General features: G+C 54.0%; 39 protein-coding genes. 14 read left to right on the top strand and 25 right to left on the bottom strand.

Annotated elements, in window-relative coordinates:
* Positions 1-105 precede the first annotated feature (105 nt).
* The 4 genes from hisC to LAT75_RS04465 form a co-directional block, all read right to left on the bottom strand.
* Positions 106-1,179 (bottom strand): histidinol-phosphate transaminase, encoded by a 1,074-nt coding sequence (gene hisC / locus LAT75_RS04480; protein ID WP_291481428.1) that lies wholly within the window; start codon positions 1,177-1,179, stop codon positions 106-108.
* A 16-nt stretch (positions 1,180-1,195) separates the two neighbouring features.
* Complete coding sequence (gene hisD / locus LAT75_RS04475) at positions 1,196-2,482, bottom strand: histidinol dehydrogenase (RefSeq protein WP_291481427.1); 1,287 nt, start codon at positions 2,480-2,482, stop codon at positions 1,196-1,198.
* Between the two features lie 41 nt (positions 2,483-2,523).
* Positions 2,524-3,393 carry an ATP phosphoribosyltransferase gene (hisG, locus tag LAT75_RS04470; protein ID WP_291481426.1) on the bottom strand — a complete coding sequence of 290 codons (870 nt, stop codon included), beginning with the start codon at positions 3,391-3,393 and terminating at the stop codon, positions 2,524-2,526.
* A gap of 116 nt (positions 3,394-3,509) precedes the next feature.
* Entirely contained in the window at positions 3,510-3,737 is a 228-nt protein-coding gene (locus LAT75_RS04465) for a hypothetical protein (RefSeq protein ID WP_291481425.1), read from the bottom strand.
* A gap of 233 nt (positions 3,738-3,970) precedes the next feature.
* On the opposite strand from LAT75_RS04465, the gene lepA reads away from it, so the two are divergent.
* The 6 genes from lepA to LAT75_RS04435 all read left to right on the top strand — a co-directional run bounded on the left by lepA (position 3,971) and on the right by LAT75_RS04435 (position 13,727).
* Positions 3,971-5,767, top strand: a complete 1,797-nt coding sequence (lepA, locus tag LAT75_RS04460) for a translation elongation factor 4 (protein WP_291481424.1) — start codon at positions 3,971-3,973, stop codon at positions 5,765-5,767.
* A gap of 30 nt (positions 5,768-5,797) precedes the next feature.
* Entirely contained in the window at positions 5,798-6,421 is a 624-nt protein-coding gene (locus LAT75_RS04455; protein WP_291481423.1) for a hypothetical protein, read from the top strand.
* Positions 6,422-6,537: 116 nt separating this feature from the next.
* On the top strand, positions 6,538-7,629 hold the full coding sequence (lepB, locus tag LAT75_RS04450; protein WP_291481422.1) for a signal peptidase I: 1,092 nt from the start codon (positions 6,538-6,540) through the stop codon (positions 7,627-7,629).
* Between the two features lie 218 nt (positions 7,630-7,847).
* Positions 7,848-10,313 (top strand): transglutaminase domain-containing protein, encoded by a 2,466-nt coding sequence (locus tag LAT75_RS04445; RefSeq protein ID WP_291481421.1) that lies wholly within the window; start codon positions 7,848-7,850, stop codon positions 10,311-10,313.
* Positions 10,314-10,449: 136 nt separating this feature from the next.
* Positions 10,450-12,060 (top strand): alpha-amylase family glycosyl hydrolase, encoded by a 1,611-nt coding sequence (locus LAT75_RS04440; protein WP_291481420.1) that lies wholly within the window; start codon positions 10,450-10,452, stop codon positions 12,058-12,060.
* A gap of 341 nt (positions 12,061-12,401) precedes the next feature.
* A complete protein-coding gene (locus tag LAT75_RS04435; protein ID WP_291481419.1) occupies positions 12,402-13,727 on the top strand; it encodes a pyridoxal phosphate-dependent aminotransferase in 1,326 nt (441 codons plus the stop codon).
* A gap of 163 nt (positions 13,728-13,890) precedes the next feature.
* Here LAT75_RS04435 and folD read toward each other — a convergent pair whose 3' ends face one another.
* From folD to LAT75_RS04415, 4 genes are read right to left on the bottom strand one after another with little or no spacing between them, the layout of a single operon-like run.
* Positions 13,891-14,781 (bottom strand): bifunctional methylenetetrahydrofolate dehydrogenase/methenyltetrahydrofolate cyclohydrolase FolD, encoded by an 891-nt coding sequence (gene folD / locus LAT75_RS04430; RefSeq protein WP_291481418.1) that lies wholly within the window; start codon positions 14,779-14,781, stop codon positions 13,891-13,893.
* Between the two features lie 15 nt (positions 14,782-14,796).
* A complete protein-coding gene (locus LAT75_RS04425; RefSeq protein ID WP_291481417.1) occupies positions 14,797-16,185 on the bottom strand; it encodes a sigma-54 dependent transcriptional regulator in 1,389 nt (462 codons plus the stop codon).
* 27 nt (positions 16,186-16,212) lie between these two features.
* Positions 16,213-17,760: a D-alanyl-D-alanine carboxypeptidase/D-alanyl-D-alanine-endopeptidase gene (dacB, locus tag LAT75_RS04420; protein WP_291481416.1), complete on the bottom strand. Its 1,548-nt coding sequence runs from the start codon at positions 17,758-17,760 to the stop codon at positions 16,213-16,215.
* A gap of 17 nt (positions 17,761-17,777) precedes the next feature.
* Positions 17,778-18,242 carry a PTS sugar transporter subunit IIA gene (locus LAT75_RS04415; protein WP_291481415.1) on the bottom strand — a complete coding sequence of 155 codons (465 nt, stop codon included), beginning with the start codon at positions 18,240-18,242 and terminating at the stop codon, positions 17,778-17,780.
* A gap of 245 nt (positions 18,243-18,487) precedes the next feature.
* Between LAT75_RS04415 and LAT75_RS04410 the strand changes: the two genes are divergently transcribed.
* The 4 genes from LAT75_RS04410 to LAT75_RS04395 all read left to right on the top strand — a co-directional run bounded on the left by LAT75_RS04410 (position 18,488) and on the right by LAT75_RS04395 (position 22,639).
* Positions 18,488-19,156, top strand: a complete 669-nt coding sequence (locus LAT75_RS04410; protein ID WP_291481414.1) for a heme exporter protein CcmB — start codon at positions 18,488-18,490, stop codon at positions 19,154-19,156.
* On the top strand, positions 19,140-20,369 hold the full coding sequence (locus tag LAT75_RS04405; RefSeq protein WP_291481413.1) for an AAA family ATPase: 1,230 nt from the start codon (positions 19,140-19,142) through the stop codon (positions 20,367-20,369). Before LAT75_RS04410 ends, LAT75_RS04405 begins: the two co-directional genes overlap by 17 nt.
* 90 nt (positions 20,370-20,459) lie before the next feature.
* Positions 20,460-21,296, top strand: a complete 837-nt coding sequence (gene dapF, locus LAT75_RS04400; RefSeq protein ID WP_291481412.1) for a diaminopimelate epimerase — start codon at positions 20,460-20,462, stop codon at positions 21,294-21,296.
* 71 nt (positions 21,297-21,367) lie between these two features.
* Entirely contained in the window at positions 21,368-22,639 is a 1,272-nt protein-coding gene (locus LAT75_RS04395; RefSeq protein ID WP_291481411.1) for a type IX secretion system plug protein domain-containing protein, read from the top strand.
* Between the two features lie 15 nt (positions 22,640-22,654).
* Here LAT75_RS04395 and LAT75_RS04390 read toward each other — a convergent pair whose 3' ends face one another.
* The 6 genes from LAT75_RS04390 to LAT75_RS04365 all read right to left on the bottom strand — a co-directional run bounded on the left by LAT75_RS04390 (position 22,655) and on the right by LAT75_RS04365 (position 30,243).
* Positions 22,655-22,792: a hypothetical protein gene (locus LAT75_RS04390; protein WP_291481410.1), complete on the bottom strand. Its 138-nt coding sequence runs from the start codon at positions 22,790-22,792 to the stop codon at positions 22,655-22,657.
* A 59-nt stretch (positions 22,793-22,851) separates the two neighbouring features.
* Positions 22,852-24,924, bottom strand: coding sequence for a dehydrogenase E1 component subunit alpha/beta (locus LAT75_RS04385; protein WP_291481409.1), 2,073 nt, complete (start codon positions 24,922-24,924; stop codon positions 22,852-22,854).
* A gap of 297 nt (positions 24,925-25,221) precedes the next feature.
* A complete protein-coding gene (locus LAT75_RS04380) occupies positions 25,222-26,394 on the bottom strand; it encodes a GNAT family N-acetyltransferase (RefSeq protein ID WP_291481408.1) in 1,173 nt (390 codons plus the stop codon).
* An 11-nt stretch (positions 26,395-26,405) separates the two neighbouring features.
* Complete coding sequence (locus LAT75_RS04375; RefSeq protein ID WP_291481407.1) at positions 26,406-27,647, bottom strand: aminotransferase class I/II-fold pyridoxal phosphate-dependent enzyme; 1,242 nt, start codon at positions 27,645-27,647, stop codon at positions 26,406-26,408.
* A 148-nt stretch (positions 27,648-27,795) separates the two neighbouring features.
* Complete coding sequence (locus LAT75_RS04370) at positions 27,796-28,878, bottom strand: glycosyltransferase family 4 protein (protein WP_291481406.1); 1,083 nt, start codon at positions 28,876-28,878, stop codon at positions 27,796-27,798.
* Positions 28,879-29,097: 219 nt separating this feature from the next.
* A complete protein-coding gene (locus LAT75_RS04365; RefSeq protein WP_291481405.1) occupies positions 29,098-30,243 on the bottom strand; it encodes a glycosyltransferase family 1 protein in 1,146 nt (381 codons plus the stop codon).
* Between the two features lie 204 nt (positions 30,244-30,447).
* Between LAT75_RS04365 and LAT75_RS04360 the strand changes: the two genes are divergently transcribed.
* The 3 genes from LAT75_RS04360 (at position 30,448) to mutY (ending at position 34,824) form a co-directional block, all read left to right on the top strand.
* On the top strand, positions 30,448-31,419 hold the full coding sequence (locus LAT75_RS04360) for an NAD-dependent epimerase/dehydratase family protein (protein WP_291481404.1): 972 nt from the start codon (positions 30,448-30,450) through the stop codon (positions 31,417-31,419).
* A 201-nt stretch (positions 31,420-31,620) separates the two neighbouring features.
* Positions 31,621-33,177 (top strand): Ig domain-containing protein, encoded by a 1,557-nt coding sequence (locus LAT75_RS04355; protein ID WP_291481403.1) that lies wholly within the window; start codon positions 31,621-31,623, stop codon positions 33,175-33,177.
* A 531-nt stretch (positions 33,178-33,708) separates the two neighbouring features.
* The gene (gene mutY, locus LAT75_RS04350) at positions 33,709-34,824 is read left to right on the top strand and encodes an A/G-specific adenine glycosylase (protein WP_291481402.1); all 1,116 of its coding nucleotides are present in this window, start codon (positions 33,709-33,711) and stop codon (positions 34,822-34,824) included.
* Positions 34,825-34,898: 74 nt separating this feature from the next.
* On the opposite strand, the gene LAT75_RS04345 is transcribed toward mutY, so the two are convergent.
* The 3 genes from LAT75_RS04345 to LAT75_RS04335 all read right to left on the bottom strand — a co-directional run bounded on the left by LAT75_RS04345 (position 34,899) and on the right by LAT75_RS04335 (position 38,176).
* Entirely contained in the window at positions 34,899-35,507 is a 609-nt protein-coding gene (locus tag LAT75_RS04345) for a TetR/AcrR family transcriptional regulator (protein ID WP_291481401.1), read from the bottom strand.
* 396 nt (positions 35,508-35,903) lie between these two features.
* The gene (locus tag LAT75_RS04340) at positions 35,904-37,103 is read right to left on the bottom strand and encodes a DegT/DnrJ/EryC1/StrS family aminotransferase (RefSeq protein ID WP_291481400.1); all 1,200 of its coding nucleotides are present in this window, start codon (positions 37,101-37,103) and stop codon (positions 35,904-35,906) included.
* 260 nt (positions 37,104-37,363) lie between these two features.
* Positions 37,364-38,176, bottom strand: coding sequence for a YdcF family protein (locus tag LAT75_RS04335; RefSeq protein WP_291481399.1), 813 nt, complete (start codon positions 38,174-38,176; stop codon positions 37,364-37,366).
* A gap of 393 nt (positions 38,177-38,569) precedes the next feature.
* Between LAT75_RS04335 and LAT75_RS04330 the strand changes: the two genes are divergently transcribed.
* Entirely contained in the window at positions 38,570-40,051 is a 1,482-nt protein-coding gene (locus LAT75_RS04330; protein WP_291481398.1) for a capsule assembly Wzi family protein, read from the top strand.
* A gap of 80 nt (positions 40,052-40,131) precedes the next feature.
* On the opposite strand, the gene LAT75_RS04325 is transcribed toward LAT75_RS04330, so the two are convergent.
* The 8 genes from LAT75_RS04325 to LAT75_RS04290 all read right to left on the bottom strand — a co-directional run bounded on the left by LAT75_RS04325 (position 40,132) and on the right by LAT75_RS04290 (position 52,586).
* Positions 40,132-41,061: a glycosyltransferase gene (locus LAT75_RS04325; RefSeq protein ID WP_291481397.1), complete on the bottom strand. Its 930-nt coding sequence runs from the start codon at positions 41,059-41,061 to the stop codon at positions 40,132-40,134.
* Positions 41,062-41,443: 382 nt separating this feature from the next.
* Positions 41,444-42,577 (bottom strand): GDP-L-fucose synthase, encoded by a 1,134-nt coding sequence (locus tag LAT75_RS04320; protein WP_291481429.1) that lies wholly within the window; start codon positions 42,575-42,577, stop codon positions 41,444-41,446.
* A gap of 211 nt (positions 42,578-42,788) precedes the next feature.
* On the bottom strand, positions 42,789-46,820 hold the full coding sequence (locus tag LAT75_RS04315; protein ID WP_291481396.1) for a glycosyltransferase: 4,032 nt from the start codon (positions 46,818-46,820) through the stop codon (positions 42,789-42,791).
* Positions 46,817-47,803, bottom strand: coding sequence for a glycosyltransferase (locus LAT75_RS04310; protein ID WP_291481395.1), 987 nt, complete (start codon positions 47,801-47,803; stop codon positions 46,817-46,819). The genes LAT75_RS04315 and LAT75_RS04310 overlap by 4 nt, the downstream gene beginning before the upstream one ends.
* A gap of 4 nt (positions 47,804-47,807) precedes the next feature.
* A complete protein-coding gene (locus LAT75_RS04305; RefSeq protein ID WP_291481394.1) occupies positions 47,808-48,815 on the bottom strand; it encodes a GNAT family N-acetyltransferase in 1,008 nt (335 codons plus the stop codon).
* Positions 48,794-49,855, bottom strand: a complete 1,062-nt coding sequence (locus LAT75_RS04300; RefSeq protein ID WP_291481393.1) for a glycosyltransferase family 2 protein — start codon at positions 49,853-49,855, stop codon at positions 48,794-48,796. The genes LAT75_RS04305 and LAT75_RS04300 overlap by 22 nt, the downstream gene beginning before the upstream one ends.
* Before the next feature lie 60 nt (positions 49,856-49,915).
* Positions 49,916-51,094, bottom strand: coding sequence for a class I SAM-dependent methyltransferase (locus LAT75_RS04295; RefSeq protein WP_291481392.1), 1,179 nt, complete (start codon positions 51,092-51,094; stop codon positions 49,916-49,918).
* A complete protein-coding gene (locus LAT75_RS04290) occupies positions 51,087-52,586 on the bottom strand; it encodes a TylF/MycF/NovP-related O-methyltransferase (RefSeq protein WP_291481391.1) in 1,500 nt (499 codons plus the stop codon). The genes LAT75_RS04295 and LAT75_RS04290 overlap by 8 nt, the downstream gene beginning before the upstream one ends.
* Positions 52,587-53,120 lie beyond the last annotated feature (534 nt).

Here is a 53,120-nt window from a genome sequence, read left to right as displayed (position 1 = left end):
CTGCACCGGCCTCCTGCAGCCGGATGAGGGCACGGAATGCGAACGGCCGCAGCTCCTCCCCTTCACACAAAGCCTCAGCGGCTATAAAAAAAAGGGACATATTTTTTAGGATGATGGATGTTGAATTTCAGCACTCAGTTTTTGGAAGGCCTTCAGCAGGGCTTCGTTTTCTTCGGGGCTGCCGACCGTGATGCGGAGCCCGTCCGCGCAGTGCAGCTGATCGCCGCGGTAGCGCACGATCACATTTTCAGCGGCGATGGCTTTATACCAGCTTAGGGCGTCCTTCACCCTTACCAGCAGAAAATTGGCGTCGCTGGGCTCCACTTTGTACACGGCGGGGAATTTAGCCAGGGCCACCGCAAGCCGGGCACGTTCCTGCAGCAGCTGCTTCACCAACGCGGATATTCGTTCCGGCTCGGCCAGGACCCGAAGCGCAGCCTGCTGCGTGAGCGTGTTCACGTTGTAGGGCGGCTTCACCCGCATCATGTAGCTGATGATGGTTTCGGAGGCAAAGGCCATCCCGAGGCGGATGCCGGCGAGCCCCCAGGCCTTCGAGAGAGTCTGCATCACCATCAGGTTCGGGAATTCCCCGAGCCAGCGCAGGGCGCTTTCACCGGCACTGAAATCGATGTAGGCTTCATCCACAACCACTACGCACTGTGCCGCGGACAGCACCTCGCGAAGCTGCCCGCTGTCGAGGCGGTTTGCGGTCGGGTTGTTGGGCGAGCACAGGAAAACGAGCTTGGCGCAGGCGGCCGCTTCAATTACGGATGCCGCATCAAGCGAGAAATCAGGATTGAGGGGCGCTTCCTTCACCCTAACATCCTGAATATCAGCGCTAACCCGGTACATGCCATAGGTGGGCGGGGTGATTACAATCGCATCCTTACCCGGCTCGCAAAACATGCGGATGAGAATATCGATGGCTTCATCGCTGCCGTTGCCGAGAAAAATCTGTGAGGGCTGCACGCCTTTGAGCGTGCTCAGCCGGTCACGGAGGGCATCATAATGCGGGTCGGGGTAGCGGTTGAGCTGCGCTTCAGGGTGAAGCTCCGGCGGAAAAGGATTTTCGTTGGCATCGAGCAGGATGCCGGTCTTGAAATCATCGCGGGCAGAGCGGTAGGGCTTCAGCGAGCGGATATTGGGGCGCAGCAGCGGCAGCGGATCAAATGCAGGCATGGATCGGGGTTGAAAGTCAGGGTAAATCGGTCTTGATTTGTGCGAGGCGGTTCAGGCGCCGGGTAACGGCCTGCTTGTGGGCTTCGAGGCCCTCGGCCTGTGCCATCACTTCAACAGTCGGGCCCAGATCGCGCAGCCCCGCGGGGGTGAGCTCCTGAAAGGTGATCATTTTGTAGAAAGAATCCAGCGATACGCCGCTATACATGGCCGCGTAGCCGCTTGTGGGCAAGGTGTGATTGGTGCCCGATGCGTAGTCGCCGGCACTTTCGGGAGTCCAGTTTCCGAGGAAAACCGAGCCCGCGCTTGTAATACCGGGGACGTACTCCGCTGCCATATCGGAAGCGATGATCAGATGCTCGGGCGCCCAAAGGTTGGAAAAGGCGAGTGCCTGCTCCCGGCTTTCGACCAGCACGGCGCTGCTGTTGGCCAGGGCCAGTCGGGCGGCCTCCATGCGGGGCAGGGTTTCGAGCTGACGCGCAACTTCGGCCAGCGTTTCCGCCAGCAGGGCTTCGCTTGTGGTAACCAGCACAACCTGCGAGTCGGCCCCGTGCTCGGCCTGTGAGAGCAGGTCAGCGGCCACGAACTCAGGGTCCGCGGTTTCGTCGGCAATCACCAACACTTCCGAAGGACCCGCCGGCATATCGATGCCCACAATGGCATCTGACTGCGAAACCAGCATTTTGGCGCAGGTAACGTACTGATTACCGGGACCAAAAATCTTGTTCACTTTGGGCACGGTTTCGGTGCCGTAGGCCATGGCCGCAACAGCCTGTGCCCCGCCGGCTTTCACAATATGTGTGATGCCCGTGAGCGCGGCACAGTACAGAATTTCAGGTGCAATACTGCCGTCTTTGCGCGGCGGCGTTGCCATCACACGCACCGGGCACTCCGCAATCATGGCCGGTACGCCGAGCATCAGCACGGTCGAAGGCAGCACCGCTGTGCCGCCGGGCACGTAGAGCCCAACGGCTTCAATCGGGCGGGCCTCACGCCGGCACACAACGCCGGTCATGGTTTCGACGGAAAGCAGCGAGGGGCGCTGTGCAAGGTGAAATGCGTGAATATTGGAAAAAGCGCGGTCGAAGGCCGCTTTCTTTTCCGCAGAAAGTTCGATATCACCCAAATCCGGTACCGAAATTACCAGCGGATCGGGCGAGAAGCCGTCAAATTTTTGAGTAAGGGCCTGCACGGCAACATCACCCTGCGTTTTCACCTGCTGCAGAATTTCACGCACAACCGGCTCAATCCGGTCGAAATTAACAGCGGTGCGCTTGCACAGGGCCGCGATTTCCGAAGCAGACAAAGATGAATAGTGGTAGGTTTTCATGCCGGAAATACGCGGGGTTAGTTAATCATATTCTGAATCGGCAGCATCACGATGCCGGTGGCGCCTGCGGCTTTGAGCTCTTCCATCACTTCCCAGAACTTGGTAATGGGAATCACTGTGTGGATGGCAATCATGCTCGGGTCGGCCAGCGGCAGCACCGTCGGGCTGTTCAGCGCCGGGATGATTTCCGTGATGCGCGCCAGCGATTCCTTCGGGGCGTTCATCATAATGTAGCGGCTGTTCTCTGCCAGCAACTGCCCCTCAATCCGGACCAAAAATTTATTAATGAGCTCCGTTTTGTGCTCCGGCAGCTCTTTGTTGGTGCGGATCAGCTGCGACTGCGAGTGCAGAATCGTCTCCAGCTCGCGCAGGCCGTTGGTCTTGAGCGTGCTGCCGGTCGAAACAAGGTCGCAAATGGCATCAGCCACATCGAGGCGGGGCGTAATTTCCACCGCGCCGGAAATCTTGATGGTCTTCACCTCAAGGCCAAGTTTCTCAAAATACTTTTTGGTAAGCACCGGGTAGCTCGTGGCAATACGCTTGCCGCCTAACTCCTTAGCCGAGCTGATACTGCGGCTCACCGGGCTGGCAATCGAAAGCCGGCAATGGCCAAAATCGAGGTCTTTAAGCACGGTAACATCGGCCTGCGTTTCGAGCGTCACATTCGCGCCTACAACGCCAAGATCGCAGATGCCGTCCTGCACATACTCAGGGATGTCGTCATCGCGTATGAGCAGCAGTTCAACATCAAAATTCAGAGCTTTAACAAGCAGGCGGTTTTTGTAGCCGTCAAACTTAATGCCGATGTTTTCGAGCAGGGTAATGGTTTTTTCTGTGAGCCGTCCGCTTTTCTGGATGGCAATCCGAAGGGTTTGTACAGGTTCCAAAAAATCTAACTGTTTTGAATTCAAGGGGTACCGAAACAAAAAAGCCGGTCTGATACTGTTTTGTGTATTCAGCCGGCTGAGTGGCGGTTTTTAAACGAAGCGGGTATCAAATACGTTCAATCATGCAAAGTTTTGCAGCCGGTGTGTGCAGCCCGAATACCATGACCGTGATGATACCAATCATGTTTTTTTGGTGAAAACTCCGTGAGCATCAGTAGATCAGTGTAATGCTGCCATACCAAACCTGCGGGAAATCCCGAAACACGCTTTTGCGATACTTCCGCAGAAACTGCTGCATCATTAGGTATTGAATTTATTTTTTTCATTACCGCAAATATAGCCAAACCGTGCTCTTTATGGCACCGGCCACGAACCATCAAAACATCTCTTTACAAATGCTGCCAAAGCCACAGCTCTTTTACCGGAAAAATGGTGATAAAGCTCAAAATGCTGCCCAAGCCCGCATCACCCTAAAACAACAGGCCTATATTTAAGTATGCCGGGCTGTGGCGGCTTCAATATGAGGCTTTAATTTGCTATTTTACCAAACTTTGGAAAAAACGACCTAATCACCTACATGAAGCACATTCGCAACTTTTGTATTATTGCTCATATCGACCACGGTAAGAGCACCCTCGCAGACCGGTTACTCGAAAAAACCGGCACCATCACCGAACGTGAGATGCAGAATCAGGTTCTCGACGATATGGATCTTGAACGCGAACGGGGCATCACCATCAAGAGCCACGCTATCAAAATGGACTACACGGCCCTCGACGGGCAAAAGTACATCTTCAACCTGATAGATACCCCTGGCCACGTTGACTTTGCGTATGAAGTTTCGAGGGCGCTAACCGCTTGTGAAGGCGCCATTCTCGTTGTTGACGCAGCGCAGGGTGTTGAGGCCCAAACGATTTCAAACCTGTATCAGGCCATTGAGCAAAATCTTGAGATTATCCCCGTGCTCAACAAAATTGACCTGCCCGGTGCTGATGTTGAAGGTTCCGCACAGCAGGTGATGGATTTGATAGGTTGTGAGCGCGAAGACATTTTGCACGTTTCCGGTAAAACCGGCATGGGCGTGCCCGAGCTTCTGGAGCATCTCATCAGGCGCGTGCCCCCGCCAAAAGGCGACCCGGATAAGCCGCTGAAAGCTCTTATTTTCGATTCGGTCTTTAATTCCTACCGTGGCTCCATCGTATATGTCAGAATCATGGACGGCGTTCTCAGAAAAGGCGACCGTATGAATTTCATGGCTGTAGAGCAGGATTACGACGCTGACGAAATCGGTTACCTTCGCATGAAAATGACGCCCTGCGACGAACTCAGGGCCGGCGAGGTCGGGTATATTATCGGCAGCGTGAAATCCCTGGCCGATACCAAAGTTGGCGACACCATCACCACGGTTAAAAACGGCGCAAAAGAACCCATCCCCGGCTATAAAGAAGTTAAGCCGATGGTTTTCAGCGGTATTTACCCGACCAACAGCGAAGATTTTGAAAGCCTGCGTTCCGCACTTGAAAAACTGAAGCTCAATGATGCCTCCCTCAATTATGTGCCGGAAACCTCTGCTGCCCTTGGGTTTGGTTTCCGGGCCGGCTTCCTCGGCATGCTCCACATGGAAATCGTGCAGGAGCGCCTCGACCGGGAATTCGACATGGATATCATCACTACCGTACCCAACGTGGAGTACGAGGTAGAGACCACTGCCGGCAAACGGATGATGGTAGATAACCCAAGCGATATGCCCGAAGCCGGCCTGATTGAGAAAATTTACGAACCCTACATCAAAGCGCAGATCATTGCACCTTCGGAGTACATCGGCGCCATTATGAAACTGTGTCAGGAGCGGCGCGGACAGTACATCAATACCATGTACCTCGACGCCACCCGCGTTGACCTCACCTACGAGCTGCCGATGGCAGAGGTCGTGTTCGATTTTTATGACAAGCTCAAAAGCTCGACCCGCGGCTACGCTTCACTCGATTATGAGTTTATCGGTCAGCGGCCCGGCAACATGGTGAAGCTCGATATCCTGCTTAACGGCGAGCCGGTTGATGCGCTTTCCAGCATCGTACACCGCGACAAAGCCTACGAATGGGGCAAGAAACTCTGCGCAAAACTCAAAGAGCTGATTCCGCGGCAGATGTATGAAGTTGCCATTCAGGCCGCCATCGGCAAAAAAGTAATCGCGCGTGACACCATTCGCGCCATGCGTAAAGATGTAATCGCAAAATGTTACGGAGGTGACATTACCCGTAAACGCAAGCTGCTTGAGAAGCAAAAAGAAGGTAAAAAAAGAATGAAGCAAGTTGGCTCGGTTGAGATACCACAAGAGGCCTTCTTAGCCGTTCTCTCAATGAACGACAACTAATCTTTTTCTTAACCCCACTCTTTTTTCATTATGTCAATTTTAAACGCTGCGGGCTGGTTTGTCCTTTTTCTGCTCCTTGCCGGCACATTTCTGTTCCGGCCGGATTCGGCTCAGGCACAACAGGCTGACGCCTTCACAGAGGCCGAAATCGTAAAAATTGAGCGCGTTGATGCGGCAACCTTCGAGCGCCGGTTCCGCAACACCCGCTGGACCGGTCAGGGCATGCAGGGAATCACAGATATCGACCGCATCCCCTCTATGGAGCTGCGTGCGAGGTTTCAGACCGTATTTGGCGACCCGACACGTACCCTCGACGACCTTGCCTTCAGGCAGGGGTTCCGCATGGCCGAGGCCATACAGTACGAATACTGGTTCATCGTAAACGACACCTACCCGATGATGATCCTGGATATCGACGGGCCTTTTGCCCGCGGCCTTGTGTATGCGGTTTCGGTGAGCTACATCGATCTGATGCCGCAAATCAAAAGGGCGCTTTCGCGCAAACTGATGGAGCCAACGCAACTCACAGACTTCACAGATGTGTTCTATTCTCCGGAACGCGGAAACTGGTATGAAATAACATTCCGCAACGGTGAGTTTAACTATGTGGAAATTCCGCGGCCCTCAAGGTTCCGCGGCGTAAACTTCAATTAATCCGGCTTTAGTCGGTTTATTATAAATAAAACCGGCAGGTACAAAATGCCGGTTTTATTATTTTAGACTGCCGTACCCGGAAAACCTGCAACCGCAACTGATTAAATGAATTAAACTTGGCCGATAAAAAGAAAGTCTCGGGCCGTGCTGAACGTGCCAAAAAACGTCAGCAGGACAGCAGCAGCCAACAAGCTCAGGCCAAAACCTGGGCACGCGAATGGGGTGAAGCACTGCTCTGGGCCCTGGCCGCAGCCATAATTATACGGGCGCTGTTCTTCGGCGCCTACCGCATTCCGACTCCCTCTATGGAAACCACGCTGATGACGGGCGATTTCCTCATTGTTTCCAATATGCACTACGGGGCACGTACACCGCAATCGGTCGGCATACCGTTTACCGGCATTCACGTGCCCAACCTTCGGCTGCCTTCAACCCGCCTGCCGGGTTTCTCCTCCATCAAGCGAAACGACATTGTAGTTTTCAACTATCCGATAGATGATGGCATCCCCTCACAAAAAACAAACTACATCAAGCGGGCCGTCGGGATGCCCGCCGATACGCTATCCATCACCGACAAGGTCCTGTTCGTGAATCATGAGCCATCTGAAATGTTTGAAACATTTCAGTTTATTCACGAAATCGTGCCGCTTGACGGCCTCAGAGTGAGCACCGAGCGCCTCAGAACGAGCGGCGCGACCGTAATCGGTACACGCGGACCTCAGGGCAACCGCATCTTCGCACATATGTCGCCTGATGTTGCCCGCGAAGTTGAAAGCTGGAACAGCGTAGAATCAGTTGAGCTTTTCCTGAATCAAAACAGCGGTTTCAGCGGGAATTTCCGTTTTGCCCAGGCCCTCGGGCGTAACAGCACCGATCAGATGCCGGAAATTGTGGTGCCCTTCAGCGGGCAGGAAGTTGAGCTTACCCCCGCAAATATTGGCCTCTACGCCGATATCATCGAAAGGTATGAAGGCAACCATCTCGATATACGCGGTGAACGCATCCTGATCAACGGCATCGAACGCGACCGTTACACCATAAAGCGGGATTATTACTTTATGATGGGCGATAACCGCGACAACAGCGAAGACAGCCGCGCCTGGGGCTTTGTACCCGACGACCATATTGTAGGCAAAGCATGGGTCATTTATTTTTCGGTTGACGGAAGAAGCCCGCGCTTTAACCGCATTCTGAGGTCGATACACTGATCTCACACTTTTTTTATTTTAAAGCTGCCTTTTTCAGGGCAGCTTTTTTTTGCACTGTGCTCAGCGAAACTGAACCGCAGCGGCCTGACGAGAGGAGGAGTTTTTGGAAAAATTTGTGTTTTTAATCATTAAATTGACAGCTTCAGCAAGGCCCGCGAGTGAACTTCAGGGCCTTCACCCCTCTTGCCGCAGAATAATCCAAACTTAACCCAACTGCGATGAACAACTCAGTCCCCTCCGTTTTGAAAACCATCCTGCTGCTCGTTTTTTTGGCAGCAGCTGCACAGCCGGCTCAGGCCCAGCTTTCTGCCGGCTACTACGATCAGTACTACACCATCAGCAACCCTGGCGGTATGTATGACTTTCAGGCTTACGAAAGCCTGACCTTCAGGCAGGAAGTCATCTCCCGAACCGAGACGGAAATCGTACTTCGCGTGCGCACTGCGAAGCGGGCGCCGCAGCAGATGGGCAGCCCGTACCCTGTGCAGGCCCTGCCCGATACCTTCGCACCCTACCTAAGCCCGACAAGCTGGATTCAGAGCGAAGATGCACGAATCGCCCGGATCGCCGCCGAAATCCGGGAGGCATACCCAAATGCAAACCAGCACGACCTCGTGTATCAGGTGATGCTGTGGAATGCACGACACTTGCAGTACGGCGATCCCTCCGGCATACACGATGCCATTTATGCGCTCGAAAACCGGGTTGTGAACTGCATCGGCTACGCGCATCTGCCGGCGGCACTGCTGCGAAACCTCGGCATCCCGGCGCGGGTGGTGCGTACGTTTGTGCACCGCTACCCGAGCTTTACCCGGCACTATTTACTTGAGGTGTACTACCCCGAAGAAGACGTATGGCTCACGCTCGAGCCCCAAACCATCAGCGCGCCCTTCAACTACAACGTTTTCCTTTACCACGACTCCGACTGGAATCAGCAGAAACATCTTGTAAGCCGGGCCTTCAGCATCGACCCGCAAACGACCGTCCGCCTCGGGCTGCTCTCCGAGCTTCCGGAAGTACACGAAACCCTTCAGATGGACCGGCCTGAGCCCGAAATTTCAGGGCACCGCCGGCTTATCGGGCAGGAGTTCGCCGTTTCCGGCAATACTATGGTTGCCGCCGCCTACCGCAATCAGACAGGGTCATTCGTGGAACCAGAGGGCTACTTCATCCACCTCTTCATTTGGGAACGGGACGAAAACGGCCTTCGCTTCGTGCAGGAAATCAACCCTGAAGTTGTTGTACCGGAATCCTTCCCGCGCACGACCTTCAGGCGTATTCAGCGCAGCCCGATTTTTCAGGCTGGTGTTTCAACCGGGTTTGGCTACGGCAGTCGGGGCTGGATTGAGGAAAGACCGGCCATCAGCGACCGCTTTCTGGTGTACCGCGTTAACGGTATCAATAATATTTTCAAGCCTTTTGTTTTTTGGGAGAAGGCAGCTGACGGCAGCTGGCAGTACCACAGCACCTTTGCCTACCCCGATGAATGGGGCAACGATTTCCACGAAGGGCCCGGCTACAACTTTCCGGCCTTTCACCCTGACGGGGACCTGTACATTGCGGGTATTCACGGCATCGTGCGGATGACGCTCGAAAATAACAGCTGGGTACCGAAAGAATACATCCCAAAAAGAAACAAAGACGGCATGTTCGCCTACGGCCGCTCTATCGCTTTTAATGAAAGTGGTGACCGCATGATCGTAGGAGCGCCGGGCCGGTTCACCGACGATATGGTGCACAATATGGAACGACCAACAGACCGCGGCTACGCAGAAATTTTCCGGCGAAGAGCCGGCGGCTGGGTTTCAGCAGGAGTAGTACAGGCCTCTGACGGCCATACCGGGGATCAGTTTGGGTTCAGCGTTGCCGCCTCAGGCGACCGGTTTATTGTGGGGGCTCCCCTCAATCACGCTGCCGGAGAGGAAGCCGGCGCCGCCTATATTTTTGAAGAAGACCGGGCAACCAACCGCATCCGGCAAACCGCTGTACTGCGCCCGGCATCTGCCATAGCCAATGATCAGCATGGTACTCAGGTCGCCCTCCGCGGCATGCAGGCCTGGGTTTCAGCCCATCAGAAAGCAACTACCATTGGCAACAGAGGCGGCGGCATTTTCTATTTCGAGCTGGAGCCAAGCGGTCAGTGGGCCGAAAACAAACTGTTTGCGCCGGGCACCATCATCCGCAATACCTTCTCAGGCAGCAATATGAACACGCACCTCATTAACGCAGGCTTTACCCTCGCACTTTGGGATGACGAGCTCGTAGCCGGCGCCCCGGGCCATTCCGGCTGGCCCGATGCCCGTACCAACAACTACGGCACTTTTTACTTTTTCGAAGCCCCGCCTGCTCCGGAGTCCCCCCGGCTCGTAACCGACGCAGGCACCGCACTTCCTGCCGAAACGGCCCTGATTCAGGCCTCCCCGAATCCGCTCTTCAGTGCTTCAGAAATCACCTTCGATTTGTCAGATCCGTCCGAAATCGAACTTTACCTCACCCCCGATGAAAATGCCGGCCTACGCCACGGCCTGTTTTCCGGAGCGCTGGAAGCCGGCCGCTATCAGATCCGGCTCGATGCTTCCGGGCTTCCGGCGGGGCAGGCGCAGCTTCACCTGCGTTCCGGAAACACAACACACACCCTTCCGCTGCTGATTCTGAATCCGGAAGAAGCCGAAGAAGTAATTTAGTCCCCCCGGCCATACCCCTATACTTAGAGTCGGGCACGAAACGCATCACCCTAAAAAAAAGACAAACTGCAAACCCTGGTGTAAAGCAGGGCAAACTGATTTCAGCGAACCCAAAATCAAGTAAAATCAATCTGTTATGACCGAATGGTGGAAACGCGCCATAATTTACCACATTTACCCCCGCAGTTTTATGGATGCGAGCGGCGACGGCATCGGCGACCTGCAGGGCATCCGGCAGCGGCTGGATTACCTGCAATGGCTGGGGATTGATGCCATCTGGATTTCGCCCGTGTATCCCTCGCCTATGGCCGACTTCGGCTACGATGTGACCGATCACTGCGATATCGACCCCATGTTCGGCAGCGTGGCCGATATGGATGACCTCATCGCTGAGGCGCACCGGCACAGCATCAAAGTGATTCTCGATTTTGTGCCCAATCACACCTCGAACGAGCACCCGTGGTTTCTGGAATCAAAAAGCAGCCGCGACAACCCGAAGCGCGACTGGTACTACTGGAAGGATCCCAAACCCGACGGCAGCCCGCCCAACAACTGGCTGAGCCGCTTCGACGGGAAGTCGGCCTGGAAGTGGGACGAAAGCACCGGGCAGTACTACCTGCACACCTTCCTCGAAGAGCAGCCCGACCTGAACTGGCGGAACCCCGAGGTGAAGGAGGCCATGCTCGATATCCTGCGGTTTTGGTTCAGGCGCGGGGTTGACGGCTTCCGGGTTGATGTCTCCTACCGCGTGATGAAAGACGCTGGTTTTGCCGACAATCCCGTAAATCCGGACTGGAAGCCCGGCATGGATCCGTCCTTCCGCGTTACCGAGCAGAATACCAAAAACACGGCGGACATCCACCTGTTCAACCGATGGATTCGCGAAACCGCCGACGAATTTGAGGATAAAGTGACCATCGGCGAGATGAACCTCAGCCTGCCGCAGCTGGCCCGGCATTATGGCAGCCCGGAACGGCCGGAATTTCATCTGCCGTTTAATTTCAGGCTGATTTTCTCCGCCTGGGAAGCCCGGAATGTGGGCGCGCTGATCACTGAATTCGAAGCCACCGTTCCGGAGCACGGCTGGCCCAACTGGGTGCTGAGCAATCACGATCAGCCGCGTTTTGCCACCCGCGCAGGGAGGGAGCAGGCGCGAAACGGCTACCTGTTTTTGCTGACCGTGCGTGGCACGCCCACCATCTACTACGGCGATGAGCTCGGCATGCAGAGCGTGCCCGTGCCGCAGGATAAAGTGCAGGACCCCTGGGAGCTGCTCTCACCCGGCCTCGGCCTGGGGCGCGACCCCGTCCGCACGCCCATGCGGTGGGATGCAGGCCCCAACGCCGGCTTCTGCCCGGCCGGCATCGAACCCTGGCTACCCGTCGGCGATGACGCTTCCTCCCTGAACGTCGAGACCGCGAAAGCAGACCCGGCATCCATGCTCAGTATGGTGAAAACGCTCATCCGGCTCAGGCGCGAACACGAAGTGCTCATAAGCGGCAGCTGCACGGTGCTGAGCAGCACAGGCGATGTGCTGCAGTACCGCAGGGGCGAACCTGGTTCGGACAGCACAATGCTCGTTTTGCTTAATTTCAGCCCGGATGAAAAGTCCGCGGATCTCCCCGCTGATTTTCACGGATCGGCCGAAATCCTGCTTTCAACAGAAATGGATGGGGCTCACGCCCTGCGCGACAGCTCAGTCGTGCTCAGACCCAACGAAGGCCTGCTGCTCCGCCGCAAACGGTAAACTCACCCGCTTTCTTTATAAACCGCCGCTCACGACTACCCCCGGGCGGCTTTTTTTCTGCTTGAAGCAAGGCTTTTACCTTTGTAACTTTGTACATATGCAACAGGCAGCAAAAAAAAGAAAGAATCCCGATACGACCCTTAAAAAATTAAGACTGCAAAAACACACCCTTTTAGCCAATAACAGCATTTCGACTTTATATCTCAATTTATTTTCTTAATTAGCCTAAATAAATAAGGCATTTTTAAAAGAATAATCGACATTAATCAGGAAATACTTTTGGGATTCAATCAGAAACTTCTGATATTTGCGCGTCCCCAATCATTCTCAAAAAATTTTACATGCGACTACCACTGGTGCCTGCGGGCAAAAAGAAAGCGAGCTACGAAATTCGCGGTATAGTTGATAAGGGCTATCAGCTTGAAGCCTGCGGCAAAAACGTCTTCTGGGAAAACATAGGCGACCCGGTTCAAAAAGGGATGCAGGTCCCGCAGTGGATGAAAGAAATTGTGGCGGCGGAGGCACTCAGCGATGCAAGCTATGGCTACTGCGAATCCAAAGGTGTGCCCAAAACACGGGAATTCCTGGCGGCGCGTACCAACGCTTTTGGCGGCGTGCGCATCACGAGCGACGATATTACTTTTTTCAACGGTCTTGGCGATGCCATTGCCCGTGTGTACGGCATGCTAAGCCCCGATGCCCGCGTGCTGATGCCCTCCCCTACCTATCCGGCGCATTCGGGTGCCGAATCGAGCCGTATCGGCCGCGCACCGCTGCAGTACACCCTCGACCCCAAACGCGACTGGCTGCCCGACCCCGACGAAGTGCGTCAGCTGGTGACCGACAATCCCGATGTGTGCGCCATCCTGCTCATCAACCCGGATAACCCGACCGGCAAGGTTTTCCCCTACAGCACGCTTGCGGCGCTGGTACAGATTGCCCGCGAATTCGACCTCTTTATCATTTGTGATGAGATCTACGAAAACCTCGTGTACGAAGGCGAAATGGTGCGTCTGTGCGAAGTAATCGGGGATGTGCCCGCCATTGCGATGAAAGGCATCTCCAAAGAATTCCCGTGGCCCGGCAGCCGCTGCGGCTGGCTCGAATACTACAACCGCGACAAAGACCCCGTTTTCGCGGATTTCTGCGGACGCATCGATCACGGAAAAATGACCGAAGTGTGCAGCACCACCCTGCCGCAGCGCGTAATTCCTGCAATTATGAGTCACCCGATGTACAAAACCTGGCAGGATGACATCAAAGCTGAACTGAGCCGGAAAATGTCGAAAGTACGCGCGGCTTTCCATGAAATTGAGGGCTTTCACGTATCCGGTGGCGGGGGCGCGTTTTATGCTACCGTTCACATCGATTGCGAATTTGCCGGAAGCTGTGTGCCTTACACGGCACTAACAGACGGACAGCTCAACCTTATTCGCAAGTGGCTGCAGCCCGGTTCGGCTCAGGATTACAAAATCGTGTACTTCCTGCTTGCCGTGCACGGCATCTGCGTAGTACCCCTCAGCGGCTTTTCGACCCCGCATTGTGGTTTCCGCTTCACCCTGCTCGAGCAGGATGAAGCCCGTTTCGACGAGCTCCTCCGCGAAATGAAAGAAGGTCTCGGCCTCTGGAGCAAACACCGCAAGCTTGAGGAAAGCGTCGTGGCCTGAACTGGCCGGAAGCTCATCCCCCCTTAAACAAAAAACGCCCGTCCCGGCTCTGATGATGACCGGGACGGGCGTTTTGTTTTAGGATGACGGGCGCTTTCCCCGAAAACCCGCTTTGAAGGCAGGTTTCAGCTTTCCGGCTTTGGCTTGCGCAGCTCCGTTTAACTTAGCGGGGGTAAATAGATTTCTTGGCTGCGAGCAGGGTGTTTTTCATGAGCATGGCAACCGTCATCGGGCCGACGCCGCCGGGCACAGGCGTAATCCAGCTTGCTTTTTCGGATACCGAATCGAAGTCGCAGTCGCCGGTGAGGCGGTAGCCCCGCTCTGTGGTGTGGTCGGCTACCCGCGTGATGCCCACATCTATCACCACAACGCCCTCCTTCACCATCTGCCCCGTAACAAGGCCCGGCTGACCCACCGCTACAATCAGAATATCGGCGCTGATGGTGTGCTTGGTGAGGTCTTTGGTGAATTTGTGGCAGATGGTTGTTGTGGCCTTGCCGGTGGTGTTCTCCCGGGAGAGCAGAATCGCCGCCGGTGAACCCACGATATTGCTTGCCCCGACTACGACCGCGTGTTTGCCCTTGGTCGGGATGCTGTAGTGCCGCAGCATCTCGATAATGCCCGCCGGGGTGCAGGGGCGGAAGCAGGGCTGCCCGACCGACATCCGCCCGACGTTCATGGGATGGAAGCCGTCCACGTCTTTGCGGTAGTCGATGGCTTCAATCACGGAAAGCGGGGTGATGTGCGCCGGGATCGGCAGCTGCACCAGAATACCGTCGGTGGCCTCATCCCGGTTAAAGTCCCCGATCACCTCCGTGAGCTCAATCTCTGAAATGGTATCGGGCAGGATGAGCGTGTCAGATTCAATCCCCACATCCTCACAGGCGCGGGTTTTAGCGCCCACATAAGCCGACGAAGCCGGATTTTCACCCACCAGAATCACCTGCAGTTTGGGGGCACGGTTACCGCGCTCAACCCAGCTTTTCACATCGGCGGCAACCGATTCACGTACCTTGCCGGCCAGCATCACCCCGTCCAGAATACTCGCACTCATGAATTTACCCCCGTTTTATCGTTTTAGATTAAATTTTTTGATTTTGTTATAGAGATGGCTGCGCTGAATGCCGATGGCATCTGCTGTTTGTGAAATATTCCACTGATGTTTATCAAGCTGATACTTCACAAAAATAAGCTCCGTCGCATCTTTAAAAGACTGAAAATCGGGATATTTTTCCAGCAAATCTCGCATACCCTGATTGCCGTCGGTGGCTGACCTTTGTACCGCACCGGCAAGAAGATCTACCTCAGCCGCCGTAATTTCCGGCCCGCTGCTCAGAATACCGAGTCGCTCAACCACATTATGCAGCTCCCGCACATTGCCGGTCCACTCATGGCGCTGTAGTTTTTCAAGAGCCCCGGGCGAAAAAGTTTTCCCTTCAAAAACGATGTCCTTATCGGCCATTTCGCGTAAAAAAGCAGTAGCGAGCAGAGGAATATCTTCACGCCGGTCGCTGAGCGGCGGCACATGAACGGGAATCACATTCAGCCGGTGATACAAATCTTCGCGGAAGCGTTGTTCCTGAATTTCGAGCCTCAAATCCTTATTCGTTGCAGCGAGGATGCGCACATTCACCTTAATAAGCTCCGTACCGCCTACCCGCACAATGGTGTTTTCCTGAAGCGCCCGCAGCACCTTGGCCTGAGCGGTCAGGCTCATATCCCCGATTTCATCGAGGAAAAGCGTGCCGCCGTGTGCCTGTTCAAACTTGCCGATTCTGCGGCTGCTTGCTCCGGTAAAGGCGCCCTCCTCATGGCCAAAAAGCTCGCTTTCAAGCAGCTCCGTCGGGATTGCGGCACAGTTCACTTCCACAAAAGGCTCATCAGAGCGGCGGCTCTGCTCGTGCAGGCTGCGGGCCACCAATTCCTTGCCGGTTCCGTTTTCGCCGGTAATAAGCACCCGCGCATCTGTGGGCGCAACTTTCGCGATGGTCGCCTTGATGTGCCTGATGGCATCACTCTCCCCGATAATTTCCGAAAGCCGGGGTACACTCCGGCGCATTTTCCGGTTCTCTTTTACGAGAATTCCTTTATCGAGCGCATTGCGCACCGTAATCAGCAGCCGGTTAAGGTCCGGCGGTTTTTGAAGAAAATCAAAAGCACCGAGCCGGGTTGCCTGCACGGCCATTTCAATCGTACCGTGACCGGTAAGCATAATTACGGGCAGCTGAATGCCTGCTTCGTTGAGTTTTTCGAGCAGCTCGAAGCCATCCATCCCCTTCATTTTAATATCGAGAAGCAGCAAATCGAAGGCTTCAGCCTGCAGTTTCTCCAGCGCCAGTGTACCCGAAGCGGCCTCACTTACATCATATTGCTCGAACTCCAGGATTTCGCGCAACGCGCTGCGGATGCTTGCTTCATCGTCGGTTACAAGTATGCGGGGATTTTTTTTTGCGGACATGAAAAGGGTGCCGAATCAGATTTCAGATTAAAGTTCCTGCCAAAGCAGGTTGAGGATACGCTCGTGCACCTGATCTACTGCGGCAACACGGCTTGTGAAATTGTTGGTGAGGATGGAGAAGCTCAGCCGGGTGCCTGATTGCGTATCGAGGTACCCGCTAAGGGTGCGTACCCCGGTAATGAAGCCGGTTTTGGCATACAGATTTCCGAGCGCGGGCGAGCTTATGAACCGGTTTTCGAGCGTACCGCTGAAGCCCGCTTTGGCAAAGGTTTGTTCCCACTCGGTGCGGTAGGGGGATTGCTGCATCAGCCGCAACAGCGCTGTGATCTGATAAGCCGATGCAAGATTGGCGCTTGCCATGCCGGAAGCATCCCGAAAACGAAGATCTGTAGTATCGAGGCCTATTTTTTCGAGTTCTTCAAGAATAAGGGTCAGCCCGGCTTCCGTGCTGCCCTGCACGCCCATCGAATAAGCACCCAGCGCTTTGGTGAGCATTTCGGTGTAGAAGTTGTCGCTGTGTGCATTCACCCGTTTCAGCAGCACAGCAAGCGGCTCGGAATGATGCTCCGCAAGGTTGCGGAAACCGCGCCAGTTGCGGCGCTGTGAATCCACAATCAGTTCACCGATCCAGTCGATACCGCTGAAGCTCGCCTGCTTCACGAAACTGTCAATAAAAAAAAGGGCCGGATCTGTGATGGTGAGCGACTCTTTCTCCAGATAGCCCTGCGGCAGCGTACTGCGCAGCAAGATGGTATTGGTTCCCAGCACACGTGCATAAGATTCGTTGAAGCGCACATTTCGCGGGGTGATGCGCTGCTCATTCACCAGGTTCACATAATCGGTATTGAACGGAAACCAGGTAATCTGCGGCTGATCCCCTACTGTGCCCACAGCCCTGACCGTAAGATCAATACAGTTTCGGTTGAAGGAAAGCGCGCCGGTTTCCGGTGCATAATAATACGACAGATCGTCCCACTCCCAGCCCCGGGGATAGCGGATATCGTCGAAAAGGCTTTCGTTGCCAAAAACATCCCCTACAATTCGGTTAATACCCTGCTCGCGCAGCTGCCTGATGAAGGAGTTGAACACAAACATCGCGTCATTATCATAGTGATATTTATCGATAGACGGATCTCCTGAGCCGGCAAGGTGCACATCCCCGAGCCACACCCCGTCAACAAGGCGGCCATCGCCGTAAAGGGTTGTACGGAAGCGGAAATCCGGCCCGAGGCCGTGCAGCAGGCCGGCTGTTACAAACAACTTGCTGTTTGAGGCCATCCGCATTGGCGTGCTGCTGTTGATGCTGATGAGTTCTTCCCCAGCTTCGTTGCGTACAGAAACAGCCCATACAGCGTCTGACGGAACGCCCGCGGCTATCAGAGCCTGAATGCGCTCTTCGCTTGGTGCTGCGGCCGCATGCACCGGTGCCGGCTGCCGGCCATCTGCTCCGGCGGCAAACCCCTTCGCGGTTCCGCCAGCCCACAACCATGGCACAAACAGCACGCACATCATCCCCCAAAAAAGCATCCTTGCGGAAATTCGGGCTGATCCTGCTGAGGCGGCTTCGGAGGTCATCAGTTCGGGCTGCTTAATCAGACAGGTTGCTCTTCTTCCTCACGGAAAAGCTCAACAACTACTGCCGCAGACTCGGCCATCATGAGCTGATGCCGGAAGTTATCATGGTTCATCAGCCTTGATATTTTGCTGAGCAGCTTTATATGATAGCTGCTCTTGGCACATCCGCCTACCAGCAGAAAGACCAGTGAAACCGGGGCATCATCTACCGAACTGAAATCGATTGGCCGCTTCAGGCGGGCAAATACCGCATAGTTTGATTCCATTTCCCTAAGCTTGGCGTGCGGAATCGCAACCCCTTTCCCAACTCCCGTTGACATTACTTCTTCGCGATCGAGCACTGCTTGTTTTATTTTCTGAAGCAGTTCTTCATCAACCTCCTTCTTTAACTCATTTACCAGTCGCTTAATTAATTCTTCCTTGTTTCCTGCTTCAACATCCAGTACGATGTGTCCGGAGCTGAGAATTTCAGAGATTTTCATAATGAAGGCTTGTTCAATCTTTTAAATGCTGCAGCGCTGCAAAATTTTTGAAGAGATGCGGGCTGCAAAAAAACGATGGTGAAATTTAAGACTTTTTTAGCGGATACACACTTCAAACAAACGGAGGTTTCTCACGGCCGGCCGGCCGGTTCTGACAGCGAATGGCGGCACATCAAATTACCGGAAGGCGGCCGGAGATTCAACTCTTTTTCGATAATTGCCGGCAAACTTCGTACTTTGAAAAAATGCAGCTATTTAAAAGTGCCCTCGCCATATTCCGGAAAGATTTTCAGCTTGAACTCCGCTCCCGGTACGCCATCAATACCGTGCTCACCTTTGTGGCTTCAGCCACTATGGTGATGTTTTTCTCGCTGAACACCAGCCTGCTCACCGCAGACCTGTACAGCGGGCTGCTTTGGATAATTATCCTGTTTGCGGCCCTTTCGAGCCTTGCCCGCTCTTTTGTGATGGAAACCGATCAGCAGACGTTTGATCTGCTTCGGCTCAATACGCCGGGGCTGCCGGTTTACATCGGCAAACTGCTTTTCAACTTCAGCTTCACCTACGCGGTTTCGCTGCTTACGGCACTGCTTTTTGCCATTCTTACGGGCAGTTTCGACCCCGATCTGTTTCCTTTCCTGCTGCTGCTTTTACTGGGCTCGCTTGGTTTTTCAAGTGTAGCAACTCTTATGGCATCTCTGGTTTCGCGATCTGTACAGAAGGGCGCTATTTTTTCGGTACTTTGCCTGCCGCTGCTGCTTCCGCTTATCGTACTGCTGAGCGATGCTACCCGAACCCTGCTCGGCGGCAGCCCGATTGGCGGTATTGCCGAGCAGCTCGCCGCGCTCATCGGCTATTGCGGCGTAACCATCACCCTTTCCATCATGTTATTTGATTATGTCTGGACCGACTGAACTCCCTTATGCCGGCTCCGCCATTAAACCCGGCAACCGGCGCCTTGTTGGCAACCTGCAGGCCCGCGATCAGCTCGAACGCATTGTAAGCTCCGGGCGGCTCAGCCACGCCTACCTCATCAGCGGGCCCGCTGGCGTTGGAAAAAAAGCGCTGGCGCTTACCCTTGCCGAACTCATTAATGGAATCGATAACCTCACCGACCTCAAAGGCACGGCCTTTTCAAAAAAAAGCCGGTGGAGCAACCATCCCGACATCCGGATTTTCATCCCGCTTCCCGGAAGTGACCCTGATATAGGGTTGCTGCGCGACCGCATTCAGCTGCTCGCAAAAGACCCCTACGAAGTGGTTGACTTCACCCTGAGGCCGAGCCTCAAAGATGAAAGCGATCAGACGAACAAAAACTCTTTCTACTCTATCAGCTATTTTAAGGAGACGGTACTCAGCGGCTCCTACCGCAAACCCAACGAAGGTTACCGGAACATCATCATTATCAGTGAGGTCGAAAAAATGCGGAAAGAGGCGTCCAACACCTTCCTGAAGCTGCTGGAAGAACCGCCTGATGAGGTCGTTTTTATCCTCACAACCAACAATGTAAATGCCCTGCTGCCCACCATTATCTCGCGCTGTCAGCACATCCGTATGTCGCCGCTCAGCCCCGATGAAGTTGCTGAAGGGCTTCAGACCTATGATAAGCTGAACGAGCCGGAAGCACGCTTTCTCTCGCGCATCACCGGCGGTAACTACTCCGCCGCCCGCTTTTACGATGTTGAGCAGCTGCGGGGCATGAGAAACGACATCATCAGCTATCTGCGCAGCTGTTACTCCCTCGACCCTCTGGAAATCACCGGCATTGCACAGCGCTGGCAAACCGAAAATAACCGCGAAGGCATGGCTAACATCCTGAATCTGATGGAAGTACTGGTGCGCGATCTTGAAATTTACCGCGCAACCGGCGAGGAACGCTTCCTTGTGAATGCCGATCAGGTTGAAGTGATTCACAATTTTTGCAAGGCCCTCAAAAATGCGCGCCTCGATGAAATGCATCAGATGTTCGAGGAGTTCCGAACCATGCTGGATGTGAACGTTACCGGCCGCTATATTTTTACCGTACTGGCCTTCCGGATCTCACGGCTGATGCGCGGTCTTGACCCGTCCATACCCGACAGCAAGCCCTGGATGCACATTCCGGCCTACGAACACCTTGCAACCTAAATGATGCAGGCCTTTTTTGGGTTAGTACTCCATGCTTTTCTTTTACACACTCCCCCCGGCTCAGCCGGTTTCAATTTTTTTTAATTACTCGTGAATATTAAATCCATCGCTTTCACAAAAATGCACGGGGCGGGCAACGACTTTGTGGTGTTCGACAACCGCACCTACGGTTTTCTGCTCGATGAAATCATCGCACTCACCCCCCGGCTTTGTCACCGGCGTTTCGGGGTTGGCGCCGATGGCGTACTTGTGCTCGAACCTTCCGAACGCGCCGACTACCGCATGATTTACCGCAATGCCGACGGCAGTGATGCCGGTATGTGCGGCAACGGCGCCCGATGCCTTGCCCGGTTTGCCGTGCGCTCCGGCTTCCCCGAAAAGCTAAGCTTCATGGTACATGGCAGCCGTTACGAGGCCGAAGTAAACAAAAATGAAGTCAGCGTTTTTTTTCCGGTTGAACCCAAAGCCGGCGAATTCCTCACCCTGTTTGACCGTGATGCGCTCGAAATCTACTCCGGTACCGACCATGTCGTTACCTGGGTTGATGCCGGTACCCTCGATGATGAAGCCCTGCTGCGCAGTCAGGGCCGGGACATCCGCAACCGGCAGGAGCTGTTCCCAAAGGGCACTAATGTAAACTTCGCCTGCGAAGCGCAAAGCCCGAATCAGATCTACATGAAAACCTACGAGCGTGGCGTAGAAGACCTCACCCTTGCCTGCGGCACCGGCGCCCTTGCTACGGCTGTTGCGCATCATCACAAAAAAAACCCTGAAGCAGACGGCAGCTTCAGCTACGAAATTCTGTGCAGCGGCGGCACACTTAAAACCAGCTTCCGGTACAACTCCGAAGGCAGGCATTATACCGGGCTTCGGCTAAGCGGTCCTGCAGTGTTTACCTTCGACGGCACCTACTTCCTGGATATTTGACCTCAAGCAACCTCACATATCACATCTGCATAAGCTCATTTCTTTTTGGGAGGAAAATCAGGGGCAGGGTGATGGCTGCTGTGCTCGCATCCGCTTTCCTGCTCGCTTCCTGCAGCAGCATGCCGCGCGAAAGCTATGAGCCGGCTCACTCAAATCTTCAAAACCGGATTACCAATACCAAAGCCGTAGCCCCGCAGCAGCCCCCGACTGCCGAAATCCGGAGCATAGAATTATTCCGTGAGCGGCCTGGTAACCCGCCGGTTATTGTGCTGGGTTCATCACAGCGGCTTACCCTGCAATTCGATGAGCTCGCAGATGCCGGAAACAGTTTTCTCATCCGGCTGAAGCACTACAATTCCGACTGGAGCGAAAGCTTTCTGCCACCTGCGGCACTCAGCCGGGGTTTTCGTGATGACACCATCACCGGCGGCACACCCGGTACCGGGCAGTTTCCCTCCTTCTACAGCTACAGCTACACCTTTCCAAACCGAAACCTCGATATTCAGGTAAGCGGCAATTTCATGGTTGAAGTGTACGATTATGTGAGCCGTGAACTGTTGTTCTCCCTCCCCTTTTTCGTTACCGAAGACCGTGGCAGCCTCCGGGCCGAAGTGACTGACCACTTTTTTGACAGCCGCTTCCCCAACCATCAGATATTTACGGAGTATCAGTTTCCTGATTTTGTGAGTATGCCGCTTGTTGATATTGACGTTCGGGTGGTACAAAATCAGTTTTGGGGGCGCAGCCGGCTCACCACCGAACGCGATATTTCGAGCCCCGGCCTTATCCGGCTTCACCTTAGCCGCGAAGACAGCTTTCCGGGGCGCTATGAATTCAGGCCGCTGCTTATCGACGACCTTTTCAGTATCACGAGAGATGTGTTTGAAGTTTTCCCGGAGCGTAATCCGCCGCTGATACGGCTGCAGTATGATGTGGTTGATCTCGACGTAAATCCCAGACCTTCCCGCTCGTACAGCTTTGGTGAACCCCGAAGCGGCAGGTCAGCACGATATACCGAAGTAGAATTCAATCTCGAACGCCCTTCATTTATTGAGCCCGATGAGGCCGTTTTTGTGACCGGATCATTCACCAACTGGAGTATCAGCGCTGCACAGCGCATGATCTACAGCCCGGATGAGGATGCTTTTTCAGCACGCATCCTCATGAAAGAAGGGCGCTACGACTACACCTATGCCGTTGTGAACAACAACCGCCTCGTCGACCTCAGGCTTTCGGCCTTCTTTGCTCAAACAAACCAGGAGTATCAGGTGCTGGTGTACTTCAGGGATCAGCAGCAACAGTTCGACCGGCTGTTGCAGTTTGGCACCATCAGAAGCAGATAAACTGTACGGGAATTTTCAGATAACGACCCTAAAAGTATCAGGGCCGCAATCCTGCCAGTGCCAGCTGAGGTCATTCCGTTCAATGACGCCGCAAAAGTGAAAAACGGCAAGCTGAAGGTGTACCGGTACGAAGGATGCAGCTAAATGCACCATAAAAAAAGCCCCGGCTGCGCAACCGGGGCTTTAAAACAGCATAAGGAAAAACAGACCACTTAGTAAGCAGTCAGGCGCTCAATGGCGTTGGTAACATCGGCATCGTTCGGAAGCAGATAATCTTCGTAAGGAGCGGCGAAGCCGATGGGCGCAAATTTGGCCGCAACCCGAACGATAGGCGCGTCGAGCGACTCAAAGCAGTGATCGGCAATCTGAGCAGAAATTTCCGCCCCAAAGCCGAGAAACTCATAATCTTCGTGCAGCACGAGTACGCGGTTCGTTTTCTTTACAGAAGTGTGAACCGTTTCGGCATCGTAAGGCACAATGGTACGCAGGTCAATCACTTCAATTTCGACCCCTTTTTTGGCGTAGGCCTTGGCAGCATTAAGCGCTTTTTGCACCAGCGCACCGTAAGTTACAATGGTGAGGTCGGTGCCTTCACGTACTACGCTTGCCTTGCCGATGGGTACCAGAAAATCTTTACCAGGCTCGGGCCGGCGTGCAAAACCCTGACGGTACAGAAACTTGTGCTCAAGGTAAATTACCGGATCTTCGCCACGGATGGCGGTTTTGAGCAGGCCTTTCGCATCAGCTGCGTTCGACGGCATCACAATTTTATAACCGGGGATGTGTCCGAATGTAGCTTCGATATTCTGGCTGTGGCAAAGCCCGCCGTGAATGTAACCGCCGCATGGAACCCGGATAACCATCGGGTTTGCAAAATGGTTGTTTGAGCGGTACCGAAGCACCGGCACCTGATTCCGCAGCATTTGCATGGCGGGCCAGATGTAATCGGCAAACTGAATTTCCGGCACCGGCTTAAAGCCTTTGATGCTGAGTCCGCAGGCGGTTCCGATAATCGAAGCCTCCGCAATCGGTGAATTGTAACAGCGGTTTGAGCCGAAGGCATCCGTGAGGCCGCGGGTTGCCGTAAACACGCCGCCTTTTCCGCCTGCAACATCCTCCCCGAAAACAATCACGCGCTCATCGCGCTCCATTTCTTCATAGAGAGCATGGTTGATGGCATCAACCATTACAATCGGCTCACCGGAGGGTTCTTCGGTTTCGTATGCAAGGTCTGACTCTCCCTCATAGAGCACGTGGGTAACGGCATCCTCAGGCTTGGGATCCTCCTGTGCCATGCACCATTTGGTGTCCTCATCAACCTGCTGTTTCACTTCGGCAAAAAGCGCATCAATTTCATCCTGCGTGATGATTTTGGCCTTCATCATCTGTCTCGAAAGCTTGGTGATAGGGTCGTGGGCCTTATCGGCTTCCAGATCTTCAGCGCTGCGATATTTGCGGTGATCATCAGAGGAAGAATGCGGCAGCAGCCTAACCACATGCGCGTGTACCAGCGCCGGACCTTTACCGCTGCGGGCATGGGCTACTGCTTTTTCCATAGCTGCATAGGCGTTCAGGTAATCGGTACCGTCACACTCGATTATTTCCAGGTTTTCAAAACCCTGCACAGTTTTGGAGATAGATTTATTGCTCGTTTGCTCGTGCACCGGCACGGAGATTGCAAATTTGTTGTCCTGTACCACAATTACGGCAGGCACCTTATCGCGGGTTGCCCAGTTAAGCAGCTCAAAGAAAGAGCCCTCAGAAGTGCCGCCGTCGCCGGTTGAGATGTACACAACCTCGTCATCTCCCAGAAACTTAATCGCCTGAGCGATGCCCAAACCCGGCAGGAATTGCGCACCAAGAGCGCTGTTCACCGATACAATATTGAGCTCACGGCTGTTAAAGTGAGAGGGCATCTGCCTGCCCGCGCTTGTGTCGGTCATTTTTGAAAGATGGGCTGAAAGAAGCTGCCTCGCCGTCATCCCCATCGTAAGTGCGAACGACATATCACGATAATAAAGCATACCCCAGTCTTTACGGGGGATCATGTTACGGCCCGCCGCAACCTGAATCGCCTCATGACCGGACCCCCCAATATGGAAGAAGCCCCTTCCCTGTTTCAGCAGGGTCAGCATCTTGTCATCAAGACGACGTGACAGCATCATGGTACGAAGTGATGCTGTCAGGTGGTCTTTGGAAAACTTCTTGATAGATGCAGATCTGATTTTGAACGCAGAGTCTGCAGGAACCAGCTGTGTGGTGCCGTTTAGGGTTTCAACACTCATGAAATTTATAGTTAATGATAAGTTGACTGATCATAATATGACTTACTAAAAATACGCTTTTCAGGCCTGTTATCCCAAAAAGCGGAAAGGTTTTTACAGGCTTGTGACGGCTCTTACGGCCCGGAAAACCGCTTCCAAAAACCTTCTAAGCTGCTGTTTGGCTGTTTTTAATGGCTGTCCGGCCTGCTGCCTGTATTCAGGCTGTTTCATGCGTGCTGAGCAGCAATCTTTTACCGTAACCACGCATGTAGCATACCGGCAGCATACCGGGTGAAAGCATCTGGGGAGTAGCAGCGGTTAAATATTCCGGCGATAGATGCGGTACGTCTTTTCGCGCCAACCGCCTATTTTTTCGGCTACGCGAATCATGTCGGTGTTTGTCTCCAGCAGCCAGCTCAGTTCAGATGCGTTGTAGCCTTTAGCCAGCCCTTTCACAATCGCTTCACGGTGAAGCAGGGCGTCAATACCTTTTCCCCGGTATTCGGGAATCACACCCATAAGGGCTGTACGTATGCGGTTTATTTTCCGCTTGTGCCAAAGTAGCTTAAAAATACCAAAGGGTAGCAGGCGCCCGTTGCGCAGGTGCCTGAAAGCCTGATTCATATCGGGCAGTGCTACCGAAAAACCAACAGCCTTGCCCTTAATTTCGGCAATATGCGCAATATCTTTATCGAGAATCAGCTTAAGGTCTTTGGCAATATGCCTGAATTCTTCCTCCCCGACCGGGCTGAACCCCCAGTTGTCTTTCCAGGCCTGATTAAAAATATCCCGGATGATGCGAATCTCTGAATCAAAATCAGACAGCCTCACCGGCCGTATCTGAAGGTCAGGCATGCGCTTGCGCACAATCTGCTCGGCACGGTTTATGCGGTCTAAGGCAACATTCTTTTCATCTACCACATAGGCAAAAAGATCGATCTCTTTTTCCAGTCCGGCCTGTTTGAGCAGGCCGTCGTAGTACTTTTTGGTCCAGGGCATCATAATGTAAGGCTCGGTTTCGTGCCCGTCAACCAAAAGCCCGAGTTCATACATGAAACCGGGATTTATGGGGCCTATCATTTTATTCATCCCCCTTTCCTGCAGCCAGTCGGTTGCTACTTCAACGAGCAGCTTTGTTGCATAGGCATCGTTGCGGCATTCAAAGAAACCAAAAAAACCGGTCTGCTGCTTTTGATAAGCATTCCATGAGCGGTTGATGAAAACGGCAATACGCCCGCAAACCTGATCATTTTTCTCTGCCAGAAAACAGGCATGCTCTACGTCGGCAAAATATGGATTTTTGGATGCATCGAGCAGATCGCGCTGCTGAATATACAGCGGCGCGATCCAGTTCTGATCACTTGCGTAGTGCTCGTAGGGGAATTGTAAAAAAGCCTTCATTTCTGAAGGCCCTGATACATACCTGACCCCGTACATCGATTTGTCCATATCTGATGGCGGTGATGTAAGAATCGCTGATGAAGGATCCAAAATGTTAAGCGTTAAGCTTCAACAAGAGAATGACCGTTGGTATCAATAATGCCGTGCTTCACACCTATGGTATAGAAAGCTTCAAGGATGGCATCAAGCTGATCATCTGTGTGCGTTGCACTGTAACTCGTACGGATCAGAGACTGCCCCTGCGGCACTGCGGGAGGTACAACTGCATTTGCATACACACCAGCTTCAAACAAATCTTTCCAAAACCTGAAACAGTCCATCATCTCACCGATAACTACCGGAATAATGGGTGTGCTGCTCGTCCATACATTGAAGCCGAGCTTACGAAGCCCTTCTCTCATGTAATTTGAGATGTATTCAAGCCGGTCAAGGCGCCAGGTTTCCGTTTTCAGGATTTCAAGGGCTTTAAGTACCGTTGCCGCATTGGCAGGCGGCATGGAAGCACTGAAAATATGAGCAGGCGAATTGTGTCGGATATACTCAATCACAGGCCGCTCGCCAACCAAAAAACCGCCGAGAGAAGCAAATGATTTGGAAAAAGTGCCGCTGATAAGGTCCACTTCATCATTCAGTCCGAAAACCGATCCCGACCCGCGGCCGCCGTCGCCGATTACCCCGATTGCATGCGCATCATCGAGGTACAGGCGGGCGCCGTATTCCTTGGCAACCTTTACCAGCTCCGGCACATTCGCAAGCTGACCCGACATCGAAAAAACACCGTCACTTACAATGATTTTTCCGGCATCCGGGTTGGAGCGGTCAAGCAGTTTGCGCAGCATATCCATATCATTGTGCGCAAAACGATAGGTTTTGGCATTGGATACAAGCGTACCAACTACGATACAGGCATGGTTGTCTTTATCAGAATAAATTTCGTCGTTTCGCTGTGCAATGGTCTGAATTGCACCTTCATTGGTCTGATAGCCTGTAGAAAACAGCACACAGGCTTCTTTATTCATAAAATCTGCGAGCTTATCTTCGAGCTCAAGGTGCAGGTCAAGCGTTCCGTTAAGGTAACGTGAACCGGTACAGCCTGTACCGTAACGCGTAATCGCATTCTGAGCCGCTTCTATCAGGCGCTGATCATTGGTTAATCCAAGATAATTATTTGAGCCAGCCATAATTACTTTGCGGCCTTCAATAACAACTACAGTCCCATCGGTTTCTGTCAGCGGTTTGAAATAAGGGTATAGCCCCAAGGCCTTTACTTCATCGGCCTTGGTGAAATTAAATGCTTTCGAAAAAATATCTGCTTTTTTCTTGTCCGTATGGGTACGACTCATACTTTGAGAGTTAAAATCTTAATAATAAATCAATCTGTAATATACTTACTTCCCGTGTTTGTTCAAACCAAAGGAAAGCTGGCAAATTAAGCGCCAAACCGAAGTTTTTGCCGAATCAAACCCGCACTGCTATAAAGTCTGAACACCGTTAAGAGCGTTCACCGGTGTACACAAATTTTGACAGGTGTTTTATGTAGGCTTTCGAGACGGCCTCCCAGCTGAACCGGCTTTGCACATATTCGCGTGCCCGCACCGATAGCTGATCAAGCTCCTCTGCCATCACACGGTCTATCGTTTGAGCAAAAGCACCGGCATCAAGCTCCGGTATACGATATCCGTTAACGCCTTGTTCGATCACATCCCTGATTCCTTCAATATCGCTTGCAATAGCAGGCGTACACCTAATGTTGGCTTCGAGCAGTACTACCCCAAAGCCTTCCATATCACCGGGTACCCTGATGTTAGGCATAATAAACAGATCAGCTGCTGAGTAGGCTACTTTGAGCACCTCATCTTCCTGCCTGCCGTCGAAATGCACTTTTGCGCTTTGCCCGCTCTCCTGAATCGCCCGCCTGATGGCCGCTGCCTCATTTCCGTCTCCTATAATCACATACAGTACGTCAGTTTCCAGCTTTGGCAGTATTTCGCGAATAAACCACTCATGCCCTTTGCGCTTTATCAACCGGCCTACGGTGAGCAGTATCCTTCGGTTACCGGCCTGTATTCCGAGTGCCTGCTCAAGCTGCTGCCGGGCCTGGGTTTTGTTAACAGCCTCGGGCAGATCCCGCACGTCAAAACCGTTAGGCAGCACCTGCGATTTGCTTTCTTCAAGCCCTCTCCTGATGCACTCATCCCGGGTGGCAGAGCTCACCGATATCACCCCGTCGAGGCAGGCAAACACTTTCCTGAGCAGCCACTGATAAATGCCCACACTCAGCGTAACATCGTGCCCGTGCGAAATACTGACCATCGGAACCCGGATCCGCCGCCGCAAAAAGTAGCCCAGCGTACCGGTTACCATAGAGGAAAAAAGGATGATGTCGGGCTTGTCGCGCTTCACCCGGGCCGGCAAAAACAAAAAGAGTCGCAGCAAAAACAAAAAGGTCTTCACCCCGATAAAGCGCCAGCCCGTCTCCATGGTGATCTCCTTCAGCTCAATTCCCGCATTGGCAGCCAGTTCATTTGTCAGCTGAAGGCTCACACGCTGCATCCCGCCGATGTTTTTCAGCACAGCCTGCTGCGGAGGATGCAAATGTGATATGTACAGTATCTTCAAACCGGGAATTGGTGAGTTTCAGGAGGAACTATGCTGCAGGATGTTTTCGGCCGTGTTTCTTCGGCCCTTCGGCTTACAATCCTGCGCTATTATGGCGGTCAGGGATAATAAACAGGTTGCAGCGATATTGAAAGTGCCGTATCTCAATTTTAATTCAGCTGCCCCCGGCTGCTTTCATGCTTTCAGCCGGTGATCGGCAATTACCGCTTCATAGGTTTCGGTGAGGCCTTCCATCACCCGGCTCCAGCCGAACGTGAGGGCCCGCTCTCTTGCCTGTGCCGACATATCAGCCCGCAGGGCACTGTCGGCGGCAAGCCGGAGGATGCCTTCGGCAAAAGCACCGGCATCACCAACCGGCAGTATGTAGCCGGTCTTATCGTGCAGCACAATCGATTTGCTCCCAACCGCATTCGCGACCAGAGCCGGTACGCCGCTGCTCATCGCTTCCAGCGTTACGTTTCCGAAGGTTTCGGTATCCGATGGAAAAACAAAAATATCGGAACTCGCATAAATCTCAGCCAGCGCTTCCCCGAAAGCAAAGCCGGTGAAAACCGCACCCGGCAGCTCCTGTGCCATCTGCTCACGTGCAGGGCCCTCGCCGCCCACCAGCACCTTGATTTTCGGATTCGCTGCCTGTGCTTTTTCCACGGCATCAATAAAAGTGCGAGGATCTTTTTCCCATACAAGCCGCGAAATGTAGCTCACAACCACATCATCCTTCGCAAAACCCTGCTGCTCACGAAAGGCCTCACTGCGGCGGACCGGGCTGAAAAGCTCCGTCTCCACTCCCCGCGACCACAGCCCGACTTTCTTCGCGTCAAGGCCGTTGCGCAGCAGGTACTCATTCATCGATTCGGACGGAGAAACAACCACGTCACAGCGGTCATAAAACCACTTCAGGTATTTCCAGAGCAGGCCTTCGAGCACATCGAGTCCGTAATACTTCAGGTAGCTGCTGAAGTGCGTGTGATACGAAGAAAGCACCGGAATCCGGTTGCGAAGGGCAAACCGAAGAGCCGCAAGCCCCAGAAAATCAGGCGTCGCAATATGGATGAGGTCAGGCCGGAAAAGCTCAATTTCATGCCGTAAAACTTCAGGCAAAAAAAGGGAAACCCGGTACTCCGGCCGCCCCGGCGCCGGTACAGAAGGCACTTCCACGAAGGTTCCGGCCGGCTCTATTGCCCTGCTGCTGATATCAGGCCCGAAAACCATCACCTGAAACCCGCGCTCTTCCGTAAGATAGCGTACCAGCCGGTTCAGTGTAAGCGATACCCCGTCTTTAATATGGACATAGTTGCCCGTGAATAATGCAATTTTCATGAATGCTTAGCTAAATGATTGCCGGCTTACCAGCGGCTTTTCGTGATGAACAGCTCCGGTCTGAAGCTAATCCCTGCGGCTCCCCCTGCCCCTGAGCCTGTTTTGCCGGCTGTCTGCATAAGCTTACGGGCATTTCTTAAGGGTTTGAGCTGCTTTTTTTCGTACCTTCAGAAGCTGACTAAAATACGCAGTTTTCACTTCTATATGAAAGTATTCGTAACCGGCGCCACCGGATTTATTGGCTCTCACCTTGCCGACGCCCTGCTTGAAGACCCGCAGAATGAGGTGCGCTGCCTTGTTCGCACTGAGCTCAAATGGCTTCGCGATAAGGGCATTATTCCCGTTAAGGGCGACCTGCACGACCTGCCTGCCCTCAAAAAGGGCCTCGAGGGTGCCGATGTGGTCTTCCATCTTGCCGCACTCGTGAAAGCACCCAAACCCGAAATCTTCTTCCGCACCAATGTGGAGGCCACCGAAAACATCATCCGGATGGCACAAAAAGCCGGCGTGCCCAAAATGGTGATACTCTCCTCCCTTGCCGCGGCCGGCCCGAGCTTCCAAAAACCGGTAACAGAAGCCGACCCCATGCTGCCGGTAAGCATGTACGGGCAGTCCAAAAAAGACATGGAAGAAATGATTCACCGCGTTGCCGGCCCTAAGGATTCCATAACCATCCTGCGGCCGCCGGCCGTTTATGGCCCGAGGGAAGAGCAAATCCTGTCGTTCTTTCAGATTGCAAGCCGCGGTATCTGCCCCATCGTAGGCAGCGGCGCTACCAACCGCATTTCCATGGTGCATGTAGATGATGTGGTTCAGGGCCTGATGCTCGCCTGGAACCAAACCGAAACCGGCGTGCACACCTATTTCGTCTCCGGGCCGGAAGTGTACACCTGGAACGAGATCAAAGATGCCACCGCACAGGCACTCGGCAAAAAACTCATCACCCTGCCGCTGCCGCCGAAAATCGTGACCCTCGTTGGTGCCCTAACCGAATCCGCCGCCGGCCTTATCGGAAACTACCCGATGATGAACCGCGACAAAGCCAAAGAAATGACCCTGCAATGGACCTGCTCCATCCGTAAAATTCAGCAGGAACTCGGCTTTAAACCCGTTTACGGCATACGCGAAGGCCTCGAAGATACCATCAGCTGGTACCGCCGGCACCGCTGGCTGTAACACTCCGCGCAAAAGGTGCAGGGCCATGGGGCTGCCGCCCCTTATTCCGTTTCCCATGCATTCCCCGCAATGCAGCTTCGCCGGCTACGTTTAGCCGGAGTCAGTCCGAACATCCTTACACAACACAACACGATCCCCGCCTGCTGCAAGCGCAAGCGCAGGCAAACCCGAAATTCTATTATTGGACTTATTCACATCAGAATGCCAAAATTAACTGCTTCTACCTGCCTGTTTTTCACCTTAGCGCTGCTCACCTGCCTTAGCAAACCGGCACAGGGCCAAAGCGAACAGGTGCTGGTCCACGATATCTCCACCCTCATGGAAATCCCCGGGCTCGAGTCGGTAACGGCCTCCGAAACCCATCTCTACGCCCTCTCTTCTGAAGACGGCCTGGTTGTGTTTCGCGTACATGCCGATTCCCTGCAGTGGCTCTACAGCTCGCAGGGCATGCAGCGGCGCGGCAACCGCCTCACCTCCGATGTGCGCTTCGCCTACCTCACCGGCTCCAACAGCCGGCTCACCATAGTGGAACCTACCTCCGTGCTCGGGGTGTACTCCTCCACAACCCTGCCGGCTGCGCCCGTAAGCCTGGCACGTGTGGGCGATTTTCTTTTTATGGGGATGGAAACCCCCGGGCTTTTCCGGCTCTCCCTTGCCACACCCGAAGCCGTTGATGAGCGGCCCGTTCAGCTCGCGCTGCCACAAACGGGCCGGAACCGCGTCTCTGCTGTGCGGGCTTTTCAAAACACCCTGCTCGTACTCACCGCAAACAACAGCCTGCATCAGTTTCGGGTGCAGGAGAGCGGCGAGCTGCAGCATCAGCGGAGCTTTCAGTTCGGCCCCGCCATCAGCAACTTGTTTGTGATCGACGGCCGCCCGCTGCTCACCGGCGCCGAAGGCACGGTTTACGCACTCGGCTCCGGGGGGGAGCTCAACACCCTCTTCAGAACCGACGGCGCCGTTGATGAACTGAAGTTCTGGCAAGGCCGCTACCTCATCCGCACCCGCACCGGGCAGCTGTGGCAGGCCCGCGAAGGTGGTCAGGCTCAGCTCATCCGCCGCGACACCGCACCCGGCAACTTAATGGCCCTCAGCAAGGGGCAGCTTTGGCTCACGGAGTTTAATCAGCTTGGCCGCATGCAGTTCGAAGAGCGGCCCGTATCAGAAATCCGGCAATCCCCCGAACCCGGGCAGCCCGGCCGGCTGAAGCTCAGCCCCATACCCGATCAGCTTACACACTTCCCGCGCCCGGTGCTGCTGCCTCTCACCTTCGAACATGAAATTAAGCCGGAACAGGTCCGCTTTCAGCTGCAAACGAGTGCCGGCGGGGCAAGCATACGCGATCAGGGCTTCCTGTGGCAGCCGGCTTCCCGCGATGTGGGGCGGCAGCAGTTCACCATTATTGCAAGCACCCCCGACGGACAAACCGACAGCGTCACTTTCGAAATCGAAGTGAGGCCGTTCAACACCCCGCCCCGCTTCAATCAGGTAAGGCCGCTCTCTATCCCCGTTGGCGAAACCTTCAGCCTGCCGCTGCGGGCAACCGACCCCGACGGCACCGACTCCGACCTGATCCGCTACCTCGCCGCGGACCTGCCCGACGGCGCCGTGCTCAACGAGCGCACCGGCCTCATCACCTGGACCCCCACCCGCCGGCAGGAAGGGCAGCACCGCTTTCAGGTCATCGCCACCGATCAGTTCGGCGCAGCTACGCAGATGAACGTAACCATCACCGTGCTGCAGCTCAGCAGAGAGTGAAACCCGCCTTATGAAAACTTCTCGCTGAGTTACCGGCTTTTCGCTTGCCCGATCCCCGTCACCCGCAGGCCGGCTCCCCGATTATGCGGGCCTCCGCTTTTTTTGGGAGAAACCCCGTGGGCATCACGGTCTTTCGTGCTTGTGAAAGATCCCAAATCAACGGCTTGCGCCCAGCTTTTTTTGATTCGGAGCTTTTAAAAAAGTCATCCCCCGAAATTAAACAAAATGAACGCTCTCCGGGATTGAACACATAGCAAACACAGCAGGCATTTCGCCCGCGCTGCTTCAGCCGCTGCTTTTGCCCGATTATCGCACAGCTAAAGATTTCTATCCAACCGACTCCGAAGGAGTTACCTAACTACAGAAAAACAAACGCCTCACAAGATAAACACCCCGGAAAGGGTCGGATAATTTTTACATTCATCCCAGCAGAAACACAAAAACAAGAAACGCAACGACCCGCACGGAAGCTTCATCCCTGCATCTCACCCCATTCATCCTTTCGAAATCTGACATTTACCATTTATCCGCATGACATCTTCGCAAGAGCAAATCCGTCCGCATCACTTTGCAAAGCCACTGCTAAGCTGGTACGACGCCAACAAACGGGAAATGCCCTGGCGCGATTGCGGAGATCCGTACCGGATTTGGGTGTCGGAAATCATGCTGCAGCAAACCCGCGTTGATCAGGCTACGCCCTACTACCTGCGCTTTCTCGGGCATTTCCCTACCCTCGAAGCCCTCGCAACCGCCAACCGGCACGAAGTGCTGATGGCCTGGGAGGGCCTGGGCTACTACAGCCGCGCCCGCAACCTGCACGATGCCGCCAAAACGGTACTCAGCAAACACGGCGGCGTCTTCCCCCAAACCTACCACGAAATCCGAGCCCTGAAAGGCATCGGCCCTTACACCGCAGCCGCAGTGGCGAGCATCGCTTTTGGCCTGCCGCATGCCGTGATGGACGGCAACGTGATCCGCGTGCTCAGCCGCTACTTCGGGATACAGGAGGATGTAAGCCTGCCCGCAACCAAGGCTCAGATTCAGCAGCTGGCCGACGGCCTGCTCGATACTGCCCGGCCCGGTGACTTCAATCAGGCCGTGATGGAACTCGGGGCAACGGTCTGCACCCCAAAATCGCCCCTATGCGCGGGCTGCCCGCTCAGCACGGGATGCGTGGCATACAAAACCGGGAAAACCGCGGAACTCCCTTTCAAGGCCCCAAAAAAGAAAATCCCGCACCATCAGATCGTGGTCGGGATTTGTGTGGATGATGAGGACCGTATCCTCATCGCGCTGCGTCCGGAGGACAAAATGTTAGGCGGGCTGTGGGAATTTCCCGGCGGCAAGGTTGAAGAAGGCGAAAGCCGGAAAGAAGCCCTCATCCGCGAGCTGAAAGAAGAGCTGGGGGTTGAAGTGATGCCGGGCCTGCGGCTGTGTGAAGTAAAGCACGCCTACACCCATTTCAAAATTACCCTCAACGCCTGGATCTGCCGCATCAAAACCGGCGAACCCGGGCCGCGCCCCAAAGCCAGCAAAGAACTCCGCTGGATTACGCGGGCAGAACTCACCGAATACCCCTTCCCCAAAGCCAACCGAAAAGTAACCGAAGCCCTGCAAACCTGGCTGGAAAACCGGAGGAAGGCCTGAAGGCTAAGCCTTTGGCAGGAGACCGGCCGCATGCCGTGCTGCACGGAAAGCATTTATGCCAAATCCGGCTTGGTTCAATTCACACGTACGCCGGCGAGCACACTGCGGATAATGGTCTCAACGTAGGCATTTTTATCGACCTTCACGTCAATACGACCGGAATTCATCAGGGAGATGCCGCCATGAAGGGTGGATAGAATCACGTTGGCAACAAGGCGGGAATCGTGCGGTTTAATCAGATTCTGCTGCTGACCCTGCTCAAGGGTGTGCCGGATCATATCAATATTTCGCCTCGCCTTGCGGTATTTTTCAACGGGATACCGCTGCATGTGCTTCGGGTGAAGCTGAAACATGATTTCGTAATACTCGGGGTTTTCCATGCCGAAGCGCACAAATTCCCGGCACAGGGTCTCGAGAACCGCAAAGGGATCTCCGTTGGCTTTAACAACCGGATGCTGACTTAAAGCTTCATACAACAGGTCGAATCCTTCTTCAATGAGGGCATGCAGCAGGTCGTCTTTATTCTTAAAGTACAGGTAGATACTCGTTGCACTAAAGCCAACACTTGAAGCAATTTTACGCATCGACATGCGGTCAAAACCCTCCTCAAGCAGCATTTTCCGACTAACAGTCAGAATGTTTTTCCTCAGATTGCTGCCCTTATCCTCACCATCACGCTTCATAAAAAATTCTTTCAGTCTTAATCTGTGTTTATTGAGCGCATAATGTAACACAAAAAGACCTTCCAAGGAAAAACTAAAAACAGGGCGCATCTGCTTCGCCGCGTGCTATTAGCAGGTGTAATCTGTCGAAGGATATTCCCTCACAAAATGCTTCGATAAGTTAGCTGGCAGGGTTTTGGGAGATGGGGGCTTTTGGCTGTTAGCTATTAGCTTTTGGCTTTGGGGTGCCGAAGCGGACTTCTTGACACCCTTCTCGGTACATCTTCATATACCTGCCCGCAAATCGTTTTCAAACGCAAAGGACACAAAGCATGCAAAAAAGCTCGCTATTGTTGGTTCTTTATAAACTTCCCACCTGCGATCAACGGTCAGCGGTCAGCCGTCCCTCCCTGATTCTCAGCTCATCCTGAAATGAAACACCTCATCAAGCACTGCTTCAATGCGTGCAAACTCTTCAATCGTCAGGTTACTGCCGCTTGGCAGGCAAAGCCCGTTTTCAAAGAGCCAGTCGCTCACACCGCTGCCAAAATACGCATTCCTGTCAAACAGCGGCTGCATGTGCATTGGCTTCCAAAGCGGGCGCGCCTCAATATTTTCAGCTTCAAGTGCAAGCCGCAGGCTTTCACGGGTAATACCACCTGATTCCTCCGGAATCACAACTATGGTCGTAAGCCAGCGGTTGCTGAAATATCCTTCGGGCTCCTTCAGGAAGTAAACGCCGGTTGGTGAGCTGTTGCGGATATGAACCCGCCCGTTTTCAGCAAAGGCATTCAGCCAGGTTTCACCCAGCTTACGGAAATACCAGTCATGGTTGGCCCGGCGAGCCTGTACCCGATCCGGAAGCACCAGCATCTGCCCCCTGCCGATACCGGCCACCACATTGCTCATGCGGTAGTTATAGCCCTGCTGCGTGTGTTCATAGTGCGGGGCATCATCCCGCGCCTGCGTAGCCAGAAAACGGGCCTGACGGATAAGTTCCTCATCGTCCGAAATGATAGCTCCGCCTCCGGATGTCGTAATTATTTTATTCCCGTTAAACGACAGGGCCGCAGCACGGCCGAATGTGCCGCAATGCTTACCGCCGATATGTGAACCGAGCGATTCCGCAGCATCCTCAAAAACGGGAATATCATAGCGCTGTGCTATTTCCGTAATCGCCCCCATATTGGAGGGCATTCCGTACAGGTGTACCGGAACGATAGCACCAATCCGCCTGCCTTTGTTTTTCAGGGCAACAATGGCTTCTTCCAGCTTTGCAGGACACATATTCCAGGTGTCAAGTTCGCTGTCAATAAATACAGGTTCAGCTCCCTGAAGTAAAATCGAATTTGCAGTTGCCACAAACGTAAAGGACTGACACATAACTGCATCTCCGGCTTTCACGCCAAGCAGCCGCAGGCCTATATGAATGGCCGCAGAGCCGGAGCCCAGTACAGAACAATGCTTCACTCCGGTAAATGCACGCAGATCATTTTCAAAACCGCTGATATGCGGACCAACGGGGGCGATCCAGTTTGTATCAAAGGCTTCTTTTACAAACTCTTTTTCTTTTCCGCCCATGTGCGGGGAGGACAACCATATTTTTGGGACTGACATCTGAGGCAGATTGGCTTTAAGTATTCGTATATCGTATGATAGGTGGGGTTTCCGTTAGCCGGAACTAATAATTTTGAAATGAAGATAAGGGATTTTGCGCTAATTTTATTCCTAATACAGAAATTACGTTTAGTAGAAATTACGTATGTTTAATCGGAATAACATTTAAGCGGCGAGTTGTCTGCCAGCCTGTTCGGTATTTTCGTAAAACCGGCGGCTGGGGTGTAAATGGTTTTCGGGTACCGTTATGGGACAGCTGCTCAGCAGTTTCTGCGGCTAAACCTGTAGCCGATGTATTCTTTAACTGACAATTCCAAAAGATCCACATTTCTGCCGGATGGTCTCAGGCCGCGCCACCAGCGGTTTGGCGGCTCGGGAGATTTACGGTTCAGGTATGCAGCAGGTGCGGCAACAGGCAGACTGCCGTTTTGTTCAAAAAGCATTACAGCACGCCGCTGATGGATGGCCGAGCTTGATACAAAGACCGTTTGCCCGCCACCAAAAGCTTCACGGAAAGCACGCGCTTCACCACAGGTGTTGCGGGGCTCATGAAGCCTTGAAATACGACCGTCAGGAACACCCAGCGAAACCGCCGCCTGAGCCAGGGCCTCGGCCTGCGTCATCTGACCTTCATGCCCGCCGGCAGAAGTAACCAGCCGCACCGGCAACCCGCGCGCGTCAAGTGCCCTGTACAAACGAATCGCTTCGGCCAGCCGCATCATAACCGTCTCGCTCAGCCGCTGTGTAGGTCCCAGCCTCGGATCAGTAGAATGCCCCGCTCCGAGCACCATCACAAAAATGCTGTCCCGCCCGGAAGCCTCAAACTGTGCACCAATTTCATCGAGCCTTACATCGGTTACCACAGGGAAACGATTTTCCAGGGTATCGGCCAGATAACCGGGAATCCAGGGAAGGCCATACAGAAACAGCAGCACAACAAACAGCAGCAGACAGCGCTTCGCCCAAATAAAACGGTTTATAAACAGCAGCAGCATACCGGTCAGAAACAGTAAAAGCAGCTGCGTACCGGGCTGAAGCAGGGAGTAAATAAACCTGAGAACAGATTCAATCAAAATCTAAAGACAATTTCGGGTTTCGGGTTTCGGGTTAAAAGTATTGGCAAAAACCAGCCCTTCCAGGTTCGTGCTTAAATTAAAAATAATTTGTTAGTTCCAGGCAGGAGTTGAGCAGCGATGGTTAACCGCGATGGGCGCAAAGGATGTCGCAAAGTGCGCAAAAGCTCCCGCTCGTTTCGCGTTCCTTTGCGTTGCCCTTCGTGTCCCTTGCGTTCAAAAACGAAGGTTTGATTTACCGCAAAATTCGCACAGGGTTAGTTCTTCATCAGCTTTACAGCTGCCGTCAGAAATCCCCCGCATATCACCTCATGCAAAATCTCATCAATTCTGCTATTTTAAGCGACCATCCCCAAAAACATACTCCCGGAAAATTTCACCTGTATTCCGCCCATGCACCGCTGCAGCCTGATCATCCTTTTACTCACTCTCCTTGGCGGTTTCGCCCTAACCTCAGCAGATAAAGCCACTGCCCGGCAAAACGACGGAGCCGGACTGCAGGCATCTTTCCGGACTTCCCTCGCGGGCAGTACTTCCGAACTCCCCTTTTGGCTGTATGCCAACCGCTACGGTGAACTCGAAGCAGGCTCCGCTGCCGCCGGCCTCAGCCTGCTCTCCGCAAGCTACCGGCTTGGCGGGCCGCAGCAGCGCTACCTGCTCGAAACCGGTGCCGGTATCGCCCTTAGGGCCGCCGACACCCGCAACTCGGCCCACTTTCAGACCCTCTACCTGCGGGCCGAATACGGCATCTTCCGCCTCGAAGCAGGCCGGTTTTACGACGATGCCGAAATGACGCTCCCCCATCTCACTTCCGGCTCCATGATCGTGAGCCGCAACGCCACCCCCGTACCCCGTATTCAGCTCTCAACCCGCGATTTCATTAATATCCCCTTCACGGCCGGGCATGTTCAGTTTCGCGGGCGCTACAGCGACGGTCAGCTCGAAAGCAGCCGGTACGTGAGCAACGCGCTGCTGCATCAGAAAATGGCGCACCTCAAATTCAATATCTGGCGCTTCGAAATCATGACCGGCTTCATCCATAATGTAGTGTGGGCCGGCACAGATCCGGAGCGCGGAAAACTCCCCCGCTCCTTTTCCGATTACATGCGGGTCGTTACCGGCCGCTCAGCCGATCCGGAAAGCTCTGCTTCTGTATCAGAACAAATAAACCGCCTCGGCAACGGCGTAGCCGCTTACGACGGTTCTATGATTGTGCATCTTAACGGCGCGCAGCTTGTCGCCTACCGGCAGATTTACCTGGAAGACACCGTTTCCCTGCGCCTGCGCAGCTATATGGACGGCCTCTACGGCCTTGGCTTTCAGCACATCCAATGGTTCACATGGCTCAATACGCTCATCCTCGAATACGTGAACACCATCCGGCAGGACTCCCTGCCCGGTATGCCGCCCGGCAGAGCGCGATACTACAATCACGGCAATTACTACAGCGGCTGGACCTATCAGGGCAATGTGCTCGGCAACCCGCTGCTCACCATCGACCCGGAGCGCGAACGCTACCCTGTTTTCAACAATATGATTATCGGATGGCATCTTGGTATGGACGGTCAGCTGAGCGATCAGCTTTCATGGCAGTTTTTGGGCACCTTCACCCGAAACTACGGCAACTGTAACGATGACCTGCTGATCTCCGGCAACCTGTGCAGCGTAACCACAACCGGCCGCAACCCACGCCCCGGCTCCGAAGCCCGCCCCCGCTCGGAAGTCCGCCGCGATCAGTACTCCTTCGCCTTTTCCGGCAGCTACACCTTCGAACAAATGCCCGCTCTCAGCACACAGGCTACCCTCGCCATCGATACCGGCGCCTTCCTCGGAAACCGACTCGGCCTTGAAATCTCCCTCCTCTACCGCCTCTGAGATAACCAAAACAGGAATCACAGGGCCCCGAAACCTAAAGACCGCAGATCGCGGAACAGCTCACTCAGAAAACACGTGATCTAAAAAAAGATATCCCTCATCAGGCTTTTATAGCCGTAACTTCTGCTGTAACCGCCTTCAAAATAGTATTTCAGGGAATGAACCGTTCTCGGTAACAAGCTGAGGGCTTTCAGGTCCCGGCGGAAGGATATATCCTGAAGGTGCTGCGAAACAGCTTCGCGAAGCTGCTGCTGAACAGCGGTTTGGCTTTCTGTATTTTCAATTGACAGGAGAAATCTTTTCAGGAGTTCGGTTTTAAAGGGATCCTGTGAGGATTCTTTCTTAACAACCTTCAGATAGTAGCTTAACCTGCTTATTTTTTCTGTCGGTTTATATAAAAGTACCGATAAGTTTGCTCCGTGCCTTCGGTAATGCTGCAGCACGCTGTCATGTATAAGCCTCGCATGGAGCAGGTTAGCCAGCCTGATTATCCAGCTGTCGTGTGAAGGATACCCACGGGGAACAGGCAGCACGGCATCAAGAAAACATTTTTTTATTGATGAAGAGCATCCCATTATATAAAAATTGGGTGACAGTCCCAAACGTCGGATCTGCTGTAGCTTCGTAAGCCCAAAAGATTCAAGCCTTTCATTAACCAGCATAGCATCATTCATCACTACATACACAGATGGGTTCTGCTCATGGAGCAGCAGGTGTGTTTCAATCTTATTCTTAAACCAGACGTCATCCTGATCACACAAAAAAACGATATCCCCGCTGCAGTGCGATAGGGCGTTGTTGAAATTCTCCACATAACCCAACCGCTCTTTGTTGATATAAAGCTCTATCGGAATATCGGTTTTGCTTCGGAAATCACTGATTATAGTTGTCGTATCATCCGTTGAATGATCATCGCTGATGATGATTTCACAGGGTTTCAGCGTCTGAGTGATCAGGCTCTGAAGCTGATCTTCAATAAATCTTGCGCCATTGTACGTAGCTAATGCCACAGAAATACGCGTATTCGTTTTCACTACATTTCCCGGAATCATGCAAATACTAATATAAGGTGCCTTTACTCATGCCGCAGCTGCGGGCCGGATGCTAACCTTTCCATAATAAGGTTTTGATACTGTAAAGCTTGAAGGAATATCAGATACCGCTAACTCTACACTTGTAGCCCGTTCAGACATTCTTTTTTACATAAGCCCCTGTCAATAATTATTTTGATTTCACTTACAACCATACCGCAACACAATATACCATTCTGCCCAAGAATGACAATTGCCATGTGCCCATATATTTAAGAAAGCGGTTGTCTAAAAAGTCCCCCCCGCTTTTATTCGTCAGCTAAGCGGCGCGCATGGTGTTGTACCTGAACCGCGCAAGATATCAGCGCGTACCTGTGCCGCAGTACCAGGCATACATCCGCTCAAGGCCTTCCTGCAGCGCTACGCTGTGTTTCCAGCCGAGCTGATGCAGCCTTGAGGGGTCCGTGAGCTTACGCAAAGTGCCGTCAGGTTTGCTTGTATTGAAAGTGAGCGTGCCCGAAAACCCTACGGTTTCCTGTACCAGCTGTGCCAGCTTTTTGATGCTCACATCTGTTCCGGTTCCGATGTTCAGGTGCACATTCCGCACTTCCTTCGGCTTGCCGTTTATGGCCACAATGTCATCAAAATCTACGTTCTGCATCACAAAAACACAGGCATCGGCCATGTCCTCGCTCCAGAGAAACTCCCGCCGGGGAGAGCCCGTACCCCAGATTTCCACCGAAACCATGCCGTCTTCGCTCCGGCTCACCCCGTTTGCAGCAAGTAAGCGCAGCAGTTTTGCTTCCTCTGCACTGCCGTCGGTACCGCCAACCGGACGGCGGTTCAGGTCCTCCCGAATGCCGTCCCAGTCGTCATTTTCAAGACAGGCAGCGAGATGCATCTTCCGCACCAAAGCCGGCAGCACATGACTCTTCTCGAGGTCGAAGTTATCATTCGGCCCGTAGAGGTTGGTTGGCATCACCGAAATAAAGTTGGTACCGTACTGCAGGTTGTAGCTCTCACACAGCTTTATGCCCGCAATTTTGGCAATCGCATAAGGTTCGTTGGTGTACTCCAGAGGCGCCGTAAGCAGGTATTCTTCCTTAATCGGCTGCGGACACTCCCGCGGATAAATGCAGGTACTGCCCAGAAAAAGCAGCTTTTTGACCCCGAAAACCCGGGCTGCTTCAATCACGTTGCTCTGAATCATCAGATTGTCATAGATAAACTCACCCCGGTAGGTGTTGTTGGCCACAATGCCGCCTACTTTCGCCGCCGCAAGGAAAACGTACTCGGGGCTGTACTCATAAAAGAAGGCCTCAACGGCTTTTTTATCCCGCAGGTCAAGCTGCGAGGAGGAGCGCGTCAGAATATTTTCATAGCCTTTGCTTGCAAGGTTCCAGAGGATGGCCGAACCGACCAGACCGTTATGGCCGGCGATGTAAATTTTCGCATTCTTATCCATGCGCAGAATTGATTTAAAAAATGGGTGGATGATTGAGTTGTGACGTTCACAGCCTGCTTAAGCCGTATTGGATATCTTTCTCTGATGATGTGCTTGAAAACAGAAAACCGCGGTTTAGGCACGCATATACCGGCATGATGCCCCTGCCGGCTAAAGGTAGCGCTGCCTGCGCTAAAGGTAAACCCTCATAACTAAATTTACAGCTCTTGCCGGTACCTGCCGGAAACCGCTTTCGCTGCACTCATTTGCGGGTGCCCTTCTCCATAATCGCCTCTATCTTCGCCTTGTATGGCTCCGGGCTATGCTTCTCCTGAATTTCGCAAATGAGCTGTGCACGAAACTGCTGCCAGAGCTTTTCGTCCCTGTACAGCCTGATAACGCCGGCAGCGAAGGTTTGGGGATCGGCTTCACAAACGAGGGCCTGTTTTTCGTTTTCCCAGCCCAGCTGCGCAGCAAGCAGCGGTGTGATGACTGCCGGCAGCCCGTGTGCTGCCGCGTGGTGCACCTTGTACAGAATACCCGCCGCAAAGCGGGTTGGGGCCACAAACACCCGCGATTGCCCGAAGAGCGTGTCGAGCGCCGGCTCTTCCAGCCTGCCGTGAAAGATCACCCCTTCTTCAGCGGATAAGTCCGCCAGTGAAGCCGCCTTGCGCGAACCGGCCAGATGCAGCTGCACACCCGGCAGCTGCCTTCGGATTTCCGGAAATACTTCCCGCACGAACCAGATCACCGAATCCGCATTCGGACTGTTGTCGAAATCCATGTTGCCTGTGAACAGCAGGCCCGAACGGGCTCCGAACGCCGGTGTGTCGGCCTTTGATTCCAAAGCATGGCCCAGCACCTGCACCTGATGTATGCCGTGCTGCCGGAAAACGGCTGCATCCTGCTCAGAAACCACAATAACCTGATCGGCAATCCGGCTCAGGTTTAGTTCCTCTTTCAAAAGATCCTGTTCTGTTTCCGTCGGGGACGTAGCAGGCAGTTTGAGTACCCGCTCCTTCAGGGCGTTTCGGGCGGCAAAGATGGCTTCACAATCATAGATGATCCGAATGGTATCAGCAAACGGCCTCAGCAGCGTGTGCAGCCGGCGCATGTTATCGGGCCGGCTTATCCAGATAGTATCAAAGTAGCCCTGCCTGCTGTGAAGCAGGTCTCCAAGGCCGTAGAGTCCCGCACCGGACAGCACTTCAATTTCAGGATGAATATCGCTGTAGCAGTATGTGCGGTCTTCGCGCTGCGGGTACATGAGGGGGAGAAAAGACACGCGGTAACCCAGCTCGGCCAGCGTGTTTAAAATGTAGTTGGCGCGCGGTGCACCGCTGCCGAGATGCCGGTGCGGCACCCGGTCATCCACTAATAAAATACTTCCCTTAGTACGGGTGAGAGTACGGGTACGGGCACCGGCACCAAAACGAGCGTGCAGCAGCCAGGCCGCATCCGTCGGAAAATGATGCCGGAGCCGCTCAAAGTGCTTCTCCCGGAATTTTTGCTGATTGGCTTTCTGAAGCTGAATGGCGCTGTGCGAACTTCCGCTGCCAAACTCTACATGGCTGATTTGCACAAAGGGATTGTAAATCACCCGGTGACCCTTCTCCCACAGCCACATACAGTAGTCGGTTTCTTCGTAATAGGCGGGCTCAAAGCGGCTGTCGAAGCCGCCGTTTGCGCGGATCAGCGCGATCGGAGTAAGCAGGAAGGCTCCGGAGCAGTAATCTGTGCTTCGCATAAAATTGTATTCAGGAGCATCCGGAGAAGCGCCCCTGCCGTAGCTGCGGCAGCTGCCGTCCTGATAAATGATGTTGCCCGCTTCCTGCAAACGCCCGTCGTAGTTCACGATCTTTGCCCCGACCGCCCCGCAGTCGGGGTAGCGGCTGAACACCCGGAGCGCTTCTGTGAGCGCGTGTTCATGAATTTCCGTATCGTTGTTCAGAAACAGCACATAGGGCGCCCGTACCAGCTGCAGCGCCTGATTGCAGGCCCGCACAAAATGCAGGTTTTCGGTATTGCGGATGATATCGGCGCCCTTCACCCGCTTCAGGAGGGCAGGGGTTGCATCGGTTGAGGCATTGTCGGCAAGGATGAGCTGCAGCGGCACATTGGCATGCTGCTGTAGCGAGCGAAGGCAGGCAAAGGTGAAGCCGGCCTTGTTGTGCAGCACCAGAATCACTGCAATCTGCGGGCTTTCCGAGGCAAGCTCAATTTCTTCACCGTTGTTTAAGAAGGCATTCAGCTCCCGGGTTTTCTCTTGCAGCCACTTTTCAGCATCAAATGCCTGCGCTACAAAACCGGCTTCCCGAATCGAGCGGCCTTCGCTGCGGCCGTATTTAAGGTAGTGCAGCAGCGGATTGATGCCGGGTTTGTCAAGATCGGGGTATTGCTTTAAATACCAGCGCGAATCGAAGGCGGCGGATGGGTTCCGGCCCTCCCTGCCACCGTACCGCAAATAATGCAGTGCCGGATCCGTGCCCGTAGCATCCACCACCGGATTTTGTGCCTGGTAGAAGGCTTCATCAAAAAGCGCACTTTCCCGGAGTAAACGAAGGTCTTCTTCCAACTGCTCCGGTTTTTTCTTTCGGAAAAGCCTCCCGGGATGCAGTAGCCCCCCAACGACCGCGGCTATCCTGCTGCCGGTCTGATATTCCCGCGATTTCATCAGGCAGTTTTTTTCGGTCAGCAGCTCCGTGATTTCATCTTCGAGCACCGTCTGATAAGCTTCTTTTTCTTGCAGGGCTTCGGTCAGTTCCCGCTTGCGCTGCAAAAGCAGGGTTGTTTTGCCTGTGTGCCATTTGCTGCGGATCATCTGCAGAAAGGCTGACTGTTTCAGGCTTTCTGCATCATTGTGTACCCCCGAAACATTGCTGTTGCGGTAGATGCCCACACGGTGATTTACAAAAATGAAATCAGAAAGCCCGGAAAGCTGCAGGAGGAAGTCCCAATCCTCATAAATCAGAAAGGACTCATCAAAACGGCAGCCTTTGGCGAGTGCTTCGGAGCGGATGAGCAGCGCGTTGATTGGGATGAAGTTTTCCTCAAGCAGCTGCACCGCATCGTAGGTCCTGCTGTACAGCAGCTCGGTTTCGCCTGACGGATTTACCCGCTCTACTGTGCCGTAAACGGCGAGAGCCGCACTTCCGGCCAGGGTTTCCGCGAGTGTTTCGAGGGCATCGGGCAGCAGCAGATCGTCTTCATCCAGAAAAGAAAAATAGCGGCCGCGTACCGCATCAAGGCCGGCATTGGCGGCCTGCGGTCGGCTGAGCGGCTGCCTGCGGGTGATGTAACGTAGGGGGAAGGGTCCGCAACCCTTTCGGTCCCGCTGTGCGCCGTTTCCGGCTGCATCCACCAGAATTACCTCGATAGTAGGGTAGCTTTGCGCGGCGACCGAATCGAGGGCATTTTCCAGATCGGCCGAATCCATGGTTCTGATGATGACCGATATCAGCGGCCAGCGCTCAAATACCGGTGTCTGACCCAACCCATGCATCCCTGTTTGATGCTTGTCTGCTGAATAATTTCCTGCCCCCTCGTGATCTTCGGATTTTGCAGCCCCCCGCCGGGCATCCGCATCATCTGTTGTTTCCGGAGCTTTCAGGGATGTGCTGCTAACCAGCTCAAATGCCTCCGCATACTTCACCTTTTTGCCGAGGCTATAGCTGCGGAAAGCGTGCAGTCCCCGAATCTGTTCGGCATAATTTTGCACCGCGAGCTGACTTTCAAAACAGGCCACGGCCTTTTCCAGCAGCGGCTGACAGGCCGTGATGTCCGTAAACAAATTGGGCCGGAGTGGCTGCCCCACTTCGTAATACAGCATGCTGAGCGCAGCTTCATACCGCCGTGCCGCTTCGGTGCCGGCTTCATAAAGGGCGAGGTGATCGGGATGCACTTCAGCCCGGGAAGGCAGGTACAGGTTCTTAGGCTGCTCCTGCCGCAAAATACCCAGCAGGGTTTGGATGAAGGCCTCATCAGCCTGAAGACCGCGGTCGGGGTAGTTCAGAAATACGGGCGCGGGCAGGTCCAGCACCGAGGCCGCTGCACGGGACTCCTCCCGCCTCAGTTCCGCATACGCAGCTGCTGAGGCGTAATCCGAAGCATTAGCGGCAGCGGCGCCGTCGGTGAGAATTACTATCTGCACCTCATCGCCCTGCGCCAGGTGCAGCATCAGGCTGCCGCCGCAGCCGAATATTTCATCATCGGGGTGCGGGGCCAAAACCAGCGCCTTGCCTGCCGGCGGCCCTGCAGCCTTAATGGGGATACGCTCAGATTCCTGCCGGCTCATTTCAGGTCATTCCCGTTTTTGGGTACGAGTGCCGCTTCCCGAAGAATACCGGCATGGATGTTACGAAACCCCAGCATAAATACCGGGGCATGCAGCAGCCCCTTCAGGCAGTAACACCTTGCGCTATCAAAATCCGGCTGTACGGCCTTTAAAATCCCGTATTGCTTCTTTAAATAGGCCAAAGCCCCGAAAACGCCCCAAATTCCTGCCAGATCGTAGTGCATCAGCAGCATGTTGCGGACAATAAAATAGTAGCGCCAGGGCTTGTGGAAAATCGAAACGCCCCCCTCAGTCCCCGAAAGTGCCCTGCCCAGCCCGTGCGCCATCCTTGCCTGAGAAACCCACAGCATAAGTGCCCCTTTTTGGTGCAGCCTGAGATGAAAATCATGGTCCGAATAATCGATAAAAAAATCATCGGTGAAGCGTGTTTCGGCGGTCTGCGGCACATGGTACAGACTGCCGGAACTGATGGAGGAATGCACTTTTGTAAAGGTCACTTCCGGTGCCTCCGGGAACACGGCATCGCGCACGCCGGTGCCGGTCCATAATACGGGAACCAGTTTGAAATCGGGATGACCGGCCAGGCTGATATCCGGAAATAATACGGCTGGCATCTGCCCTTTTTCCGCTGAAGCGCGGGCACAGGCCAGCAGCTGTTCCAGACAATCAGGCTCACAGCAGCTGTCCTGATCGAAAATCCAGACCCAGTCGTAGCCGCCCGCAGCGGCTTTACGCATAATCAGATTGTGTGCTGCGGGCAAGCCGACATTTTTGATCATGAAGTGCACCTCGGTTTCAGGCAGCCCCGGCACATCAAGCTGCTGAAGGGTGCTGTCGGTTGAGGCATTATCCACAACGAGGCAGGCCTCAACCGGCCTTGTTTGCCAGGCTACGGAAGCCAGCGTTTGGCGTATGCTGCCTGCGCCGTTGTGGGTCACAAATGCTGCAAGCACTTTCCCGCTTTCCGTCATTAGGTCAGTCATTCCGTTAATACAAGTCTCCGTCGCCCATAGTGAAATAAAGGTTCCGGTTGGCGAAATCCTGCGAAAGGCCATCATCAAAACACTTCCATGTCGGCGTTATGCCAAGCGGCTCGGGCTTCAGCCTGAACCCGGCCCGTTCCAGGTAGCTTGTTACAAAATGATGGGGCGGCAACCAGGTTTGCAGCTGCTTAACCCCAAGACCGCTCAGCTGCTGAGCCGAGCTGTAAAGCAGCCGTGAGAACGCCCGGAAATCGGGTGCGGCAACCACATCGGTCAGCACAGCGGTTTCTCCCTCTCCCGGCAGGCTGTAACACACATAGGCCAGCACCTCGCCGCGGCGGCTTGCCGTAAATAGCCTGTAGGACTTGAACGAATGCCGGCGGTAGCGCCAGTCCACAAACGCATTCCCCCGAACAATGGCAAGCGGATAGTGCTCTTCCACCTGCTGCCAGAGCGCATCAAAATCGGTGTTGTCCGTTGCTTCAGCGATCTCAGCACGACTGAACCAGCCCGGTGTTTTAAGCTCAGAAATCCCGGTTTCAAGATAGCTGACCCCCGGCAACGCCTGATAGCCTGCAAGCATTTTACCGAGCCGGAAGTGCTTCAATCCCGGATATCCGTACAGAAAAGAGGCTTTTCCGGGACCCGTGAAGCTTTTAAAATAATTCTGAACCGTAAGGATAAAAAGCCCTTTGCGTCCGCTGATGATCTGCCGGTAATCCGGATGCGACATATTATCCACCAAATGCACCGCAAAAATGCGGTCTCCCCTGTAATTCATCTGATGGCGAATGCCGCCGTAAAAGGCAACTGCTTTTCCGGTCTCCGTCTCGCAAATCAGGCCGGGGCTGCCGTTCGGACTCTGATGAAACTTCCACCGCCACACCTCCGGCTCAGCCGCTTTGCCAAAGGCCGCCTCCCAGAGCGCAAGCACCTTCGGTTCGTCGGCCTGCTGGTAGGCCCGCAGACGGAAGACCCCATCAGCTGACTTTATCGTTTGGTGCTGGTCCAAAATGCCCTGATTTTATTTTGGGGTGAACGGATCCGGAAGAAGCAGCTGCCCTGCGGCAGTTTTTCCGCAAGACCATCCGGGAGCCTAAAACTGCTGTCCGTCATCACAGCCTGTGCGAAGGGGATGAAGATGGCATTGATGCCCAGCTCAAAGTAATCGCCTGCCCGGGCATCCTCTGCGTGAAACAGCTTACCGGCGCTAAGCTCACCGGCATCCGTGCAGCTCACGCCATAAAGCGCCTCCGCATCGGGGATGCTCAGCGCGGGCATGAAGAAATGGGGACCATAGTCAGGGTATTTAGCAAAAAACTGCTGCTGCGCGGCGGCCATATAGCTGCCCTTGCTGCTTCGGGGCGACTGATCCCAGAAGTGCGTTACCTCCGCAGCCGGCTCGGTCACGATCCGGAAGCCTGCCTGTCTTGCGCGCAGGCACAGATCGGCATCTTCGAAATACATAAAAAAGCGGGGGTCAAAGACCTGCCCGCCGTCGAAAAAGGAATGCGCCGTATGCAGCATCATGCAGGCACCGGATACAAATTCTTCCTCAAAAGCGGACTGTTGTGCCCAATAGTTTTCATAGAAGGCGGTCCAGGCCCGCGCATGGGCGAGCACTTCTGCCGGCAGTATGGGCATCGCAGCCTCTCCCGGCACATAACCGTTGAAGGGCGGCAACCGGAAGCGGCGCTCCGCATCGAGGTAGCAGCGGGGCGCGGTAATCAGGGCGCCGGTTTTCAGGGCTGTTTCCAGCAGACGGTCCGCAAAGCCCGGCACCGGCAGCGTATCCGGGTTGAGCAGCAGCGTGTAAGGCGTTTGCACATCCTGCTGAACACAGGTGTTAACCGCGGCACCAAAACCGATGTTCTCCGAAAAAGCGTGCACCCGCACTTTAGGGGATAAGGCCTGCAATGCCGCTGCCCCGCAGCTGCTGCCATTATCACCAATCAGAATTTCCTTTATGCAGCTTTCCTGCTCCAGCACTTTAATGAGTGCGGGCAGAAAGGCTTCTGTGTGATAGTTGATGATGAGGGCGGTTGCGCGCATGAAGTTTATCAGCCGGTTGCGGATTGACGGATTGATTTATTGATGGACTGTCAGATGACCTTACTGCGGATCAGCCTGCGGCACAAGCGCCCTGTACTTCCGCTTCTCTGACCGCCCGAAGCGCTCGAAGTGCAGCAGCGGATTCATGCCCGAAGCTTTCACATCTGCATTTTCTGCAAGATAATAAGCTGAATCAAATGCCGCAGAGGGATTGCGGCCTTCCATTCCGCCAAACTGCAGGTAATGTTTCGCCGCAGGGAGCTTCGTTTTTTGCACATCCGGGTATGTTTTCAGGTACCATGCACCATCAAACAGCGCACTGTTTTCGATTACGGCCAGGTTCTTTTTCTTTTGCTGACGCCGCTGCCATTTTTTAATCAGCGAAAAGCGGTTAACAACATCCTGTTTCGGGTGTGCAGCAGCGCTCCCTTCAGCAAGCCTAAGCCTGTGCTCACGATCTGCGAGGACAGCCTTGTGTTCCTTAATTGTTTCGGAAAGCTTCGCATTCAGGTTTTGTTGGGTACGCAGTTCATCCTGCAAATGCGCAAGCGTGTGCTGCAAAGCCCACTGTGTACCGATGGTCTTGAACAGCTGCTGCGTGAAGGCATCGTCACCGGCCTGCTTCACAAAGCTCAGAAAGGCCTCCGGCACCTTGCTGCCGGTACACACAACCGTGAGTCCGTTGCCAAAAGGGAAGCTGAAGGAGGGATACTTCGGCATCAGCTCTTCCATCAGTTTCCATACCCCGAAGCCGTAATCGCGCACCGCGGAATCGTGGAAGATAATGACCCCCTGATCGCTCATTTTGGGCAGCCAGCTTTCGAAATCGTGCTTCACGGAGGCGTAGTCGTGCATGCCGTCGATATGCAGCAGATCGATGCTGCCCTCCCTGAAATACGGAAGGGCCTCCTCAAAGGTCATCTTCAGCAGGTTAGAAAAATGACTGAAGTGACGGTTGTTGATTCGCGAGGCGTGCTCGTAAATCTGCCTTCCGTGAAACGGAATAGCACTGTATGACAGCCAGATATCAACGCCGTAGGCTTTTGCCGGGAGCTTTAAGGCATCTATGGCCTGACAAAAAGTGAAGTAGGAGTTGCCGAACTGCGTCCCCAGCTCAACCAGCAGACGGGGCCGGAGTTGTTCAATCAGGAAAAAGGCAAAAGGCGTGTGCTCATTCCATGCGGAGGGCTTTTCGCAGTACAGGGGCTCAGTGAAAACAAACGGGCTGATTTCAGGCATTGGCGATTTGGGTTAATTGTTTCATAAAGGTCTGTTTATCCATGTGCGGGATGTCTTTTTCCTTCTTCCAGAAGGTGCCCGTCCAGTCGATCACCTGAATGCGCTCTTCGATGCCGAACAGCTGCCGGTAATGCGCAACAGCCAGCCGGCAGCTTGCAATAGCGGCCCAGTCGTCGATGATGCAGAAGCCCCCAACCGAAAGTTTGGGGTACAGGTTGTAAAGCGCATCAATGGTGGATTCATAGAGGTCGCCGTCGAGGCGCAGCACGGCAAGCTTTTCGATGGGCGCACCCGGCAGCGTATCCTTAAACCAGCCTTTCAGGAAGCGCACCTGACCGTCAAGCAGTCCGTATTTTCGGAAGTTGTCCTGAACCTGCTCCAGCGATATGGCCAACTCCGGCAGCTCATGCAGGTTGAGGCCCTCATCCAGCGGATACTGCGCGGTATCGGGCGGCGGCAGGCCCGCGAAACTGTCGGCAACCCACACGGTTCTTTCGGTATCCCCGGCGAGCTGAAGCAGGTAGCGCATGAAAATGCAGCTGCCGCCCCGCCAGACGCCGGTCTCGATCAGATCACCCGGAATGCCGTTCCGGATCACCTCCTTCACACAGTACGCCACATTGTTGAGGCGCTTGATGCCGATCATGGTCTCTCCTTCCTTTGGAAATTCCGTCGCATGATCCAGCGGATCGGTAAGCCCCCTTAGTAGCCCTTCATGCTGTACCAGCATCCGCAAATCGTAGCCTTTGGGCACCGGGAGGCCGAGCAGACGAAGCTTCATGGCAAGCACCGCTTCATCCTCCTCAGTGATTCCTTCCTCTTCCCATATTTTCCCTTCGCCTGATTGGGTAGCTATCAGCGGCTTAGCCGGCTGCTTCTCAAATACCACCACGCTGTTGTAAAAATGCACCGCAAGCGTACTTTCGGTGAAGGCATCATACAGCTCCGGCTTGCTGAGGGCGTGTGCCGCGTTCAGGCGGTCAACGAGCTGCTTGCTATACTCAATAAAGGTACCCGGTTTCTGAAAACCGCCCCCGTAAGCTTCCCAGTAACTTGTGCAGACGTCCTCACACAGATATATCCCCTCCGGACTCAGGTGCGGGTACATTTCTTCAAAGGTGATGATCTGCTCTTCCATGTAATGCCCGCCGTCATCAATCAGAATATCGATGCGGGGCAGCTTTTCTATAAGCTGTGCGAGAAAGGCCCGGTCAGCCTGTGACCCAATCAGGATTTCAATCTGATCCTCCTCAAAAGCCTTGCATTCCGGATTGATGTCGATGCCGTAAATGCGGGCCTTCTCTCCGAAATACGCCTTCCACATCTGCAGGCTCCCCCCCTGCCCTACACCGATTTCCACCACAACGCAGTCCGTACCCCGGTACCGGCTGAAATAGCGGTGATAAATATCAAAATAATGATCCCATTTATGGACCACACGCTTCCGGTTACTCCGGAAATAATCGCGCAGCGGGTTTGAATTTTCAGGCATAAGGGTTTGGGGTTTAAAGTTTTGGTTGGCTTTTGGCTTTTGGCTTTTGGCTTTTGGCAATTAACGATTGATAATAGCTAAATGCTAATTAGTTTTTGGCTGCGGCCTGCCGCGATGATGGCACGCGGATTTTTCGGATTGGGCGGGATTTTCGCGGATTGTTCAAATGTAATGAGGACAAATTTCCCGTAGGAAAACCACTTGGGTAGAAAAAGCGCGGCTCACGCTCCCAAACCCGAAACTACCCCGGAAGCAAAAGCCCCTCTCCTGAAGACAATGTGCGTAAGGCCTCGTGGTATTTTCAGGTGAGGGGTTGGGGTGAGGTCTAAACGAGAAACCTTCAGGATGCCGTTTTCCGGGTACGGTGATGGGGGGGACGGCTTTTGGCTTTTAGCTTTTAGCTGTTAGCTGTTGCCGGATGTATAGGCTCACGCTCCCAAACCCGAAACTACCCCGGAAGCAAAAGCCCCTCTCCTGAAGACAATGTGCGTAAGGCCTCGTGGTATTTTCAGGAGAGGGGTTGGGGTGAGGTCT

Source organism: Cyclonatronum sp. (assembly GCF_022565315.1).
GTDB lineage: Bacteria > Bacteroidota > Rhodothermia > Balneolales > Cyclonatronaceae > Cyclonatronum.
This window is presented reverse-complemented; position numbering and strand designations above follow the sequence as displayed.

Coding starts and splice junctions, on each gene's coding strand:
- LAT75_RS04290 (WP_291481391.1), bottom strand. CDS start 52,586: ATGCCTGAAAATTCAAACCCGCTGCGCGATTATTTCCGGAGTAACCGG.
- LAT75_RS04425 (WP_291481417.1), bottom strand. CDS start 16,185: ATGTCCGCAAAAAAAAATCCCCGCATACTTGTAACCGACGATGAAGCA.
- LAT75_RS04415 (WP_291481415.1), bottom strand. CDS start 18,242: ATGAAAATCTCTGAAATTCTCAGCTCCGGACACATCGTACTGGATGTT.
- LAT75_RS04295 (WP_291481392.1), bottom strand. CDS start 51,094: ATGCCTGAAATCAGCCCGTTTGTTTTCACTGAGCCCCTGTACTGCGAA.
- LAT75_RS04440 (WP_291481420.1), top strand. CDS start 10,450: ATGACCGAATGGTGGAAACGCGCCATAATTTACCACATTTACCCCCGC.
- LAT75_RS04355 (WP_291481403.1), top strand. CDS start 31,621: ATGCCAAAATTAACTGCTTCTACCTGCCTGTTTTTCACCTTAGCGCTG.
- LAT75_RS04310 (WP_291481395.1), bottom strand. CDS start 47,803: ATGACTGACCTAATGACGGAAAGCGGGAAAGTGCTTGCAGCATTTGTG.
- LAT75_RS04365 (WP_291481405.1), bottom strand. CDS start 30,243: ATGAAAATTGCATTATTCACGGGCAACTATGTCCATATTAAAGACGGG.
- LAT75_RS04395 (WP_291481411.1), top strand. CDS start 21,368: ATGGCTGCTGTGCTCGCATCCGCTTTCCTGCTCGCTTCCTGCAGCAGC.
- LAT75_RS04455 (WP_291481423.1), top strand. CDS start 5,798: ATGTCAATTTTAAACGCTGCGGGCTGGTTTGTCCTTTTTCTGCTCCTT.
- LAT75_RS04340 (WP_291481400.1), bottom strand. CDS start 37,103: ATGTCAGTCCCAAAAATATGGTTGTCCTCCCCGCACATGGGCGGAAAA.
- LAT75_RS04330 (WP_291481398.1), top strand. CDS start 38,570: ATGCACCGCTGCAGCCTGATCATCCTTTTACTCACTCTCCTTGGCGGT.
- LAT75_RS04345 (WP_291481401.1), bottom strand. CDS start 35,507: ATGAAGCGTGATGGTGAGGATAAGGGCAGCAATCTGAGGAAAAACATT.
- hisC (WP_291481428.1), bottom strand. CDS start 1,179: ATGCCTGCATTTGATCCGCTGCCGCTGCTGCGCCCCAATATCCGCTCG.
- LAT75_RS04445 (WP_291481421.1), top strand. CDS start 7,848: ATGAACAACTCAGTCCCCTCCGTTTTGAAAACCATCCTGCTGCTCGTT.
- LAT75_RS04315 (WP_291481396.1), bottom strand. CDS start 46,820: ATGAGCCGGCAGGAATCTGAGCGTATCCCCATTAAGGCTGCAGGGCCG.
- LAT75_RS04375 (WP_291481407.1), bottom strand. CDS start 27,647: ATGAGTCGTACCCATACGGACAAGAAAAAAGCAGATATTTTTTCGAAA.
- dacB (WP_291481416.1), bottom strand. CDS start 17,760: ATGACCTCCGAAGCCGCCTCAGCAGGATCAGCCCGAATTTCCGCAAGG.
- LAT75_RS04435 (WP_291481419.1), top strand. CDS start 12,402: ATGCGACTACCACTGGTGCCTGCGGGCAAAAAGAAAGCGAGCTACGAA.
- LAT75_RS04405 (WP_291481413.1), top strand. CDS start 19,140: ATGTCTGGACCGACTGAACTCCCTTATGCCGGCTCCGCCATTAAACCC.
- LAT75_RS04360 (WP_291481404.1), top strand. CDS start 30,448: ATGAAAGTATTCGTAACCGGCGCCACCGGATTTATTGGCTCTCACCTT.
- LAT75_RS04410 (WP_291481414.1), top strand. CDS start 18,488: ATGCAGCTATTTAAAAGTGCCCTCGCCATATTCCGGAAAGATTTTCAG.
- folD (WP_291481418.1), bottom strand. CDS start 14,781: ATGAGTGCGAGTATTCTGGACGGGGTGATGCTGGCCGGCAAGGTACGT.
- lepA (WP_291481424.1), top strand. CDS start 3,971: ATGAAGCACATTCGCAACTTTTGTATTATTGCTCATATCGACCACGGT.
- LAT75_RS04300 (WP_291481393.1), bottom strand. CDS start 49,855: ATGCGCGCAACCGCCCTCATCATCAACTATCACACAGAAGCCTTTCTG.
- LAT75_RS04385 (WP_291481409.1), bottom strand. CDS start 24,924: ATGAGTGTTGAAACCCTAAACGGCACCACACAGCTGGTTCCTGCAGAC.
- LAT75_RS04390 (WP_291481410.1), bottom strand. CDS start 22,792: ATGGTGCATTTAGCTGCATCCTTCGTACCGGTACACCTTCAGCTTGCC.
- mutY (WP_291481402.1), top strand. CDS start 33,709: ATGACATCTTCGCAAGAGCAAATCCGTCCGCATCACTTTGCAAAGCCA.